This is a genomic window from Kitasatospora sp. NPDC089509, assembly GCF_044749365.1.
GTDB lineage: Bacteria > Actinomycetota > Actinomycetes > Streptomycetales > Streptomycetaceae > Kitasatospora.
On sequence record NZ_JBIVHS010000001.1, the window covers coordinates 314,869 to 372,195 of the forward strand.

Genomic DNA, 57,327 nt, shown 5'->3' on the forward strand with positions numbered 1-57,327 from the left:
CTGCCACGTCCGCGGCGTCGGCGAGGACTGGGAGGTCTCCTCGGCCCGCGCCGTCTCCTCGGCGCTGGCCGGCACCGTCGACCTCGTCCGGCAGTCCGTTCCGGCCGCGGCCGCTCGGGGCGCGGCCGAGGCGGGCGACCCGGTCACCGGGCCGCGGGCCGGCCTGCGGGACGGACTGCGCGCCGAACTCGGCGCGATCGTCCGCGGTGACCGCCAGGCCCGCGGCCGCGACCTCGCACTGCGGGTGGCCGCGGCGCCCGGCGGCCGGGTCGACTTCCTGAAGCAGGTCGCCCCGACCGTCGAGGACCTCACCGGGGCCGGCCATCCGGTCGGGCCCGGAACGACGGAGTACCGGGTGGACGTCCCGGACGGGGGCGGCTGCGACTACCACCTCCGGGTGCTGCTGCCGCCCGGCCCGGCCGTCGGCGAACTCGTCGCCGCCGACCTGGAACTCGTCCAGCTCCCACCGGCCGGCGACGGCCGGATCCTGACCCGTGCCACGGTCCGCCACGTGCCGACCGGGGAGTAGCGGAGGCGGACAATGGCAGACGTGACAGACGTGACGCTCAACCTCTGGCGGCAGCCGCTCGGTCTGGTGGCGAACAAGGTGCTCAGCACGGTGTGGGACCGCAACGACCTGACCGTGCTCATCCTTGCTGAGGGCGCGCTCTCCGAACTCCCGCCCGGAGTCAGCCGGTTGATGAGGCTGCGAACCCTCGACCTGGGACACAACCTGTTCGCCGAGGTGCCCGGGGAACTGACCCGGCTCACCTGGCTGCGGGACTTCCTCTACCTGCACGACAACCGGCTGACCGCCCTGCCGGAGGGGATCGGGCGGCTCACCCGGCTGCGCCACCTCAACGTCGGGGAGAACAGACTCACCGAACTCCCCTTCAGTATCGGAAAGATGGCCGAACTGGTCGAGCTGCGGGCCCAGCACAACCGGCTCAGCGGGCTGCCCGAGTCGATCGGCGCCCTCGGGGAGCTGCGCGAACTCTGGCTGCGGGGCAACGAGTTGACCGCCCTGCCGGCCTCCTTCCGACACCTCACCGAACTGCGTGAACTGGAGCTGCGGGAGAACGCCCTCGGCGAGCTCCCCGCCGTGCTGGCCGGGCTGCCGAGGCTGCGCCGACTGGACCTGCGGACCAACGGGATCACCGAACTGCCGGAGTGGTTGGCCGATCCGGCCGCACTGCCCGCGCTGGAGAAGCTCGACCTGCGCTGGAACGACGTCCAGGTGCCGCCCCGAGTGCTGGAGGCGCTCACCGAACGCGGCTGCGTGGTCCTGCACTGAGGTCGAGGGCCCTGCCGCGGGCCCTGCTGTGAGCCCGTCCACAAAGATCACCACGACGGCCGGGGAACTGCTACCGTGGAAGGCATGAAGCGCGCTGCACTCGCCACGACGACGCCGGAGAGAGTCCCGGTGCGCTGACTGCTGACCAAGTCCGAAGCCCCGGGGCGAGTGCCCCGGGGCTTCGTCGTTCCCGGCTCCACTCGCCCACCCGTCCCGAGTGGAGACCATCCTCATGAACGCGAACCACCTGCCGGCGCACGACCACCGCAAGCTCGGCCGCGAGCTCGACCTGTTCGACACCGACCCGCTGATGGGCTCCGGCCTCCCGTACTGGCTGCCCGACGGCGCCGCGATCCGGCACACCCTGGAGGAGTTCATCCGCGGCCGCGAGCGCCGGGCCGGCTACCGCCACGTCTACTCGCCGGTGCTCGGCAAGCGCGAGCTGTACGAGATCTCCGGCCACTGGGACCACTATCGCGACGACATGTTCCCACCCATGGAGCTCGGCTCGGAGGAGATGGTGCTGCGCCCGAGCCTGTGTCCGCACCATGCGCTGATCTTCCGCTCCCGTGCCCACAGCTACCGCGAACTGCCACTACGCATGGCCGAGTTGGGCGGCATGTACCGCTCCGAGCTGTCCGGTGTGCTCGGCGGGCTGACCAGGGTCCGGGCGATCCAGCTGAACGACGCCCATGTCTTCTGCACCCCCGAGCAGGCCGCGGACGAGGCCGTCGCCGCCCTGGAGCTGATCCGCGGGGCGCACCGGGCGCTCGGCATCGTGCCGGTCCGCTACCGGCTCTCGCTGCCCGGCGCGGGCGGCAAGTACGTGGCCGACCCGGGGCTCTGGCAGCGGGCGACCGCGCTGCTGACCGACGTGCTGGAGCGCTCCGGGGTGCCGTTCGAGGCGGCGGAGGGCGAGGCCGCGTTCTACGGTCCCAAGATCGACGTGCAGATCGCCGACGGCGCCGGGCGCGAGTTCACCCTCTCCACCGTACAGATCGACTTCCACCAGCCGGAGCGCTTCGACCTGCACTACATCGGCCCGGACGGCGCCAAGCACCGCCCGGTGATGGTGCACCGCAGCGTGATCGGTAGCGTCGAGCGGGTGGTCGCCCACCTGATCGAGCTGTACGGCGGGGCGTTCCCGGCCTGGCTGGCCCCCGCCCAGGTGGTGCTGCTGCCGATCTCCGACGCCGAACTGCCGCAGGCCGAGCGGCTGCGGCAGCGCTGTCTGGACCTCGGACTGCGGGTCGAGGTCGCCGGACCGGAGCAGGGCACCCTCGGGGCCAGGATCCGGGCGGCCCGACTGGTGCCCTACCAGGCCGTGATCGGTGCCAAGGAGGCGGCGGACGACCTGGTCGCGCTGCGGCTGCGGGACGGTCGCCGGCTGGCGCCGATGCCGGCCGAGGAGGCCTGGGCGCGGATCGGCGCGCTGGTCGCCGAGTGCAGCGCCGAGCTGTGGCCGGACGCGCCCGCCGGGTGAACCGGTCGCATCCGTACGACTAGTGCGGTGCGCGGTGTGTCGGGGAAGGCCGGGGCGGGGGCCGCCCGTCGAATGGACGGGCGGCCGGGTCCACGGCCGCGGCTGTCCCCACCGGTTCCACTGTCCCGATGCATCCGGAGGTACCCATGCGCCGACCGCGCCGCTTCGTCGTTCCCGTCCTCGCCGCCGCTCTGGCCCTCGCCGGGGCGGTGGCCGCCGCCCCGGCGGCTCCGGCCGCGCTCCGCCCGCTGCCCGTACCGGAGGTGCAGTACTGCGCCGCCGTCCTCGGGCACGTGCCCGGCGCCGACGGCTTCTCCCCGCTGCTCGGCCGGGCCTGCTCGCCGGACTCCCGGGCCGACGCGCTCGCCCGGGCCGGCGGCCACGACCGTACCGCCGAGCAGCCGGCCGGCGACACGCTGCTGCTGGAGGAGTACAAGGACGCCGACTACAAGGGAGGCATCCTCTACTCCTTCTACGGTGACGCCGGAGGCTGCGACGGCACCGGCTACCACCTGGTCAACTACATCGGTGTGGCGCTGAACGTGTCCTCGATGATCGGCTACAACAACTGCAACGCCGTCCACCTCTGGTCGACCCTCAGTGTGGAGAAGACCATGGACCTCCCGGCCTCCTACCTGGGGGCGAACTTCAACGACGCGGTCCGCGAGTTGCAGGTCTTCCACCGCTGACACCCGGGTCGGTCCCGGGCCGGGCACGGCTCGCTTCGGGCGCGGCCTGTCCGGCCCGGGGCGGATTCCGCCGTCGGCTGGCAGCATGCGGCCGTTGCAGGCTCTGTCCAGCGGTCGGCTCTTCAGGGGGCGGGACAGAGCGGGTTTGACTGGAACGCAACAAGCCCGGTGTGGAGTACCCGGGCCGCCCTTCCAGGGGGGAACCGCCGTGTCCGTCATGCTCGTTCGTCGCGTCCTCGGCACTGTCGTCGCCCTGCTCGCCGCCTCGGCGCTGTACGGCGGCGGGGGTGGGATCGGCGAGCGGGAGCACGGTGACGGATGCGCGGGTGGGGCCCGCCTCGTGGCGGCCGCGCTGCGGCCGGAACCCGGGCGACCGTGTACCTCGGCGGGCGCCGGAGGCGGGACCCCGGCGGTCAGTAGGCCTGCAGCTCGATCAGGTGGCCCTCGGGGTCGCGCAGATGGGCGGTGCGGAGGCCGGGGCCCCATTCGGGGCGATCGGTGGCCGGGGCGGCAGGGGTGCCTCCGCAACTGAGACACATGGCCAACGCCTCGTCCACGTCGTCGACCCGGAACACCAGCATCGCGGTGTCCTGGGTGGGGGTTCCGGGCCGGGCGGGCAGGCCGCCGGTGCCGAGGGTGGCGGCCATCGCGGCGCGGTCGAAGAGCACCAGGACGGCCTGGTCGTCGACGTCCCAGTTGGCGTACGGGCCCTCGGGCGCGCCCTTGACCAGGACGGCGCCGGTGAGGGCGGGGAGCACGGCGCGGTAGAAGGCGAAGGTCTCGGCGAAGCGGGTGACGAGCAGGCGGGGGTAGAGCGCGTCCACGGGCTGACTCCTGAGCCGGAAACAGTGGGTCGGAACCCACTATAGGGAGCGACCCTAGAATGCCGCCATGACCTCCGAGACCCCCGTCCCGTCCGGCGCGCTGCCGCCGACCCTGCTCGGCCTCAGCACCTTCCTGCTCGCCCGGATCGGCCGGACCGCGCGCGGCCGGCTCACCGAGCAGCTGGCCGAACGCGGCCTGCGGCTCTGGGACATGGCGGTGCTCGCGGCGCTCGCCGACTTCGGGCCGCAGGCGCAGCGGGACCTGGTGCGGCGGCTGGGGATCGACCCCAGCGACCTCGCGAAGGTCGTCGAGCAGCTCGGCGCGGCCGGGTACGTCGAACGCAGCCGGGACGCACGGGACCGACGTCGGGTCTCCGTCTCGGTCACGGCCGACGGGCGGGCGCTGCTGGCCGAACTGGAGGCCCGGGCACGGGCGGTGCAGGACGAGGTGCTGGCGCCGCTGGACGCGGGGGAGCGGCGGGTGCTGCAGGAGCTGCTGCGGCGGGTCGACGAGGGGATGGGGGAGCGGCGCGGCTCCGTGTGAGCTCAGCCGGGGTGCGGTCCGGGGCGGCGGGCGCCGGCGAACTCGCCCGCCCAGCGCGGCAGGTCGAGCACCTGCTCGACCCGGGCCACCAGGGTGCCGGTGCGCTCGGCGTGGATCATCGCGCCGTCGCCCGCGTAGATGCCGACATGGTGCAGCGGGGCGTCGGGACGGGAGAAGAACAGCAGGTCGCCGGGGGCGAGGGCGTCGCGGTCGACCGGGGCGCCGAGATTGAACTGGGCGACGGTGTAGTGCCCGAGCTCGACCGTGCCGTGGCTGGCGCGGTACCAGCAGTAGAGCGACAGCCCGCTGCAGTCGAAGCCGACCGTGCTCTCGCCCAGGCACACGCCGTTGAGGTAGCCGTTCTCCCCGTCGCAGAAGCCGAGGCCCGGGCCCAGCCGGTCGCCGCCGCCCCAGGCGTACGGGACGCCGATCTGCGCCGTGGCGACGGCGGCGACCCGGAGGCCGAGGGCGGCGGAGCGGTCGGCGGGCGCGGACGGGCCTGCGGCGTGGGCGGGTTGGGCGGACTGGGCCGCGGTGGTGAGGGCCGGGACGAGTCCGGCGCCGAGGGCGAGGCCGAGCATGCGGCGGCGTCCGACTCCGGAGGCCTGGTCGGGGCTGGGCGGTTGGGACTCCATCGGTCGACTCCCCTGCGGTGGTTGCGGTCGCTGCGGTGGTTGTGCTGCTTGCGGTGGCGGCGTGGGTGGCCACCAGGATCGCGGTCCGGGGGCTCCGCCCGCCATCACCCGCAACGGTGAATCGTGGCGGCACCGGCCTTGGTGGGCCCGGGAGTTCGCAGGAAAACTGTTTGACGGTCGTGGGGCCGGAGCCAACGATGGGCACGAAACGACCCGGTGGCGACCCCTGGAGGACTTCATGAGCGGTGCCGTCAAGCTGCTCCGCACCACCCGGCTGACCCCGGCCGTCGACTACGCCTATGCGGCCGTGGTCGACGCCCCGGCCCGCTCGCTCTGGCTGGCCGGGGCCTGCCCGCTGGACGAGGAGGGGCGCACCGTCGCGGTCGGTGACTACGAGGGCCAGGCCCACCAGGTGATGCGCAATCTGATAACCGTGCTGGAGGACGCGGGCGCTGGGCTCACGGACATCGCCCGGACCACCGTGTACGTGGCCTCCAGCGATCAGGCGGACCTGGTGAAGGTGTGGAACGTGTACCGGGAGTACCTGGGGGAGCACGACGCCCCCAGCACGCTGCTCGGCGTCTCGGTGCTCGGCTACGCGGACCAGCTGGTGGAGGTCGAGGCGGTGGCCGTGCTGCCCTGACGGGCACCGGGGGCCCTTCCGTTCAGACGGGGTCTGCGGCGAGCAGGGCGTCCAGCTTGCGGTAGCCCTCGACCACGCCGCGTTCCATCCCGCTGGCCAGGATCGCGTCCCGGGCCGCCAGGCCGTCGACCACCGACAGCACGGTGACGCGGGTGCGGCCCTCGCCGACCGGTTCGAAGGAGGCGGTGTCCAGCGAGACGCCGTCCGGCACGCCCTCGAAGGTGAAGGTCTGGACGAGCCGGGTGGCCGGTCGGACTTCGTGGAAGGAGCCGTAGAAGGCGGCGACCTGCCGGCCGTCACGGTGCACGGTGTAGCGGTAGTGGCCGCCGGTGCGGGCCTCCCAGTCCTCGATCTTCATGTCGAGGTCCTCGGGGCCGAGCCACCGGGCGACCAGCTCGGGTTCGGTCCAGGCCCGGAACACCCGCTGCTGCGGGGCGTCGAACTCGCGGACGATCCGGATGGTGGGCAGCGTCGGGTCCGCTTCGATCCGGGTCTCGTTGCCGGTGGTGGAGGTCATCGCGGGGCTCCTTCGATGTCGTGGGTGTCGTCGGTGTCGTCCATCTCGGCGAGGACGGCGTCCAGCCGGCCGAAGCGGGCCTCGGCCTGGCGGCGGTAGCGCTCGATCCAGCCCGTCATCAGGTCGAGCACCTGGGGTTCCAGACGGCACGGTCGCCGCTGGGCGTCCCGGCTGCGACTGACGAGTCCGGCCTCCTCCAACACCTTGAGGTGCTTGGAGACGGCCTGCAGGGACATCGCGTAGGACTCGGCCAGCTCGCCCACGGTCGCGTCCCGCACCGAGAGCCGGGCGACGATGTCGCGCCGGGTCGGATCGGCCAGGGCGACGAAGGCCCGGGAGAGCTGGTCGACGGCCATCGTGCACCTCGGGTTCGTCCTCAACCGACTGGTTGAGAACGACGCTACTCCGGTGTGCCCGGGTATTCAACCGATGAGTTGAGGAAGGGGGTGGTCGGGCTTCCGCTTGGCAGCCGTCGAGAAAGAAGAAACCGTTCGTTCGGTTTCTGGGGCGTCGTTCCGAGTGAAGGGCGCGTTTATCGACAGAACTCCGGCCCGGTGCGGGTCCCGTTCCGTGGGGCGGAACCTGGGGGACCGTGGGTGGGAACGCCTGGGGCGGGTGGGGGAGGAGAGAAAGGGACGGCTGATTCGGTGACATCGTCTTGTCGCCCGTGGGGAGCCCGTAGCTAAGATACGGGGTGTTTGGTTTTGTTTTCCCGGAGCTCAGGGCGGGGTGGTTGCGGTGGTACGGCAGGAACGGGCGCTCCGGACGCGTCGGCTGATCCTGGAGGCCGCGGCGTCGGTCTTCGACGAGTTCGGTTACGAGGGCGCCACCATCGGGGAGGTGGTGTCCCGGGCGGGTGTGACGCGTGGTGCGGTGTATTTCCATTTCGCCTCCAAGCGGGATCTCGCGCAAGGTGTCGTGGAGGAGCAGTTCGTCCAGGACGGAGTGCCCGAACGGAGCTGCAAACTCCAGGAGTTCGTGGACACCGGGATGGTGGTGGCGCATCTGATGCCGCGCGATCCGCTGCTCAGCGCGGGCGCCCGGCTCTCGCTCGGCCAGGACGTGTTCGACGACCTCGGCGGTGGGGCGATCCCCGGCTGGATCAGTCGGATGGAGGCGCTGCTGACGGCGGCCGGCGAGCGCGGCGAGCTGTTGCCGCACGTGGTCCCGGCCGACACTGCGTGGCTGATCACCGCGGCCTGGACGGGTGTGCAGATCCAGTCGCAGAAGCTCTCCGGCCGGGCCGACCTGGAGTTGCGGGTGTCCGGCCTGTTCCAGCACCTGATGCCGAGCGTCGCGGTGCCCGGGGTGCTCGGCTCGCTGCAGATGGGGCCGGACCGCGGCGGCCAGGTGGTCGCCGAGGTCGAGGCGGCCCGGCTGGCCCGGGAGGGTGGCGGGGGCGGCGACGGTGAGGCGGCGGAGGTGCTCGCCGGGGTCGAGGCGGTCGCGGACGGGGTCGGCGTGGGCTGATCCGCGGTCGGTACCGGCTGGGTTCGGATCGGCCGGGCTCGGGTCGGGCGGGGTTGGCCCTGCCGCTCGCGGAGGCCGGTGCGGAGGCCGGTGCGGACGCCGGTGTGGGGCAGGTGAATTGGTGGCGGCGCGGGATCCACAAGGGGTCCGACGCCGCCTTCGGTTTGTCCGGGCGCGGACACGATGGGTGAGCCGATGTCGACTCAGGGTGCCCGCAGGGTCGTCGCGCCCCGAGCGGACGGCAGGGGGACGCTCCGCTTCCAGAAACAAACAGAGCGTTCGGTTTTGTATTGACAAACCGCGCGTCCTGTTTTTGACTGGTGACAGTTGACCCAGGGGTGTCGACCCGGGTGCCGGCCGCGGCGGAGGGGCCGTGGCGTTCCGTGTGATTGGGGTGGTCATCGTGGAAATTCGGGTGCTCGGGGCGCTGGACGTCCGGGTGTGCGGGGAGTCGGTGGTGCCGACGGCGCCCAAGCCCCGTCAGGTGTTGGGGCTACTGGCCTTACGCGCGGACCAGGTGGTCCCGGCCGGGGTGCTGGCCGAGGAACTGTGGTCCGGCCGTCCGCCGCGCAGCGCGCGCACCACCGTGCAGACCTATGTGCTGCAACTGCGCGACCTGATCGACCGGGCGCTCGCCCGGGCCGGTGCGGCGGCCGGGGTCTCCTGCGCCAAGGATGTCCTGGTGACCTCGCCCGGCGGCTACATGCTGAACAGCGGCGGCGGGATGACGGACGTGCGCGAGTTCGACCGGCTGGCCGGAATGGGCTACCGGGCGATGGACGGCGACGACCATCCGCTCGCGGCCCGGATGCTCGGCGAGGCGCTGGTGCTGTGGCGCGGCCCGGCCTTCGCGGACGTCCCCGTGGGCGGTCAACTCGCCGTGGAGGCCAAGCGGTTGGAGGAGACCCGGCTGTGCGCGCTGGACCAGCGGATCGAGGCGGACCTGCGGCTGGGCCGGCACCGGGTGCTGCTGGCCGAACTGACCGTGCTGGTCGACCGCTACCGCACCCATGAGAGCCTGCACGGCCAGTACATGATCGCCCTGCACCGCTCCGGCCGCCGGGGCGAGGCACTGGAGGCCTACCAGCGCCTGCGCAACACCCTGGTACGGGAGTTGGGCATGGAGCCCTCGGTCGGACTGCGCCGGCTGCAGCGATCGATCCTGCTGGCCGGCCCCGAACGGGCGGAGCGCGAGCCCGGTGCCGCCGCTCCGCAGGCCGCCCCCGCACCGGCGGGTGCGGGCCGGTTCACCAGGGTCGGCTGAACCCGGTCGGCCGTCCTCGGGCGAGGACGGCCGAGGACGGCCGACCGACGACGGGCGGTGCAGGCCGCTGGAGGCGGTGCCCGGACGGGCGTCGCCGGAGTCCGGCCGGAACGGGCCGGTGGGTGTGAGGGGTGGTGGGACGGGTGGTCCAGGAGAGGTCGGAACGGACCCGCGGACGGCTGGTGGAGGCAGGGGCGACGCTGTTCGACCGCTGCGGGTACGCCGGGGCCACACTCGGCGAGATCGCCGGGGCCGCCGGGGTGACGAAGGGGGCGCTCTACTTCCACTTCGCCTCCAAGGAGGAACTGGCCAGAGCCGTGTTCGAGCAGGCCGAGACATCCCTGCGCACCGCCTGCGCCGCCCCGCGCTCCGTGGACTCACCGCTCCAGGCCCTGATCGACGCCGGCTACTGGCTGGTCGACGCCCTGGGCTCGGACGCGGTGATCCGGGCGGCCTTCCGGCTCGGACGCGACGGCGCCGAGTGGCCGGAGGAGCCCCGCCCGGCGGCGCCCGCCGGGACCTTCGCGGGGATGCGGGGCTTCCACGGCGTCTGGGCCGGAGTCGTCCGGGACCTGCTGTCCGGTGCCCGTCGGGCGGGTGAACTGCGCGACCGCTCGGGCGGATTGGGCCCGGAGACGCTGGTGGTGACGGCGGCCTGCGGCCTGGAGGTGGTCTTCGCCGACGGCTGCCCCAGCGAGGAGCGCGCCCGCCGGGTGGGCGCGCTGTGGGACTGGCTGCTGCCCTGCCTCGTCCCACCGGGCAGCTCGGTCGGCTACCGCACCCGCCCGGCCGCGCCCCGGCCCGCCTGACGCCGCCCGGCCCGCGCGGTACGCCGCCGCCCCGCCCGGCTGTCGCCGTACGGCCGGACCGGCGAGGAGGCGGGCGGTGGGCGGGGCACAGCAGGTCGAATGTCACTGCGGCTCGCCATGATGGCGGTATGAAGGACGCAGCCACCACGGCCACCCCTGCCGCTCCCGCCTCCCCGGAGGCCTACGCCGACGCCGTCGCCACCGCCGTACGGGCCGCCGCGGCCTACTACGGCGACGGGTCCACCCCGCTCGGGGACGACGAGTACGACGCCCTGGTCCGGCTGATCGAGGCCTATGAGCGCGCGCACCCCGACCAGGTGCTGCCCGAGTCGCCCACCGGCAAGGTGGCCGGCGGCGCGGTGGTCGGCGACGTCCCGCACAGCACGCCGATGCTCTCGCTCGACAACGTGTTCTCGGCCGAGGAGCTGGAGTCCTGGGCCGCCGGGCTGGAGCGCAGACTCGGCCGTCCGGTCGCCGCCTGGTGCGTCGAGCCCAAGCTGGACGGCCTGGCCGTCGCCGCCCGCTACCGGGAGGGCCGCCTGTACCAGGTGCTCACCCGGGGCGACGGCCTGGCCGGGGAGGACATCACCCATGCGGCGGACGCCGTGCTCGGTCTGCCCGCCCGGCTCGGCGAGCCGCTGGACGTCGAACTGCGCGGCGAGGTGCTGCTCACCCACGAGCAGTTCGAACAGGCCAACGCCGTGCGCACCGCCCACGGCGCCACCCCGTTCGCCCACCCGCGCAGCGGCGCCGCCGGCACCCTGCGCGCCAAGGACCGCCCGTACCGGGTCGAGCTCACCTTCTTCGGCTACGACGCCCACGGCCTGCCCGGCCTCGACCATGCCGCGCTGCTCGACCGGCTCGCCGAGCTGGGCGCCAACACCGCCGCCAGCACCCAGGCCGCGCCCCGGCGCTGTGCCACGCTCGCCGAGGCCGAGCAGCGGATCGAGGAGATCGCCGCCCTGCGGGCCGCGCTGCCCTTCGGGATCGACGGCGTCGTGGTCAAGGCCGACGCGGTGGCCGACCAGGCGGAGGCGGGCTCCGGTTCCCGGGCACCGCGTTGGGCGGTGGCCCGCAAGCTGCAGGCCCAGCACAAGGTCACCCGGCTGCTCGGGGTGGAGTGGAACGTCGGCCGCACCGGGATCATCGCGCCCCGCGCGGTGCTCGACCCGGTGGTGATCGACGGCGTCACCGTCACCTACGCGACGCTGCACAACCCCGCCGACATCGAGCGCCGCGGGCTGATGATCGGCGACCAGGTGTTCGTCTACCGTGCCGGGGACGTCATCCCCCGGGTGGAGGCGCCGTTGGTCGACGAGCGCACCGGCGCCGAGCAGCCGATCGCTTTTCCCGAGGTCTGCCCGCGCTGCGGCGACGCCATCGACCGCAGCGAGCAGCGCTGGCGCTGCGTGCGCGGCCGGGGCTGCCAGGCCGTCGCCTCGGTGATCTACGCGGCCGGGCGCGACCAGCTCGACATCGAGGGCCTCGGCGGCACCCGGGCCGTCCAGCTGGTCGAGTCCGGGCTGGTCGCCGACCTCGCCGACCTCTTCACCCTGACCAAGGAACAACTGCTCACCCTGGAGCGGATGGGCGAGACCAGCGCCGACAACCTGCTCGCCGCGCTGGAGACCGCCCGGACCCGACCGTTGAACCGGGTGTTCTGCGCGCTCGGCATCCGCGGCACCGGGCGGACGATGTCGCGCCGGATCGCCGCGCACTTCGGCAGCATGGCCGCGATCCGGGCCGCCGACGCCGAGGCGCTCGCGGGCGTGGACGGCATCGGGGCGGAGAAGGCGGCCGTGATCGTGGCCGAACTGGCCGAGGTGGCCGGGCTGTTGGACCGGTTGACGGAGCAGGGGGTGGGGACCCAGGTGTCCGCGCCGGTCCGCCCGGCGGCCGCAACGGGCCCTGCCGGTACGGCGGAAGAGGGCACAGCGGGCGCGGGCGCGGGCACGAGTACGGCGGGTGCGGTCGTGGCGGCCGGTCCGCTGGCGGGGCAGAGCGTCGTGGTGACCGGCAGCATGACCGGCGCCCTGGCCGAGCTCTCCCGCAACGCGATGAACGAACTGATCGAACGCGCGGGCGGCAAGGCCTCCTCCTCGGTGTCCAAGCGCACCACCCTGCTGGTCGCGGGGGAGAAGGCCGGCTCCAAGCGCGCCAAGGCGGAGGAGCTCGGGGTGCCGGTCACCACCCCGGAGGAGTTCGCCGCACTGGTGGCCGACTTCCTCGGCTGAACCGCCCGGCGGGCCGATGGGCCGGGGCGCGGTGAGCCGAACTGCCGCGGGCCGCAGTGCGGTAGGGTGGCCGACGCTGAACACGACCGCGACCCAGGAGGTGAGTCCCATTACCGGTACGTCCGAGCGGGTGCTCCCGGAGCGCGGCCGTGCGGGCGCGCCGCGCGGATAGCGCGGACGCGCCGACGCGGCGTCGACCCTGGCGGGAGCCCTGACGGAGTCCTCCGTTCTCCTCCCGTCCTGCCCTAGGGGTCCCCCTTGCCGGTCTTCACCTCCGCCGCCCTCCGTTCCTCCGTCGTCTCCCGACTGCGCGCCGCCGGTTGCGTGTTCGCCGAGGAGGAGGCGCGGATCCTGCTCACCGCCGCCGGCACACCCGCCGAGCTGGCCGCCATGGTCCTGGCCCGCGCCGACGGCCGACCGCTCGAACACGTCGTCGGCTGGGCCGAGTTCGCCGGACTGCGGATCGCCGTCGACCCCGGCGTGTTCGTCCCGCGTCGGCGCAGCGAGTTCCTGGCCGCCGAGGCCGCCCGAATCGCCCGGCCCGGCGCCGTGGTGGTCGACCTGTGCTGCGGCAGCGGCGCCCTCGGTGCCGCCGTCGCGGCCGGGGCCGGGCACTCGGTCGAGCTGTACGCCGCCGACCTGGACCCGGCGGCCGTCCGCTGCGCCCGCCGCAACCTGGCCGGGACGGGTGCCCGGGTCTTCGAGGGAGACCTGTTCGCCGCCCTGCCCGAGGAACTGCGCGGACGCGTCGAGGTGTTGATCGCCAACGTCCCGTACGTGCCGAGCGGCGACATCGAACTGCTGCCGCCCGAGGCCCGGTTGCACGAGGCGCGGCCCGCGCTGGACGGCGGAGCGGACGGGTTGGACGTGCTGCGTCGGGTGACCGCGGCGGCGCCGCGATGGCTGGCCGCGGGCGGTGCGTTGCTGTTCGAGACCAGCGAGCGGCAGGCGGCGGACGCGCTGGCGGTGGCGCGGGCGGCGGGTCTGGCGGCGGAGGTGCGCCGGGAGGAGGAGCTGGACGCCACGGTGGTGACGGCCAGGCAGAGTTGACGGTTATTCAGATCGTTATTCAGATCAGTGGCCCCGGGTTGGACCGTCCCGGCCACCGCTCCCCTGCGTCGGTGGCCGGGACGGCCGGTCAGATCCGGGAGCCGTACACGTGGTCGACCGGAATGGTGAGCAGCACCCGGCGGTCGGCGACCATCGCCGCGCGGTACTCCGCCCAGTCGGGGTGCTCCCCGGCGGCCCGCCGGTAGTAGTCCACCAGCGCCTCCACCTCCGGCCCGTCCGGGTCGGTGCCGGGGCCGGTGAGGGTGGCGATGCCCTCGGCGACGGCCCAGGAGCGGCCCTCCGGCCCGGTCACCTCCAGGCTGACCCGCGGGTCGCGGCGCAGGTTCGCGGTCTTCGCCAGCCCCTCCCGGGTGGAGACGAGGACGGCGTTCGCCTCGCGGTCGTAGAAGGGCAGGACGGGGGAGAGCTGGGGCCGCCCGTCCGCCTTGATGGTGGCCAGGATGCCGAGGCGGCTCTGCGCGAGCAGCGCGTACGGGTCGTGAGCAGTGGCGGTCATGGGGGCCATCATCGGGCTTCACACCAGTGTGAAGGTCAAGGTCCGGCAGGCGTGTTGCGGGGGTTCGCACCGGAGAGTGGGGATCTGCGGAATCGCCGGTGGCGAGGGCCGGTCGGGGTCTAGGGTCGGGAGGCGACGGGGCGTGACGAGACGTCGACGAACCGTCACCGAGCGCCGGTCCGGGCGCCGACCCGGGCGCGTGCTGATCCGAACCGAGGGAGCACCCACGATGGCTGCCGAGTACCGGCCCAGGGAACTGCTTGAGTTCTCCGACGACCTGCACCACGACGACGTGACCCCGCTGCAGGAGTTCCTCGCCGCCCGCATCGGCGAGATCGTCGAGGCGCAACCCGAGGGCAGCGCCACCCGCTTCGCGGCCGAACGCCTCGCCGACCTCACCCTCCACGACTGCATCCACCTGTCCGACATGCTCGGCGGCTGGGGGGAGGTGGTGGTCGCGGGCCGGGTGGACGTGCCCGGCGGGATCCAGCGGCTGCGCCAGGACGTGATGCTGTGGTGGCAGCGGCTGTGCGAGACCGCCGACGGTTTCCGCGACCACCCCGACCACAACCCCCGGTGGCGGGCGCTGCGGTTCGTGAACCTCGCCCACGCCGAGCTGATGGCGAGTCTGACCGACACGGCGGGCGGCGTGTACGGGGACGGCGCGCACCCCTGAGTTCCGCCCGCCGTGTCCGTCCGGGACCCGTCGGGGGACGTCCTGCGGTGGTCAGTCGGCCTTCACGGCGGGCAGGGCCGCGGCGAGCGCGTCGGCCGTCCGTCGGACGTCCGCCGCCGTGGTGCGCCAGTTGCTGAACGCCGCGCGCAGGGCGGGCAGTCCGGCGTAGCGGGTCGGGGTGAGGAAGGCCTGGTCCGAGATCCGGGCGGCGAGGGCGGCGAGGCGCTCGGGCGTGGGGTCCTCGGCGAGGGTGAAGCAGACGACGTTGAGGCGGACCGGGGCGAGCAGCCGCAGTCCGTCGGTCGCGTCGATCGCCGCGCCCAGCGCCTCGGCGCCGGCGACGCAGCGCTCGACGATCTCGCGGTGGCCGGCCCGGCCGTAGGCGCGCAGGGTGAACCAGGCGGCCAGGGCGCGCAGGCGGTGCGAGTTCTCCGGGGTGAGGTGCACCAGGTCGGGGTGGTCGCCGATCGGGCCGAGGTAGGCGGCGGCGTTCTGGAAGACCCGGGCCTGGAGGTCGCGGCGGCGGGTGAACTGCACGGCGCTGTCGTACGGGACGTTGAGCCACTTGTGCAGGTCCACGCAGACCGAGTCGGCGAGGTCCAGCCCGGCCACCAGCCCGGCGTGGAGCGGGGACAGCGCGGCGAACGCGCCGAAGGCGGCGTCCACGTGCAGCCAGCAGCCGTACCGGTCCCGGAGTTCGGCGATCGCCCGCAGGTCGTCGAAGTCGACGGTGTTCACGGTGCCCGCGTTGGCGACCACGATGCACGGGCCGTCGGCCTCGGCGAGCGCCCGCTCCAGCGCGGCCAGGTCCACGGCCTCCCGGCCGGGCAGGGTGGGGACGGTGGTCAGCGCGGTGCGGCCGAGGCCCAGGACGGACAGTGCCTTGGCGATGCTGGAGTGCGCGCTGCCGGACAGCACCCGCACCCGGCCGAGCGCCGCGACCCCGTCCTCGGCCACGTCCACCCCGAGCCGCTCGCCCAGCCACTCCCGGGCGATCGCCAGGCCGACGGTGTTGGACATGGTGGCGCCGCTGACGAAGGTGCCGCTGTGCGCGGCGGAGAGGCCGAACAGCTCGCGCAGCCAGTCGACCGTCTCCCGCTCCAGGTGCTGACCGGTCGGGTCGAGCGAGGAGTTGGAGTTCTGGTCGGCGGTGGCGGTGAGCCAGTCGCCCACCAGTGCGGCCGGGGTCGCCCCGCCGGTCACGAAGCCGAAGTAGCGCGGCCCGGCACTGGCGGACAGCCGCGGCTCCCAGCGTTCGCCGAACTCCGCCAGGGCCGCCCGCAGCCCGCCGCCGTCCTCGGGCAGCGGAGCGGGGGCCGTCGGCGCGGCGGATGTCGGCGCGGCGGTCGTCGGGCTCTTGCCCTGCGGCGGGATCACCGGCCGCTCGTCCAGCCCGGCGAGGAAGCCGACGGCCCGCTGCCGGGCCTCCTCCAGCAGGGCGGGCAACTGGTCGAGGTCGGCGGCGAGTTCGGGGTGCATGGGGGGTTCTCCGTTGATCGGTTGTCAGCCCGACGGTAGGGGAGGACGGAGAGCGCGTCGCGGGCCAATCCGCCACCGGTGGCCTGGGCGGTGGTGCGGGTCACGCACCCGGGCGGTTCAGGCGGTGGCCGGGTTCCTCCGGTCGGCGTCGGTGGTCCCGGCCTCCCCGGCGGTGCTGGTGGTCGGCGGGGCGGGCGGGGCCGGGATCGCCGCGGCGACGGCGGCCGCGATCAGGGCCACCCCGCAGCCGATCACCAGGCCGGTCCGGAAGCCGCTCTCCGAGGGGAGGGTGTGGCCGCCCAGGGTGGTGGTCAGCTGGGACAGCACCACGCCTACCACGGCCGCGGAGGTCGAGGTGCCCAGCGAGCGCATCAGGGTGTTGACGCTGTTGGCGGAGGCCGTCTCGGACAGTGGCACCGCGCTCATGATCAGCGCGGGCATCGCGCCGTAGGCCAGCCCCACACCGCCGTTGGAGACGACGGTGGCGACCAGTACGCCCCAGGTGGAGCCCATCAGCGGCAGCGCGAGCCCGTAGCCGGCGGCGATCGCCAGGGCGCCGGCGATCAGGGTGACCTTGGGGCCGCGCGCGGCGGACAGGCGTCCGCCCAGTGGCGAGACGACCATCATCATCAGACCGCCGGGGGCCATCCACAGGCCCATGGCCAGCATCGACTGCCCCAGCCCGTAACCGGTGGCCTTCGGCAGTTGCAGCAGCTGGGGCACGATCAGCGCCTGGGCGTACATGCCGAAGCCGACCAGGACGGACGCCGCGTTGGTGAGCAGCACCCGTGGGCGGGCGGTCACCCGCAGGTCCACCAGCGGGGCGGCGACGCGCAGTTCCCAGCGGCCCCAGAGCAGCAGGACGGCCGCGGCGGCGGTGAACAGGCCCAGGGTGCGGGTGCTGCCCCAGCCCCAGTCGGCGCCCTTGGAGACGGGCAGCAGCAGGCAGACCAGGCCGACGCTGAGGCCGGCGGCGCCGACGAAGTCGAAGCGCCGGGCGGCCCCGGCCGGCCGGGCGGTGGCCGGGGCGTCGGCGGGGACGACGGTGCGGATCATCCCGATGATGACGACGGTCAGCACGGCGGTGCCCCAGAACAGGGCGCGCCAGCTGGCGTAGTCGGCGACGGCGGCGGCGATCGGCAGGCCGAGTCCGCCGCCGATCCCCATCGAGGCGCTGACCAGCGCGATCGCCGAGCCCAGCCGCTCCGGCGGCAGGACGTCCCGGAGCAGGCTGATGCCGAGCGGCACCAGTCCCATGCCCATGCCCTGCAGCGCCCGGCCGGCGATCATCGGCAGCGCGGAGGAGGACAGCGCGCACAGCACCGAGCCGACCAGCAGCGGGACGCAGGAGGCGATCAGCATGGTGCGCTTGCCCAGCAGGTCGCCCAGGCGTCCGCTGATCGGGACGAACACGGCGGCGGAGAGCAGGGTCGCGGTGATGACCCAGGAGGCGTTGGAGGCGGTGGTGTGCAGGAGTTGGGGCAGTTCGCTGATCAGGGGGGTGACCAGGGTCTGCATGATCGCGGCGACGGTGCCGGTGAAGGCGAGGGTGGCGACGATCGGACCGGTGCGGAGGGTGGGGGCTGGACCGCTGATGGCGGGCCTCCTGGGGTTCGGGGCGATTGGCGTGGCCGAGGTGGATGTGCCTCATGCATGGAATGTGCATCATGCACATCGCTGCTTCGTCGGCGAGCATACCGCTGTTGTGCATCGTGCACATCATGTGTGGGCTGCACTGCTCTGGCATACTGGGTGCTCACCGAGGAATCCGCAGGTCACGCGGCATCGAAGGGACTTCGACATGACCAGCCCCACGCACCAGGTCGCCCTCGAATTCCTGGTCTTCGGCCGTCACCGCGACTTCAGCCAGGTCGGCAACCGCCCCGAGGGCAGCCAGCTGGAGCGCAGCGCGTACATCCTGCTCAGCCGGGTCGAGGCCCAGGGGCCGATGTCCATCGGCCAGCTCAGCGACGCCTTCGGCCTGGACGTCTCCACCCTCAACCGGCAGACCGCCGCCCTCACCGGCGCCGGACTGCTGGAGCGCATCCCCGACCCCGACGGCGGGATGGCCCGCAAGTTCCGCCTCACCGAGGAGGGGCGGCGCCGCCTGGGCGAGGAGCGCACCGCCCACGTCCGCGCCCTCGACCTGGTGATGGCCGACTGGTCGGAGGCGGACGTCCTCGGATTCGCCGACTACCTGCGCCGCTTCAACACCAGCATCGAGGGCATCGACGGGCGCCCCTGGCCGCGCCCGTAGGGAGGCTGGGAAGCGCCCCGGCGGCGGGGGAGTTCGGCCCGGCGTACGGCCCGGGAGGCGAGGGCGTAGAGCGCGCCGAGGCAGGAGAGCGTGCCGCAGCCCAGGAAGACCGGGGCGGCGCCCCAGGTGCCGATGGCGGCGCCGACCACCGGGTAGCTGAGCGGGGCGAGGCCGACCATGGTGAGCATCATGACCGAGGTGACCCGGCCGAGGTAGCCGGGGTCGGCGGTGGTCTGGAGGAGGGCGCCGTTCAGGCTGCCGAAGACGCCCGCGCTCAGGCCGACCAGCGCGGCCAGCAGGGCGGCCGCCCCCAGCGCGGGGACCAGGCCCAGGACGGCCGCGCCGACGCTGCCGAGCAGCAGGGTGAGGACCATGGTCAGGCCGGCCCGGGGCAGCCAGCCGGCGACGGCGAGCAGGGCGGCGCTGGCGGCGGCGCCCGCGCCGAAGCAGGCGACGATCAGGCCGTAACCGGACGGGCCCCAGCCGCGCTCGGCGTTGAGCAGCACCATGCCGACGTTGAGGGTGCCGATCAGGCCGAGTTCGCAGACCGCCCCGGCGAGGACCAGCGGGCCGAGCAGGGGGTGACGGCGGATGTAGCGCAGGCCGTCGAGCAGGTCGGTGCGGGCGGTGCCCCGTTCGACGGGCTCGGACGGGTGGTCGAGGGGTGCGATCCGGATCGACAGGAGGAGCGGGAGGGAGAGCGCGAACAGGGCGCCCGCGACGGTGAAGGCGACGGCCGGTCCGCCGAGGCCCATGGCCAGGCCGCCGATCGGCGCGCCGGCGATCTGGCTGAGGCGCATCGCGAGCGAGCGCAGCCCGGTGACCCGGGCGAGCTGGTCGGGACCGGTGATCCGGGGCGGGAGGGCGCCCACGGCGGGCACGAACAGGGCGTCCACGGCACCGAAGACCAGGGCGACCGCCACCAGCAGCCACAGCGCGGGCGCGGTCAGGGCGATGACGGCGGCGACGGCGAGGATCAGCAGGCAGCGCAGGGCGTCGCTGCCGAGGATCACCCGGCGCGGGTCGAGGCGGTCGGCGATCACCCCGCCGCCGAGCATCAGCACCGCCCGGGGCAGCGCGCCCGCGGCCATCACCAGGCCGACCTCGGTGGGGCCGGCGGCCCGCTGGGCGGACCAGCCGAGGGCCACGAAGTAGACGCTGTCGCCGACCAGCGAGGCGGTGTAGGCGGCGAGCCAGCGCAGGACGTTGGCGTCGCGGTGGGCGGCGGGGCGCAGGGCGGGGGCGGGGGGCGTCTCGACGGTGGCCATGCGGGAACTCCGGCGGGTCGGCGGTGACTTGGCGGCTGGCTGGCTGGTGTCTCGGCGGCTCAGGGGTTTCAGGGGCGGAACGGGAAGCCGTACAGGTGGACGGACACGTGCTCGCGCCGCTCGGTGTCGCCGGCCGTCCGCGCCGCCTTGCCGCGTTCCCGCCAGCGGCGGCTGACGGCCTGCAACTCCTCGCCCAGTTCGGCGAGTTCGGTGGGGGTGAGGTCGAGCAGCCATTCGGCGGTGAACGCGGCGTCGGTCCACTCCGCGCCCCAGGCGGCGCTCTGGTCCAGGTAGGTGCGGTACTGGGCGGTGCGGCTGTCGACCAGGCCGCGGGTGACCGCGCCGACGGCGGCCGCGCCCTCGGGCGTACCGGCGAGGTCCGACTCCCGGAAGCCCCAGCCCTCCTCGGAGGCGACCTGCCACCAGCGCTCCCGCCCGTCGGCGCTCTGCGCGGCGGCCTCGGTGACGAAGCCGAGCTCGGAGAGCTTGCGCAGGTGGTAGCTGACCAGGGACGGGGCCTGGTCGACCTGCTCGGCGAGCTGGGAGGCGGTGGCGGTGCCGGCGGCGTAGAGCAGGCGGTAGAGCTGCATGCGGAGCGGGTTGGTGAAGGCCTTCAGGCGGGAGAGGTCGGTGATCCGCTCGTCCGGATGGGGGCGCTGGAGGTGCTGGGGGTCCTGGGGCATGCCTCCACGGTAGATCCGAAGGAAAAGTTGCGCAACGAAAACTGCGCAATAAAACTTTCGGATCTACCCGCGAGCCTCAGAGGGTCGGGACGGCGCCGCCGTCGACGTGGGCCACCTGGACGCCGGGCAGGCCGCGGGACCAGGCGGCGGCGACGGCGGTGAGCTGGGCGCGGGGGAGCGGGGCGGGGCCGAGACCGATCGGGAAGCGGGTGTGGCCGTCGCGGCCGCGGTAGGGGCCGGGCCAGGCGTGGAGGTGGGTGGCGCCGGCCGCTTCGAGTGCGGTGAGCAGGGTGCGGAGTCGGCCGCGCGCGGGGCCCTCGGACTGTGGCGCAGCGGTGACCACGGCCCAGGCGGCGTGCCGGCGGTGCAGTGGGGGCGGGGTGAGCAGGGCGGGCCAGGGGTCGGGGTCGGCGGTGCTGAGCTCCCAGGCGCGGTAGAGCTCCTCGGTGAGCAGGTCGCGGGTGTCCGGGCCGACCTGGGTGGTGCAGCTGCGGACCGGGGCGGAGGGGGTGAGGACGGTCAGCGCGGCGGAGGGTTGCGGGGCGGTGAACTCGCCGTCGAGCGAGACGGGTCGGCGCCAGTCCCAGGAGGCCCAGGTCTCGGTGAAGCGCTGGAACAGGTCCTCGTCGGCGGTGTCCGGGGCGGCGTCCAGGACGGTCCGGGCGGCGAGCACCGACCAGGCCAGCGAGGGCAGTTGACCGAACGGCGCACCGTCCAGTCCGCGCGCCCGCGACCAGGCCTTGACCTGGCGGGCCAGCCGGACGAAGGACCGGTGGCGCCCGCCGAGCGCCGACCGGATCGCCTCGGCATCCGTCACGGCGCTCAGCGCGACCGCCGCCGCCTCGCCCAACTCGGCGCGGCGGGCGACGGCTTGGGCGGGGTCGAGGGCGCCGGTGAAGACCACGGCCAGGTCGACGGTCAGCCCGTCGGCCTCCAGCCGCAGCCCCGGGACCCGGGCGCCGCGCACCTCGCGCAGCTGTCGGGCCTGCGGCAGAGCGGCGGCGACCCGGGTCAGCACCCCCGGCAGGTCGGCCGCTCCGGCCAGGGTCGCCACCAAGTCCAGGTCCCCGCCGTCGAGTTGGCAGCCCAGTCGACGGGATCCGACCTGGTGGACCACGCCCTCCGGCAGCGCCGCGGCGATCCGGTGGGCCAACTCGGCGGCCCGGGAGATGCGTTCGGGGGACTCGGGGCGCAGCGACAGCACCGGCTGCTCCGGCAGCTCCCGCACCTCGCCCGTCCCCAGGGAGACCACGGCGCGCGGGCGCATCGGTTCGTCGCCCCGCCGGGACAGTACCACCAGCTCGCCCACCCGGGCGTCCATGCCGCTCAGCCGGGCCGCGCAGTCGGCGGCCACCCGCTGGGGGTCGGCGCTGCGCCCGAGGGTCAGGTGCGGGGTGTAGCCCTCGGCGCGGCCCCGGCACCGGGGGAAGCGGCGTTCCAGGGCGTGGTGCAGGGCTGCCCAGGGCTCGGGCCCGGCGGCGGCCGGGTCCAGCCAGACGGTCGCGTCCTCCCGGTGGCCGAAGGTGTGCACGCCCGCCAACCGGGCCGTGAACGGGGCCACTTCGGCGGCGGCCGCGCCGAGCAGCGGCAGGGCGCGGTCGAAGTCGGACTCCGGTACGAAGCCGAACAGCAGGTTGACGTGCGGGGGCCAGCGGTGCAGCTGTGGGTCGTACGCGGCGCGCAACTGCTGGATCGGCGGCCGGAGTTCCTCGGGCGGCAGCCAGGCGACGGCGGTGCGGGCGGTGGGCGCGGCGTCGAGGGTCTCCGGGGAGTCGGCGCCGCCGAGGGTGAGGTCGACGGCCAGGCCGTAGTGGTCGGAGGGGTGGAGGCCGTCGTCGGTCGGCCGGTCGCCGAGCAGGGCGGCCCCGGTGGCGCGGGCCCGGTCGGCGCGGTACAGCACGCGGTCGATCCGGCCGGCCCGGCCGGTGAGCGAGGAGACGGCGGCGAGCGGGTTGACGGTCGGGTCGAAGGTGGGGGTGTCGTCGGCCGGGCCGTGCACCTCGGTCCAGGTGTCCCGCAGGCCGAGGGCGGCGGCGGGGCCGTCCGGGCCGGTGCGGGTGTCGTTGAAGTCCCCGAGCAGCAGCAGTTCGCCCTCGACGCCGGCCAACGCCTCGGCCAGGCCGGAGAGTTCGGCCTCTCGTCGGGCCGGTCCGGCGGGCGAGTGGTCGCTGCTCAGGTGGACGGCGGCGACGGTCAGCGGGGTGTCGCCGGCCTGGACGGTGACGGCGGCGACGGCCTTGTGCGGGCCCAGGACGTGCCGTCCGGCGGCCAGCACCGGGAGGCGGCTGAGCAGCAGCAGCCCGTACTCGGGCACGTCTCGGCCGGTCGGGTCGGCGCCGAGGGTGTAGCCGTCGCGGACCCAGGGCGCCGCCAACAGCCGCTCGACCAGGGCGGGTTCGACCTCCTGGAGGGCGATCACATCGGCGTCGGCGGCCGCCAGCTCGGCGAGCAGCAGCGGACGGCGACGGGCGGTGGCGATCCGGTCGGAGTCGTAGCGGTCCCACAGGGTGTTCCAGGTGACCAGGCGCAGGGTGTCCGTGGTCGGCGCGTCGGTGGCGGTCCGGTGGGGCTGCCAGCCGCCGTCCGGCCGCCAGACGTACGGGGTGGTGGCGGTGAAGAAGGGCGCGGGCAGGTGGCACGGCTCGGTGCGGCGCCCGGCCTCGGTGGTGTCCAGGAGGTCCAGGCCGGTGCTGCGGTCCCACACCAGGACGCCGTCGGCCTCGACCCAGCGGACCCGGTGCCAGGGGACCTCGCCGGAGGCGGCGAAGGCCTCCAGCGGGACGCGCTTGGTGCGGTCGTCGCGCTGGCGCACGCCCAGGGTGAACCGGGCCGGGTCGAAGCGGGCGTCCCAGCGGACGCGCTGGCAGACCTGTTCGATGGGGCGCATCAGTCCTCCTCGGAGTCGAGCGTGCCCGCGGTGTCCTCGACCGTGCCGGCCGGGCCGACGTACCAGGTGCGGTGCGCGTGGCCGGGGTAGGGCGGCTGGTAGCGGTGCAGTTGGGCGGTGAGCACCTCGGGCGGTACGGGGTGCGGGCGGACGGCGTTGCGGCGCAGCAGCTCCTCCTCGCCGACCAGCAGCACCACCTGGGTGAGCAGGGCGTCGCGGCGCCGGGCGGCGGCGTGGACCTGGGAGCGCTGCTCGCGGTTGAGCGAGGTGGCGTCCCAGACCACGGTGGTGGCTGCCGGAGCCGGTCCGGTCGGTGTGGCCGTTGCGGCCGTTGCGGCCAGGGCGGTGTCCAGGCGGGCCAGGCCGGTGCGCAGCACCTCGGGGTTGTGGCGCTGGTCGGCGCGCGAGCCGAGGGCGGCGCGCAGGTCGTCCAGGCTGATCCGGGCGGCGACCCCGGGCAGGGCGGCGGCGAAGGTGCTCTTGCCGCTGCCGGACGGGCCGCAGAGGTGGACCAGGTGGGGGAACCGGCCGTCCCGCCAGCGCCAGGTGGCGGCGACCGCCTCCTCGACGGTGGTGAGGCGGCCGAGCGCGTACGCCTCACGGGCCTGCGCCCAGCAGCGGTCGGCGGCGAGGCGGTCGACCTCGGTGAGGGCCTCGCGCAGCCCGGTGCGCAGCCAGGCCAGCGGGTCGGGGGCGAGCAGTCCGGCGTCCTCGGCGTGCAGGGCGGACCAGGCGACCTGCTCGCGTTCGGCGGGTCCGGGGGCGGCGGTCGCGGCCACCGCGTGCAGCACACCGAGGTCGGTGGCGCCGGTCAGCCGGACCAGCCCGGCGCGGCGCTCCTCGTCCGGGTACGGCTGGTGCAGGCCGGGGTGGAGGCCGACCAGGTCGGCGACCCGGCGGGCCAGCGGCAGGCCGAGCCGGCCGGCCAGCCGGGGGGCGAGCGACTGGCGGCGGGCGGTGCGCAGCGCGGTCGCGAGCAGGCCGGCCAGCCGGGCGTCGCCGGTCCGGCCGAGCTCGTCCAGTCGGGCCGAGACCTCCGCCAACTCATCCGGCTCGCAGGAGAGTTCCGCCACGTCCAGGCCCAGGGCCGCGGCCAGCTGCGGGAGTGCGGGCAGCCGGCCGGAACGGGCCTCCCAGAGCGGGGCGTCGGGCCCGAGGCCGTTCGCCACCACGGCGGCGTGCATCCAGTGGGTGTCGGTGCGGACGTGGTGCGGGCGGACCCACTTGGCGACCCGCTCGCCGAACTCGGCCCGGGGGAAGCCCCGGACGGTCCGGACCACATAGCCCTCCTGCCGGTCCAGGTCCAACGTCAGGGCGCGCAGGGCCCGTTCGTCGTACCGGCCGCGCCACAGCACCCGGGGTGCCGGGACGCCCAGGCGGCGCAGGAGGCGGACGGTGGCGTCCCAGTCCAGGCAGTGGTCCCGGTCCGTCCAGACCGAGAAGCCGTAGAACCAGCTGTCCAGGTCGGTGTACGGGATGGAGTGCCGGGCGAACAGGTTCTCGCCGCAGATCCGCCAACCGGCCGGGATCCGCGGACCGATCCGGTGCTGCAGGCCCTTCACCCAGGCCCGGGAGGGATGGTGGGCGGAGTCCAGCGAGCGGGCGTGCAGGCCGTCGGCGTAGAGGGTGGTGTTCTCGCCGTCCAGCTTCTCGGTGACGACGACCTCCGCCCCGGCCAGGCCGGAGACGTCCCCGCTCCGTACGTCGTCCGCCGCCGCCCCCGGTGACCAGGGGAGATGCGGCGTCCGGGGGTAGTGCACACGCATGACCGACTCCCTGGTGTCCTTGATCCGGCGGACACTGTAGGAGCCGGTGCGCGGGGCGGGCCAGCGAATAACGGCGGCGGCGGAGCTCGGGGGGCTGCTCAGTCGATGCGGTGCTCCCGCCAGAAAGGTGCCAGGTCGACGGGGGTCGCGGCCTGGGCGGCGGCCTTGAACTCCTCGGTGGTGGAGACGCCGTACCAGTGGTCGCGGGCGTAGTCGTGCAGCAGGGTGGACATCGTCTCCGGGCCGATCAGGCGGCGCAGTTCGTGCAGGGCGCAGGAGCCGTGGTCGTAGATGACCGCCTCGTAGCGGTCGGGGTGGGCGTCCCAGTAGCGCATCGGGCCGGTGAGGCGTTCCTCCGGGGTCTTGAAGGGCGTGGCGGCGGTGCAGCCCTCCTTGGTGTTGCCGAGTTCGACGTCCATGGCGTACTCGGCGAAGGACTCGTCGAGCCAGGGCGCGCGGTACTGGTCGTCGCCGACGATGCCGTACCACCACTGGTGGGCCAGTTCGTGGATCACCGCGGAGGGCCGGACCCGGTCGAGGACGAAGGCCGGGTACTCCATGCCGCCGAACTCGAAGGCGTTGTCGATCACCGTGGCGAGGTCCCCGTACGGGTAGGCGCCGTAGCGGGCGGAGTGGGAGTCGACGGTCCGCAGGGAGAGGTCCAGCATCGCCCGGGCGTCCGCCGCGGTGACGTTGGCGGCCGAGTAGACGGCGATCCGCACGCCGTCGGCGGAGGTGCCCGCGATCCGGCTGAACGGCCCGGCGGCCCAGGCGAATTCGCGGACCTTCCGGGCGCCGATCCGGGTGATCGTGCGGCCCGGCTCGCCGGGGGTGGCGACGGCGGTGCCGGTGGCGGGGACCAGCACGTCGTCGGGGTGGTCGAGGGTCACGGCGAAGTCCGAGGAGAGGCCGAAGAAGGACTCGCCGAGCTCGGAGTACGGGTCCAGGTGCCAGCCCGTCCCGTCGTGGACGGCCAGGACCGGCAGGGCGTTGCCGAGGTAGCTGAAGGCGCCGTCGCGGCCGAACCGGTCGATGCCGTCCGGGACGTCGACGGCGAGGTCGAACTCGACGGTTTCGGCGGCACCTTGGCGCAACGGGCGGGGCAGCGGCACGCGCAGCGCGGTGCAGTCGACCTCCGCGGTGCCGTCCAGGCCGGTGACCCGGACGGACGGGGTGGTGCAGCCGCCGCGGAAGTTGTCCCAGAGCCGCAGGTACAGCTCCTGGAGGGGCTCGGGCGAGGTGTTGGTGAAGGTGATCCGCTCGTGGCCGCGCCAGTGCGCACCGGTCGCGTCGCTGCTGAGCTCGACGGTGTAGGCGGGGGTGCCGGGGGTGCGGGTCGGGTCGGTGGGGGCGCGGCCCGGCGGGGCGGCGGCCACCGACAGGAGTGCGGCGAGGACGGCGAACAGGGGGAGGGGGCGTCGCACGCCGTGAACTCCTGTCGGTGGAAGGGGTGTTGAGGGGATTAGGGGGGCGGGGCGAATCAGGGTGTGGGCTGGGGGCTAGCCGCGGTGGCGGGCCAGCACCCGCCGGACCGCCCGGTCGACGGCGGGCAGCGCGGTGGCGAGGTCGGTGTAGACCACCTCCTCCACCGTCGCCACCGTGTGCAGGCCCTGGACCAGGAAGGTGTACTCCCGGCCGCGTTCCAGCAGCAGCACGATCGGCTTGCCGAAGGCGCTGGCCCAGCCGATCTCGATGTGGGTGCCCGGCGAGGCCGGGGAGCCGGGCAGGGCGACGAACAGCTCGGCCTTGCGGATCTCGTCCTGGTCCAGCCCGGTGCACTGTTCGGGCCGCATCAGCTCGGCGCCCCAGGCCTCCCGGCGGTGGGCGTTGTGGACGGCGGTGCCCTGGGCCTCGAAGTGCTTGATCAGCAGGTCGAACGGGGCCCGGGCGTCGTCCGGCATCGCACCGGTGGCCGGGTCGAGCAGCTGGATGAACGGGCCCGCCAGGAAGAGGGATCGGGGCGCGGCTACGGTGTGGTCGGACTCGGGAGTGTGCTCGGTCATGGCGGTCAGTCCTTCAGGAAGCACTGGATGTAGGCGTCGCCGCTGGTGCCGTAGGTGTACTCGGTGGTGTCGTACGCGGTGTACTGGTGGCGCTCGACCCGGATCCGGCGGAAGTGCGGGGTGTACTGCCAGCGCAACTCGGGCTTGGTGCTGAAGAAGGGGATGAACACGCCGCCCGGGCGCAGCACCCGGACCACCTCGGGCATGGTGCGGGCCCACAGCTCGGTGTCGGTCCACACCTCCATGTCCAGGGCGGGGTCGAAGAACATGCCGTCGATGCTCTCCGAGGGCAGTTCGAAGATCCGGCGGAAGAAGTCGCCGCGCTCGACGGCCAGGTTGGCGGGCAGCCGCGGGTGCTGGGCCCGGAACAACTCCTCCACCTCGTCGAAGAGTTCGAGCACGGTGTGGCTGCGGGTGGCGGGGTTCCCGGCGATCCGCAGGGCCGACAGGCCGAGACCGAGGCCGACCTCGTAGAAGTCCCGGCCGTACTCGCACAGCAGGTCGGCGCTGGCCCACATCAGATCGCGCTCCCAGGCCTGCATGGCCTGTTCGCCGCCGATGCTGAGGGTCACCTCGCCGTCCTGCTCGACGAGCTTGATCTCGGGCTTGCCGCTGGTGTCGGTGCCGGTGGTGGGGGTGGTGGTCATGGCACTGTCCTCCGGTGGGGGGTCAACGGGGCAGGACGCCGAAGTGGCGCCGGGCCGTGGAGACGGCGAGGTCCTGGACGGCGAAGACGGTGAAGTAGTAGGCCTGCGGGGCGGTGGCCGGGTCGAAGCGGATCCGGAAGTGCACGTCCTGCGCCTGGCCGCCGACCGCCCGGACCTTCGTCGAACCGGGCTCGACCGTGACCTCCTCGCGCAGGTAGGTCGGGACGAACAGGCCCAGCCGGACCGGGCCGCTGCGGGGCGCCGTGAGCGCGGCGCGCACCTCCAGCACACCGCCCTGGCGGACCTCGTCCTCGGCGTGGGCGAGCAGGGCGGGCGCCTCCGGCAGCCGGAAGGTGACGTCCCCGCAGCGCATGCAGACCGCGCAGGTGGTGTCGAGCACGTTCGGCAGCAGGCCGCGCCGGGTGAACTCCTGGGAGGGGCGCCCGCAGTGGCAGGTCACCTCGCGGACCTCGGGATCGAGTGAGCTGCGGTCGCCGAAGTGCGCCGGGTAGTTCATCAGCTCGTCCTCGGGGTTCGCCGTGACCTGCCCGGCGATGACGTGGTCGAGCGACTGGAGGTCGGCGGTGAGCGAGTCGCGGATCTCCTCGGCCGACTGGTCGGCCAGGTGGGTCGGGCGGGCCACCCAGAGGTCCACCTTGCGGGCCAGCTTGGTCAGTCGGGGGCGCAGGGCGTGGTTGTGCGGCAGGAGTTCGGAGCCGAGCAGGGCGGTCAGCCGGCGCCCGACGGTGAGCAGCAGGGGGTCCGGGCGGTGCTCCGCGAAGGCGGGCCGGGCGGCGGCCGGTTCGGGCGCCTCCGGCAGACCGAAGCGCAGGAAGGCCGGGTAGGGGTGGGAGCCGGCCAGGCTGGCGTTCAGGGTGTCCACGGTGTCGCCGCCGGCCAGCGCCGAACGCATCCAGGCGACGTTCTCCGGCCGGTCGGAGTCGTGCACCGAGACCGCCGCGACGACCGTACGGGCCGGGCCGTCCAGGGCGTTGAGCAGCAGCTGGTACTTGGGATCGTAGAGCGCGAGGTCCGCCAGCGGCCCGCTGTTGCAGGCGCTCAGCACCACCTCCACGGCGGGCACCCGGTGCAGCGGGACGAGCTTGTCCTCGGGCTTGTAGCAGGGCAGCCCGTACGCGCAGCGCGGACCGAGCAGCCCGGGCCGGGCGGGGGCGGCCGGGCTGAGGCCGCAGATGGTGAACTCGCCCAGGTTGACGCTGTCGTCCTTGCCGTGGCCCTGGAAGGCGACCTTGCGCCAGCGGCTGTCGAGGATCGTGGACTGGATGTCCACCTGCTCGAAGTCCCGGTCGTCGAAGACCTGCACGCCGGGCAGGTGCGGGGGCCGGTCGGTGTCGGTGAACAGGCCGACGGCGTCCACCTCGGCGTCCGGGCGGACGTACTGCTTGGCCACGCTCCAGGCCAGCGAGGCGGCGTCGCGGCCGCTGAGCAGGGTGAGCGCGTGGGTGCGGCTGCGGTAGGTGGCGAGCAGCAGCGAGCGCACCGGGTCGAGGGTGAGCCGGTCGTAGCAGCCGACCAGCAGCAGGCTGCCCGGGTGGTCGCGGAGGAAGGCCGGGGCGTCGGCGAGCTGTTCCTCGGTCAGCCAGTGGCGGGCCAGCGGGCGGGCCAGGTCGGCGACGCCGTCCGGGAGTTGATCCGCGCCGAGCAGTACGCCGTGGTCGACCGGGTGGGGGCGGCCGAGCGTGCGGTAGAGGCGGGCGGCGAGGTCGAGGCTCTGCAGCAGGTCCTCCCGGCCCTCGACCGGGACGGGGACGGCGGCTGCTTCGCTTCCTGCGTCCGTTGCTTCCGGGGCTGCTGTTGCGTCGAGGAACTCCTTGACGGCGGTGGGGAGCTGGGTGAACTTGACCGGCCGGAAGAGCGGGCCTGCGGGCTTCATCGTCGGTGACCTCGGGGCGGGGAAGGGCGGGTGGGCAGCGTGGTCATGCGGTGCGCTCCGGCTCGGTGACCGTGGCGGCGGTGGCGTCGGAGGTGGTCTCGGGGGTGGTGGCGGTATCGATGGCGGCGGGGGCGGCGGTCGCGCGGGTGAGCAGGGGGCGGCAGGCGAAGGCCAGGACGGCCGCCGCGAGCGCGGCGCCGAAGGCCACGGCGAACACCCCGCGTGCCCCGATCGGCTCCACCAGCAGCCCGCCCGCCTGCTGGCCGACCGCGTCGCCCAGCACGGAGGCGAGCGAGGCCCAGGTGAAGGCCTCGGCCAGCGAACGGCCGTCCGCCACTGCGCCGACCAGGGTCATCTCCACCGCCGACACCAGCGCGATCGGCGCACCGCCGAGCGCCAGCGCGAGGGCGAGCAGCGGTTGGGAGGTGGCGGTCAGGGTCAGGCCGGTGCCGAGCGCGTACGCCAGCACCAGGCGCGGGAAGCGGGTCGGCGCGGGGACGTCGGACTGGGAACGGCCGAGCCAGACGGCGCCCAGCGCGCTGCCCACGCCCCAGCAGGCGTAGACCGCGCCGGTGCCGCCGGGGGAGCCGTGGGCGGCGACGAAGGCCGGGATGGCCAGGGTGAGCAGCCCGATCGGCACCGCGCAGGAGGCCATCACGGCGGTCAGCGCGAGCATGGCCGGGCTGCGCAGCGGGCCGAGCAGGTCGCGCCGTTCGGTGGACGGCGCGGGGTCGGTCCCGGTCGGCAGCCGGACCAGCGCCAGACCGAGCGCGCCGGTGCCGCCCAGCGCCGCGACGACGGTCAGCGCGAGCGCGGCCGACCCGGCCAGCATCAGCACGGCCAGCATCAGTGGCGCGCCGATCACCAGCACCTCGGCGAGGACCGCCTCCCACAGGTAGGCGGTGTCCCGCTCGGTGTCGGACAGCGGGAGCCGGGCCCAGAGCGAGCGCATGCAGGCGTTGGCGGGCGGCAGGGCGATCCCGGCCAGGGCGGCGACCACCAGTTGGGCCCAGCCGCCGGGCCGGGTGCCCCAGGCGAGGGCGGCCAGCGCGGCCGGGTAGAGCAGACCGGTGGCGAGCAGGACCGGCCGGCGCCCGGCACGGTCCAGTCGCCGGGCGACCAGCGGGCCGCCGACCGCCATCCCGGCGGTGTACAGCGCGCTGGTCAGCCCGGCCTGCGCGAAGCTGCCGCCCTGCTCGCGCACCACCAGGACGGTGGCCAGCGACATCAGGTAGACGGGCAGCCGGGACACCACGCTCCACCCGGCCACCGCCGGTACCTGCGGGCGCCGCAGCAGCGCACCGACGCGGGTGGCCAGGGTGTCGGCGGGGGGCGCCGCGGGTGGGGTGTCGCTCACCGTGCGCCTTCCATCGCGGGGGTCCCGGCGGCGTCGTCCGGGGCGGTGTCGTCAGGGGTTGTGTCGTCGGTGCTGGCGGTGGCGGTGGCGGTGGCGGTGGCGGTGGCGGCCGGACCGTCGGCCGCCGGGCCCTCGCCCGCCGGGCCGAGCTCGATGGTGAACGCGCCGAGCACCTCGCGCATCCGCCGTTCCACCTCCTCGATCGAGGCGCCGACGACGTGGACGTACCCCGACGCGTTGTGCGAGGCCCGCCGGGCGGACACCGTGTCGCCGACACCGACCTTGAGAACGGCCTCGACCACTCCGGGGACACGCAACAGGTCCTCCGTCGGGGTGATCCGGCGGACCGTGCCGGAGCCCGGCAACGGCAGCAGCAGGTCTCCCGCGCAGCGGCGGAGGCGGTAGTCGAGGCTCGGGCGGATGCCCCGGTAGACGTCCAGGGTGGCGCCGAAGACGTCGAAGCCGTACGCGTGCCCGTGGTTGGCCGGGATCTCGCAGCCGGCCAGCCGGATCCCGATCTCCCCGGCGAACAGCCGGTCGTCGATCAGGAAGAACTCCATGTGGGCGTAGCCGTGGTCGATGCCCATGCCGGTGACGATCCGCTGCACCAGCCCGCGCAGGTCGACCGGCGGGGCCTCGGCGGTGCCGACGCTGATGTTGGCGTTCATCGCACCGTCGACGATGTCCAGCGGGCGGCAGGGCATCGCGCTCGGCCAGGCGTCCAGCACCTCGCCCCGGTGGATGACGGCGCAGACCTCCCACTCGGTGCCGCCGAGGAACTGTTCGACCATCCAGTCCCGGGCGGTGAGGTCGATGCCGGCGAGCGACTCCGGCCCGTCCAGCCGGTGGGTGTCCACGCAGGCGAAGGAGTCCACCGGTTTGAGTACCACCGGCCAGCCGTGGGTGGCGGCGAACCAGTGGACCTGCCCGGCCGTCCGGACCCGCGTGAACTCGGCGGTGCGCAGCCCGAGTTCACGGAAGCGCCGCTTCATCTCGGCCTTGTCGCGGACCCAGGCGACCTGCTGGCCGCTCAGGTGCGGCAGTCCGACCAGCTGGGCGAAGCGCTGGGCCACCGCCTGGCGCGGCTCGCTCGGATTGCAGAACCTGCTCGGCGGGGCCGGCAGCCCCTTCGCCCACGCGCGGTAGCGGGTCGCCTCCCGGGCGATCGGGGCCCCGGCGCGCACCCAGAACACGGGCAGGTGCGCGGTGCGGCGCAGGTGCTCCTCGGGCAGGTCGTCCCGCACTTCCTCGAAGCGCAGCAGCACCAGGTGGTCGGGGATCGTCCGGACCGCGTACCGGGTGAAGGAGGACGGTCGGTCGTCCACCAGGAGCAGCACCGGGGCGTCCGGCGGGCTGCCGGACGATCCACCGGGCGGGCTGCCGGACGGGGGACCGGCGGACCCACCGGGCGGGGCGCCGCGCGGGGCGGGGGTGTTCATACCGCCTCCAGCACGCGTCGGATCGCCTTGACCGCCACCGCCTGCTGCTCCTGCGGCAGTTCGGGCGACAGCGGGATGCAGAGGGTGCGTTCCAGCAGGTCACGGGTGCGGGCGAAGCCGTCCCGGCTGAGCGCCAGTGCCTGCCCCTCGGGGGCGAGGCTCCACGGGAAGCCGTCGGCGTACAGCGAGCGGCGCCCGGTCAGCACCGGGTGCTCGGGCAGCAGGTACTTGCCCAGCGTCCAGTTGGCGATGCCCTCGGCGGTGAGGGCGGCCACGGCGGCGTCGCGCAGCTCGCGGGACTCGCAGCGGAACCGCAGGCTCACCTTGACGTCGCCCCGGGTGCGCGGGAGCGCCTGGAGGTCGGTGCGGTTGGGCAGCGCCTCCAGGGCGAGCCCGTACATCCGCTCCAGGCCGGCCAGCACCTCGTCCAGGTGCCGGAACTGCTGGCACTGGATCGCGGCCACCTCCTCGCTGGTGACGAAGTTCTCGCCGTAGTGGGCGTCCTGGTCCCAGGTCGGGTAGCGGCCGGGGACCCGGGCCGAGCCGTGGTCGTGGTAGCAGCGCATCCTCGCCCAGGCCTGCTCGTCGTTGCTCACCACCAACCCGCCCTCGCCGGAGGTCAGCACCTTGTTGTGGTGGAAGCTGTACACCCCCGCGTAGCCCGCGGTGCCGACCTCCCGGCCGTCCGGGAAGCGCCCGCCGAGGGTCTGGGCGCAGTCCTCGATGACGTAGGGCACGCCCTGCGGCAGGGCCGCCACCGAGCCCTCCATGTGGGCGAGGATCACCCGCTCGGCGTCGGCGGGCAGCAGGGTCGGGTCCAGCGACAGCGACTCGTCGGCGTCCACCAGGACCGGGATCAGCCCGCAGGAGAGCACCGCGCCGGCCACCGCGACGAAGGTGACCGCCGGGATGTGCACCAGGTCGCCGACCGAGGGGCGGGTGGAGATCAGCGCCAGCCGCAGCGCCTCGGTGGCGTTGTGCACGGCCAGCGTCCGGGCGACGCCCAGGCGTTCGCTCACCAGGCGCTCCAGCCGGGAGGCCATGCTCTCCTGCTCGGTCTGGTAGCGGAACAGCACCTGGTGCTCGATCACCTCGCGCAGCTCCGGCATGTCCTGCCAGTCGAGGTAGTTGGCGCCGTAGGGGAGGAAACGCTGGCCTTGGCGGTCGTGGAGGGTCATCGGGCGTCGGTCTCCGTGATCGGGTGCGTGGCGGCGTCGACGCGCAGCTGCTGGCCGCGGAAGTTGTGCAGCAGCAGCCCGCCGTCGGGCGTCTCGGTGAAGGAGGGACGGGCGACCGGGATCTTGCCGATCTTGGTGGTCAGCACGTACTGCGGCACGGCGAAGCCGGTGATGTGGCCCTGGAGGCCGTCCATGATCTCCCAGCCCTTCTCGACGGAGGTCATGAAGTGGGCGACGCCGGTCACGTTGTCGCAGTGGTACAGGTAGTACGGGCGCACCCGGATCCGCAGCAGCTCGGTCATCAGGCGGCGCATGGTGGGCACGTCGTCGTTGATGCCGCGCAGCAGCACGGTCTGGTTGCCGACCGGGACGCCGTGCCGCAGCAGCCGGTCCACGGCGGCGGCGGCCTCGGGGGTGATCTCCTTGGGGTGGTTGAAGTGGGTGTTCAGCCAGACCGGGTGGTAGCGGGCGAGCATCGCGCAGAACTCGTCGGTGATCCGCTGGGGGAGGAGGACGGGGAAGCGGGAGCCGATCCGGATGATCTCGACGCTGGGGATCGCCCGCAGACCGGCGATGATCTCCTCCAGCCGGCCGTCCTGGTAGGAGAGCGGGTCGCCGCCGGTGAGCAGCACGTCCCGGATCTCCGGGTGGTCGGCGATGTAGCGCAGGTCCTCGTCGTAGGCGCCGCCCTCGTCGTCGCGGAAGTAGCTGCCCTGGAGGTCGGTGGTGTGGAACTTGCGGGTGCAGTGCCGGCAGTAGACCGGGCAGGCCTCGGTGACCAGCAGGATCACCCGGTCCGGGTACTTGTGCACCACCCGGTTGGTCCGCCGGTAGAGCGTGTCGCCGACCGGGTCCACCTCGGCGCCCGGGAACTCCAGCAGCTCCTCGGCGGCCGGGACGGCCTGCTGGCGGACCGGGCAGAGCGGGTCGTCCGGATCCATCAGCGAGGCGTAGTACGGCGTGACGCTCCAGCGGTAGCGGCCGGCCACCCCGGCGATGGCGCGCTCCTCGTCGGCGGTGAGGTTGATCCACTGCCGGGCCTTCTCGGCGGTGTTGATGCGCTTGCGCATGTGCCAGCGCCAGTCGTCCCACTCGGCGGGGGTGGGCTGGGGTTCGGAGGTGCTGAGGTTGCGTTCGGTGCGGGCGGAGTGGGACACGGTGGCTCCGTACGGGGCTGTGGGTGTCGGGTGTTCGGGGTCGGGGTGCCGTGGGCTGACGGCCGGGGGCGCCGAGGGCCGGCGCCTCCCGGCTGCCAGCCGGTGCGGGGCCCGGGTCGGGCGGCGCGGTGGCCTACAGCGGCGCGAGCAGCAGTTGGCGGACGGTACGGGCGACGGACTGGGCCCCGCGCAGGTCGTCCAGCTCGGGGCCGAGCGGGGCCCACTGGACCTCCGGCGAGGGAGGGAGCCAGACGGCCCGGTCGCTGGGGCGGGCCGGAGCGCCGGGGCCGGTCGGTTGCGCGACGTCCGGTGGGGTCGTCGGGTCGAGGGTCGGGATCGGGAGGAGCCGGGAGAGTTGTTCGGCGAGGGCGCGCTGGGTGGGGCCGAGCGGGGGCAGGAAGGCGAGCGGGGCGCGCCGGGCGCGGGCCAGTGCCAGGGCGGCCATGGTCGGGGAGGCGAGCAGCAGCTCGGACTCGGCGTGCCGGGCGTCGACGTTGGTGTCGGCGGCACGGACCACCGTGGTGCCGGGTAGGCCGGCGGTCACGGCGCGGACCAGGTCGAGCGAGGTGTCGCAGATGACGGTGCAGCAGCCGGTGCGGCGCACGGCCTCGTCGATCAGCGCCGGCAGCCGGCGGGCGGTGAAGGACTCGGCCTCCGACCCGGGGACGCCCCAGAGCGAGAGCAGCAGCAGGGCGCCGCGCCGGTCGCGGTTGCGGGTCAGCCGGGTCGGCGCCAGCAGACCGGTGGGTCGGACACCGGGTGGGCGGTCCAGCCAGCCGGGCCAGTGGGCGCGGGAGAGGACGGCGCCGGTGGGATCGGGCGGAGTGGGCGGGGAGAGCGGAGTGGGTGCGGAGAGCGGGGTGAGCGTGGCGGTCGCGGCCGGGGTGAACGGGGTCGAGGACAGGTGCAGCACCGGCACGCCGAGCCGGACGAGGTGGGCGGTGGTCGCCTCGTCGTCGCAGACCAGGGCGGCACCCGGCCGTCGGCCGTCGGGCCGCTGGGCGTCGGTGGGCCCGAGCCGGGGCAGGTCCCCGAGGTGGGCGGCGATCCGGCGCAACGCGAGCAGGGAGTCCAACTGCTCCTCGCGGCAGGCGAGCAGCACGGCCCGCCGGTCGGTCAGTACTGCCACGGTGTCACCGTCCCCAGCCGGGCGACGTCGTCGCTGTAGCCCGCCGCCGTGGTGGAGCAGCCGCTGCACACCTGGGGGCCCTGCTCACGGAAGTGGTCCGCGTGGGACCGGAAGGCGGGGGTGTCCAGCAGGACGACGCCGTTCTCGCGCAGCGGCGCGCCGCCCGGGCCGTCGGACTCGTCCCGGTGCGGGATGCAGCTGCAGGCGTGCAGTCGGCCGCGCCGGCCGTCGAGGTAGATCACGTCGTCGGTGACGTGGCAGAGCGGCAGCGAGGCGCGGGGCGGGGTGGAGTCCTCGAAGTACTGCCACTGCTCCTCGGGCGTGTCCCCGTAGAAGCGCTTGCCCATCGGGACCAGGAGGGCCGCCGGGTCGGCCCGGTACAGCGGGTCGCAGACGGCGCGCACGTGTTCCGGGTCGGGGTACCGGATGGTGCGGTCCAGCTTGAGTGCCGACAGCTCCCACTGGCGGACCCCGGCCTGCGTCAACACCCGCTGGAGTTCCGGCATTTCGGCGTAGTTGTGCGGCCCGACCACGGTGTTGACGCGTGGCAGCACGCCGAGGTCGGCGGCCTGCCGCAGCCCGCGCAGCCCGGCCTCGAACATCCCGGGGGAGCGGCGGTAGACGTCGTGGGTGCCGGCCGAGGCGCCGTCCAGACTGACGATCACCTGGGCGAGCCCGGCCGCCGCCAGGTCCTTGACGTGCTTGGGGAGGAGCGAGCCGTTGGTGATGATCGACATCTTCATCCCGGCCGCCGCCCCGGCCCGGACCAGCTCGACCACCTCCGGGTGCATCAGCGGCTCGCCGCCGGTGAAGCGGACGTACGCCACCCCGGCCGCGCGGGCCTTCGGCAGCAGCTCGGCGAACTCGGTGGAGGAGAAGCGGTAGGCGTCGCGGGAGAGTGCGAAGTCGCACATGAAGCAGTCGGCGTTGCAGGCTTCGAGGATCCGGATGAACAGGTAGCGCGGGCGCGAGTGCGTGGTGGGGGACACGGGGACACCTGTGACCTTTCCGTCTGGTCCGGCTGGTCTGTTGGGGGGCAGTACCGTCAACGGCACGGGGACTCGTCAGCGGACCGGGTCGGCGGCTCCCGGGGGTCGGCCGGCCAGCAACTGGACCAGGGCGTCGGCGACCTGCGCCGCACCGGCCGTGCCGACCGTGTTCGTCAGGGCGCTCCAGTCGGGTCCGGGGCGATCGGAGCCGGCCCCGGCGGCTGCGGGGTCGACCCCCTCGGCCAGGCGTCGGAGCTGCTCGACCAAGGCGTCCCGGACGGCCGTCGTGGTGCGATGGCGGCCGAGGTCGGCGGCGCGGGCGATGCCGCCGTAGATCAGGTCGAGCGCCTTCCCCTCGCCGTGCGCCCGCAGCGCCAGCGCCTCGTCCTCGTCGAACACCTCCGCGGGCCAGCGGATCCGGACGTCGGCGCCGAGCGCCCGGCTGTGGAAGCGGCCGTTGAAGATCTGGCTGAGGTTCTGCGGCGGCAGGCAGAGGGCGGGAGTCCCGAGCCGGCCCGCCTCCAGCAGGGTGGTCAACCCCGGGGAGGTGAGCAGCACGTCGCAGTCGGCCAGGCGGCGCAGGAACTCCTCGTGGGGGAGGGCCCCGACCGTGGTGACGGGTGGATGGGCGCAGGAGTCCACCAACTGCGCGGCCAGCCAGGCGGGCAGGTTCCCCGCGATGTGCACCTCGGTGACCCCGCTCGCGGTGAGCGCCTCCAGCGCCGCGGGCAGGACGAGCCGTGGATAGCTGGCCCAGTCGGTGAGTTGGGGTGCGCGCAGTCCGCCGAGGCTGAGCAGCGCACGCCGGGGGTGCGGCGGCGGAGCGGCTCCGCGGGCGGCGGTGCCGTCGGCGATCACGGCGTCCACCCAGCGGAGTCGGCGCACGTCGGCCAGCAACCGGGCGCCTTCCGGCGGCAGCTCCACGCACCGCTGGGCGCAGTACACCTCGGCGTCCAGCGGGAGGTCGATGCGGTCGCCCTCCGTCCAGAGGAACGGCAGGCTGTCGACGAACACCACCGGCACCCCGCAGGCCCGCAGCGCGTTCGCCAACTCGCCGTCCAGCACCACCAGTGCGGCCTGCACGCGCTGCGCCCGGACGATCCGGCGCAGCTCCTCCTCGGACCGCGCCTTCGGGAGGTCGAACCAGCGCTCCACCGGATGGTCGGCGAGCACTGGTCTGCCCAACCCGGAGGCCAGGCCGATGAATCTCAGCCGGTCGCCGCCGCGGTGTCGGAGGGCGGACAGCACCGCGCTCAACTTCCCCGAGCTGCCCCACCCGAACTCCACCCCGGCCACGGCGACCGTCCGGGTCTCCGTCGTCTCCCTCTGCTCCTTCTGCACCTTCATCCGTGTCAACTCCCCCGTCCGTGACGGATCTTCTGGCTGTGTTCCGTCCTTCTTCCGTCGTTCCGTATTCGTACCAGGCCCGAATTGCGGGCCCGGTTCGGCTACCTACGAATAATCGAGCCCTAACCACCTCACCGGGTGAACTTGTCGTTGGACGGGTTGACGGAGGGCGGCTCATCGGTCAATCGGCTCCACGGACAAGCAGGTGGGGTGTCCGCTCATGGGGCGTCAATTTCCTTCTGCAGTCCGACCGTTCCTGTTCCGGGTCGATGGTCGGCGCCGTATAGTCGGTTCCTACTACTAGGGATCGGTGAACGTGATGACCAGACGGAAGATCTCCAACACCCTGGCGCTGGCCGTACTGGGCCTGCTGCTCGAACGGACGATGCACCCCTACGAGATGGCCGCCATCCTGCGGGAACGCCACAAGGACAGCAGCTTCAAGGTCAACTCCGGCTCGCTCTACGACACCGTCGAGGCCCTGGTGCGGCACGGCTGGATCGAGCCGGTGGAGACGGCGCGCGACGGCCGGCGGCCCGAACGCACCGTGTACGCGACGACCGAACTGGGCCGGAACGAGTTCGTCGGCTGGATCGACGAACTCCTCCGCAGGCCCGTCGCCGAGTACCCGAAGTTCATGGCCGCGGTGTCATACCTCGGTGCGCTCGGCCCCGACGGCGCGGCGGCGGCACTGACCGAACGGGCGGGGCACCTGGTCCGGCGGATCGAGGAGACGAAGGCGGTGCTGGCCGACACGGTCGGCGCCGGGAAGGCGCCCCGGCTGTTCATGATCGAGGTCGAGTGCGCCCTGCACGCCTGGGAGGCCGAGTTGGCGTGGACCCGGCGCACCGTCGCCGAGATCGGCGACGGCCGCCTGTCCTGGCCCGAGGTCGAGCGCTCCGAGGACGGCTGGACCTGGACCGGCCCGACGGACGGGGAGGGGACCACCCGATGACCGAGGTGCTGACCGAAGGAGCCACCCGATCCGAAGAGGGAGCGGACCACCGAATGACCGAGGTGCTGATCGTCGGAGCCGGACCGGCCGGCCTGCTGCTCGCGATCGAGCTCCGGCTCGCCGGCGTCGACACCGTCGTCCTCGAACGTCACCCGCAACGCCCGCCCTACTGCCGGGGCTTCAACCTCAACGCCCGCGCCCTGGACCTGCTGGCCCGGCGCGGCCTCGCCGACCGGTTCATCGGCGAGGGCTGGCAGGTCCCGCACGCCGCGTTCTCCGGACTGCCGGTGACGCTCACCCTCGCCGGCGCCCACACCGACCACCCGTTCTCACTGGGCATCCCGCAGACCCGGGTCGAGGAGGTGCTGGAGGCGCACGCGCTCGCGCTGGGCGCGGACATCCGGCGCGGACACGAGCTGCGCGCCCTGACCCAGGACGCCGAGTGCGTCACCGCGACGGTCGTCGCCGACGGCCGCGAACACCACGTCCGGGCCGGCTACGCGGTCGGCTGCGACGGCGGCCGCAGCACCGTCCGCCGACAGGCCGGCATCGACTTCCCCGGCACCGCGTCGACGGCCTTCACACTGCTCGGCGACGTCGAACCCGCCGACCCGGCGGCGCTGCCCTTCGGCGTGTCCACCGGCCCCGGCGGAAGCGTCTTCGTGATCCCCCGCCCCGGCTACGTGAGGATCATCACCGCCGACCGGCAGCCCCCGGCGGACCGGGACGAGCCGGTCACCCTCGACCGGCTGCGCGCCGCCGTCGCCGAGGCGCTCGGCCGCCCCGTCGACCTGCGCGCCGCGCGCTGGACCACCCGGTTCGGCAACGCCGCCCGGCAGGCCGCCGAGTACGTCCGGGGCCGGGTCGTGCTGGCCGGGGACGCCGCGCACATCCACCCGCCGGCCGGCGCGATCGGCGTCAACCTCGCCCTGGACGACGCGTTCAACCTGGGCTGGAAGCTCGCCGCCACCGTGCGCGGCACCGCCCCCGCGCACCTGCTGGACAGCTACCACGAGGAACGCCACGCGGCGGGCGCGCGCGTCCTGGCCTCCACCCGGGCCCAGGTGCTGCTGGGCGCCGCGGACGACCGACTCGGGCCGCTCGTCGACCTGTTCACCCGGGTCGCCCGCCACCCCGCGGGCAACCGCGCCCTCGCCGAGACCGTCACCGGACTGGACACCCGCTACGGCACGCACCCCGACACCGCCCACCCCTGGCTCGGGCGGCTGGCCCCCGACCTCACCCTGAGCACGGCCCCGGGCCCGACCCGGCTGTCCGAGCTGCTCGCCCCGGGCCGCGGTCTGCTGCTCGACCTGACGGGCGGCAGCGGTGCGGGAGTTCGCGGAGCGGCGGTGGGCGAAGCGGCGGCGGGCTGGGCGGACCGGGTGACCACCGTCACGGCGGACTGCCCGGAGCAGCCCGGGCTCCGCGCCGTCCTGCTCCGGCCGGACGGGCACACCGGCTGGCTGCTGCGCGATGCCGAGCAGGAGGACCCCGACGGGCTCCGGCAGGCCCTGCGGCACTGGTTCGGCGAGCCGGCGGGGGAGGGGGCGCGGGTGGCCTGAGACGGCCGGGCGGCAGGGCCCCGGGTGTGTGGGCCGGGAAAAGATTTGGCGAGATGCCCGGGAAGTCTTGTATCGTTCTCCGCGAATCATCCAGAGGGGTGGAGGGACCGGCCCTACGAAGCCCCGGCAACTCCCCGTTCGACCCGGCGTCCGAAGTACACGCCGTGCCGTCCGGGGTCAGTGCCAACTCCGGCCTGTCGCCAACGTGGCGCGGGAAAAGATGAGGAGACACGGTGCTCTCAGTGCTGTCCTTCGCCCGGGCGCTTCCCGCCCCGGCCCTTTCGCGTACCCGTCTCGTGTCCGGCGCAGGCATGTGGCCGACTTTCCAGGCCTGTTCTCGCTGACCACCCCCGCTCCCCACCCCACCCCCTGTGGAGCACCCGTGAGCCGAACCCACCCTTCGCTCACGGGAACTGAGACTGGAGTACCCGTCCATGGAGAACCTGGAGATCACGAGCGGCGTCGGCGTGCTCGACAAGATCACCTCGATCCTCGGCACCCTGGAGTCCGGTCCGGCCACCCTGGCCGGGCTGGTCGACGCCACCGGCCTGGCCCGGCCCACCGCGCACCGGATCGCCGTCGCACTGGAGCACCACCGCCTGCTCGGACGGGACCTGCAGGGCCGGTTCGTCCTCGGCCCGCGGCTCGCCGAGCTCTCGGCCGCCGCCGGTGACGACCGCCTGCTGACGGCCGCCGGCTCGGTCCTCACCCACCTGCGCGACGTCAGCGGCGAGACCGCCCAGCTCTACCGCCGGCAGGGCGACATCCGGATCTGCGTGGCGGCCGCCGAGCGCCTCTTCGGCCTGCGCGACACCGTCCCGGTCGGCCTCGCGCTGCCGATGAAGGTCGGGTCCGCCGCGCAGGTGCTGCTCGCCTGGGAGGAGCCGGAGCGCCTCCACCGCGGCCTCCAGGGTGCCCGCTTCACCGCCACCGCCCTCGCCGGAGTGCGCCGCCGCGGCTGGGCCCAGTCCATCGGCGAGCGCGAGCCCGGCGTCGCCTCCGTCTCCGCCCCGGTGCGCGGCCCGTCCAACCGGGTGGTGGCGGCGGTCTCCGTCTCCGGGCCGATCGAACGGCTCACCCGGCACCCCGGCGCCCGCCTCTCCCAGGCCGTCGTCGAGGCGGCCGGGCACCTCACCGAAGCCCTGCGCCGCCCCTGACCGGGGCGTCCGCCGTCGGGCTTCCGCGGTCCGGATTCCGCCGTCCCGCCTCCGCGTCGAGCGGGGCGGCGGAGCGCCCGGAGACCGTGGTGATCAGGCGAGACCCAGTGACCGGGGCACCACGGCCGCCAGGACGACGACCAGCGCCCAGATCGCCGGGCCGGGATCGGCCCGGTAGGCGTAGGTGAATCCCGAGGTCAGCCACACTCCGACGGCCGGGAAGAGGAGCAGGTACAGCGCGGCCGACCGCGCACGCCCGGTGGACATGACGGGCAGGGGCGCCCTGGCCTTCTTCGCGGCCTCGCGTCTCTCGGCAACCGCGCCCTCCCTGGCCGGGCCGGCGAGCTTCCCCGGGTTCCCGCCCTCCGTCGCCCGTGCCGCGATGCCCCTCGTCCGGTCCGGCCTCGCGACCCGCCGCCCGGACATCACGTCCGACGGCGGTGCCGAAGCCCTGGTCTCCCGTACGGGTATCCCTCGGTCCCGTCCTCCGTGTGCGGTCGGGCGGTCCCGGTCGGAGGTGCCTTTCTGGAATCCGGCCGGGCAGGCGCGGGCGGCACGGGGGAGTACGAACTGTCCGGGCTGGAAATATGACTGATAGTCGGCACATTCCCACGCTCTGCTATGTCATGATCTGCTCAATCGAGATCGATCCGCCGCAGGAGGGCATGAGTGGGAAACCCGCTGGTCGAACGGGACGGGGAAGGCGCGATCGCCGTCGCCGCAGGAGCGTCCGCACGGGCCGGACGGGGGCGGTGGCTGATGGTCAGAGCACTACCCGGAATGGGACGCACCGCGCTGCTCGAAGCCGTGCTCCGGCAGGAGTCGGTGTGCGGAGCGATGTCCGTCCGACGGGCACGCGGTGCGCGTGAGGAGGCCGGGTTCCCGTTCGCCCTGCTCCGGCAACTCTTCCCCGGGACGGAAACGGAGATACCTTTCGCCACCGAGTCATCCGTGGCCGAACAACGGACGTTCCACGACCTCCTCGCCGAACTCGCCCGCGAAGCCCGTCGGCAGCCCGTGCTGCTGGCCGTCGACGACCTGCACGAGGCCGACGAACCGTCGAAGCGCTGGATCGGCTACCTGGCCCGCCGGTTGGCGGGGCTACCGGTGCTCGTCGTGCTGACCGCGGGCACCGGGGGGTCCGTCGGCCCGTTGCCGGAAGCCACCGGGAGTGCGCTGCAGTTGGATCCGCTCAGCCCGCCCGCCGTGGCGCGGCTCGCGGCGGCCGCCGGGGCCCCGACCTGCGCCGGGACGTGGCTCCGCCCGGCCGACGGCAACCCCGCCCTCGTCCACGCCCTGCTCGCCGACGCGGCGGGGGAGCCGGGCCCCAGTCGCTACCGGCGAACCATCGCCGACTGGATCGAGTCCCGCGCCGACCCGTTCGCCCGCGCTCTCACCCTCGCGCTCGCCGTCGCCGCGCAGCACATGCTGGCCCCGGAACCGGCTCAGGAACCGCCCGCCGTGCTGCGCGAAGTCGCCGCCCTGTGCCCGGAGTTCCGCACCCTCCCGGCGGGCGCCGACCACCTCGCGCGGGTCCTGTCCGCGCCGCAGGCCCGCGAGGCCGCCCTCGCCGCCGCCGACCCCGCCGAACTGGCCCTGCTGCGCGGCCGGTTTGCGCGCACGCTCGACGAACGCGGCGCGCCCGCCACAACCGTCGCCGCCCACCTCCTGCACCTCGACCCGCCCGGCGAGGAGTGGATGACCCAGTCCCTGGAGGACGCCGCCGAGGAGGCGCTCCGTGCGGGCCGGACGGCGGAGGCCATCGCCTTCCTGCGGCACGCGCTCACCGGCCCGCTCGCCCCCGGCCGCCGCGCCGACGTCACCCAGCGCCTGGGCGCGCTCGAACTGCCCCACAACGCCGACGCCGGCGTCCGCCGCCTGCGCGCCGCACTGGAGTTGCACGCCGACCCCGGCGACCGCGCCGCCGTCGCGCCCGCCCTCGGCACGGCCCTCGCCGCACAAGGGCGCACGGACACCGCGCTGCGGGTGCTGCACCGCGAGAGCCGGACAGCGGACCACGCCGGCTGCGCCGACGCGCTGCGCTCCGTCGCCGCCCTCATCGCCTCGCACGACGCCGTCGCCTGGCGCGACGCGGTGGCCCGGATGCGGGAGTCGGCGGCGACCGCGCCCGCCGCGATCGAGCCGCTGATGCGGGCCCTGGTCGCGGAGTACGACGCGGGGGCGGGCCGGGTGTCCGCCGCCGAGGTGCTCGACCTGGTGCTGCCACGACTGGCGTCGCCCGAGCCCGTCGACCCGAGGATCCGCACCAGCTGGCTCGGCAGCGCGGCCACCCTGCTGCAGTGGGCCGACCGGCTCGCCGACGCCCGCGCCCTCGCCGACGCGTGCCTCCCGGCGCCGCCCGCGCTGCCGGACCCGACCGACGTCGGCCACCAGTGCCTGACCAGCGTCCGGGCCGAAGCCGCCCTGATGGCAGGCGAGTTCGGCCGCGTCCTGGCCGAGAACGCTCCGCTGCTGGACGCCTGCACGGAACGCGGCATCCGGCTGCCCCACCTGACGGCCATGGTCGCCCTCGCCCGGTACGAGCTCGGCGAGCGGGAGGTGGCGTGGCGGCTGCTAGCACGCGGGCGAACGGAGGACCGCCGGGCGGCGGACAGCGCCGACAGTTCCTGGGAGTGGAACGAACTCCGGTACGCCAGAGGGCTGTTGCACGGGTACGAGGGGAACCACCAGGCGGCGCTGGACGCCTTCCTGGCCTGCGGGGCGGGCCAGGACGCCCGCGACTTCGTCAGCCCGGTGGCCACGCCGTGGCGCTCCGGCGCCGCCCTGGCCCTGGCCGGGCTCGGGCGGCTGGCGGAGGGCCGGGAACTCGCGGAGACGGAGTTGGCGCATGCCCGTACCTGGGGCACCCCGCGCACGGTCGGCCGGGCGCTGCGGGCCCGTGCCGCCGTCGTCGGCAGCAGGCAGGCGCTGGAATCGCTGGCGGAGTCGGTGGCGCTGCTGCGGACGGCGCTCGCGCCCGTGGAGCTGATCGAGTCGCTGCTCGACCTGGGCCGGGCGCGGATCCTGGCCGGCAACAGCCGCAAGGGACGGGCCGACCTGCGCGAGGCGCACGGCCTGGCCGTCCGGCTGTCGGCCCGATCACCCGACGGCCAGGGCCGGTTGGCCGTCGCGGCCCGGGACGCCCTCGCCGTGGGCGCCGCCCGGCGGACCTGCCGGGAGGAGACCCCCGGTGACACCCCGCTCAGCCCGTCCGAGCAGCGGATCGTCCACCTCGCCGTCCAGGGCCGGACCAACGTCCAGATCTGCGCCGAACTCCACCTCTCCCGCCGCACGGTGGAGACCCACCTCACCAACGCCTACCGCAAACTCGGCGTCACCCGCCGCACCCAGCTGATGGCCCGGTTGGGGGGACCGGGGACGGACTGAAGCGCGGACGCGCGTGGGCGGACCGCGCGCACGGGCCCCCGGAACGGCTCGTGGTTTTCCACGATGCCCGCCGTTCCGCAGGTCGGGCAGGGTGGGTCGTGCCCGGTACACCGCGCATCCACCGTCCGCCGGGCCGGATGAGAAAGGTCCCGACCGATGCCTGTCCCCACCTTGCGACGCACTCTCGGAACCGTCGGCCTCGCCCTCGCGGCGGCCGTCGTGGCGACGGCGGTGACGGCCCCGAGCGCCACCGCGGCCGAGGCCCGCGGCACCGCCGGCGCCGTGGCCGTCACCGCGCCCGCCACCGCGCCCGTGCATGAACTCCCCGAGGCCGCCGCCGACTTCCGCCACTGGGGCGGCGCGTACGCCGACCGGGCGAGCGCCGATGCGGCCGGTGCGCTGCTGCAGCTGAGCGGCACCGCCATCGCGTTCGTCGTCGAGCTCGTCAACAACGGGGCCGTGCGGGAGTTCGTGCTCTGGTACTGGTGAGCCGCGAGCGCGGCGTGCTCCCGGCCGTCCCTCCCCACCCGCTCCTCCCTTCCCTCCCTGCCACGACCGAAAGGTGACAGTCCCGATGAAGACGAAGCGCTCGCCCCGAACCTCCGCCGCCCGCGCGCCCCGCGCGGTGGCCACGTCCCTGCTGGGCGCCGCCCTGGCGCTCGGCGGCGCCGTCATCGCGGCCCCGGCCGCGCAGGCGGCCCAGGCCCCCGCACCGGCCGCCGCCGCGACCGCCGGGCAGACCGAGGCGCCCGCGGCCCTGGCGGCCGCCCGCAGCACCCACGTGACGGTGAACAACTACAGCAGCAACGGCATGCAGCGGGTCTGGACCAGCCTCGACCACGGCTGCTGGACCAATGGGCAGCTGCCGACCGACTACCTGCCCGCGGGCCTCTCCACCTCGTGGGGCAGCGAGTCCTGCGGGTTCATGACGGGCACCGAGGGCGGGGCCGACTACGCCGTCGCCGGCGGGCAGGTCAAGATCCGCTGGGACAACCCGTGGGCCGGCTCCAACAGCTACTCCTGCGACGTCCCGGCCGGCTACTCGTGCTCGCGCAGCGGCGGCAGCGGTGACAACACCAACGTCACCTTCACGATCAGGGGCGGCTCCGGGTTCGCGGCCGCCGCGGCCAAGGGCGACAGCGCCGACAGCCTCCTGGCCGCGCGCAGCACGTACGTCACGCTCAACAACAACACCGGCAGCATGCTCGGCCGCACCTACGACCGCCTCAACTGGGGCATCTGGAGCGACAACCAGCTGCCCCCGGGCAACATCCCGCCGGGGCGCAGCGGTTCGTGGCAGAGCGAGTCGGACGGCTTCATGACCGGCACCGAGGGCGAGGTCCAGTACCTCCTCGCCGGGGCCGGCAACGTCACCGTGCACTGGAACAACCCGTACGCAGGCTCCAACAGCTACTCCTGCACCGCGCCCGCCCACTACACCTGCTCGCGCACCGGTGGCGGCGGCGACAACGCGACGGTGGCCTTCACCGTCTCGCACGACTGACCCTCCCCCCGGGGCGGGGGCCCGTCCCCCGCCCCGGGCCGTCCCCCGGCCGTGTCCGGCGCGCCGCCGGACAGGGGTGCTCGGTGGGTGGCCGCCGCCGTACCGGTGACCTGGCGGAGTGAATGCCGGGATTCTGATGTTTTGCCCTCCATCATCTGATCTGCACGGATCTGTTGATCCTTCAGCTTTTTCTGCGGACGGCTCCCCGAAGGGGAAGGGCGATGATGGACCGGTCGAGACGGCAGTGGCAGCGCGGTGGGTGGAGGTGGTTGGCCGGGGTACTGGCCGCCGCCTGTCTGGTCGGGGCGGTGCCCACCCCGTCGCCATCCCCGGCGGCTACGGCCTCCCCGACGGGTGTTGCGACGACGGCGGCTGCGACGACCACGGCGGCTACGGCTACGGCTGCGGCGAGCACGACGGCCGGCCCGTCGGCGGCGCCGAGCGCGGCGGCCGCACCGCTGCCGACGCCCTCGCCGTTCGCGGCGCCGTCCGTGGCGCCCTCTGCGGCGCCCTCCGCGAGCGCCACGGCCGCCGGCACCGACGCCGCGCGCGCCCAGGTGCGGGCCGGGCAGGCGTGGCCGGTGGTCTCCGACACGCTGCCGGTGCAGGCGGACTGCAGCCACCTGTACATCGCCACCGGCAAGTCGATCATGGAGCTGCAGAACGACGCCGCCGGCAACCCCACACCGACCAACCGCGTCGTCGCCGCGCAGTCCGGCAACAACGGTCCGTCCGGCTCCTGGGCGGCGAACCTGGCGATGGGCCCGGACCCGTCGGGCACCAACAGCCCGGCGTTCATCTCCTCGACCTACAGCAGCTCGCCGCAGCCGCTCTACAAGGTCGCCAACGGCACCGGCTCGGTGACCACCGACATCTACAACGGCCAGACCCGCACCAGCCCCAACCCCCCGACCAACTCGGGCTACGTCTGGGGCGGCTTCGGCATGGACCCGACGAAGCCCGTGCTCTACGGCGCCGGCAACCTCTACTCCGGTGCCAACAAGCTGATCTTCCGCGAGGACCTCACCACCGGCGCCGCCACCACCCAGAACCCCCAGGGCCTGCCCGGTGACACCGTGTGGCAGTACGGCACCTTCGTGCCGGACATCTTCGTCGACTCGGACGGCAACATCTACACGGCCGTCTCGTACAGCGGGCTCTACGTCTACCAGATCGACATGTCCGGCCCGACCTGGACGGCCCGGCGGGTCGTCCAGGTGAAGGGCCCGGCCGGCAGCGCGGGAACCTACAACTACGGCATGGCCTGGCTGAACGGCTCGATCTACTTCGGCCAGTACGACGGCACGGTCTTCAAGGTGGACCCGAAGACCGGCGACTCCGTCAGCATCGGCACCTACTCCGGCAACACCACGGGCACCACCAAGCCCAACACCGGCGGCGACTACGCCCTCACCGACCTGGCGAGCTGCCAGACCTCGCAGAACCTGCTCAAGCAGCTGACGGTGAGCAAGACCGCGGACAAGACCACCGTGCTGCCCGGCGACACCCTCACCTACACCGTCACCGTGAAGAACACCGGCGCGGTCGACTACCCCGGCGCGGCCTTCAGCGACGACCTGACCGACGTGCTGACCGGCGCCGCCTACAACGGCGACGCCCGGGCCTCGGCGGGCACGGTGGGCTACACGGCGCCGAAGATCAGCTGGACCGGTGACCTGGCGGTCGGTCAGAGCGTCACCGTCAGCTACTCGGTGACGGTCGGCGACCCCGGCTCCGGCGGCGCGAAGCGGCTGCGCAACGCCGTCACCGCCAAGGACTCCCAGTGCCAGGCCGGCTCCACCGACCCCGCCTGCTCCACCGACACCCCGGTGGGCGGCCTGGCGGTGAAGAAGTCCTCGGACGTCACCCGGGCCAAGCCCGGTGACACCGTCAAGTACACCGTCACGGTGACCAACACCGGCGCGACGGACCTTCCCGGGGCGAGCTTCAGCGACGACCTGACCCAGGTGCTGGACGACGCCGCCTACAACAGCGACGCCCGGGCCAGCGCCGGTACGGTCTCCTACCGCAGCCCCACCCTGTCCTGGACGGGTGACCTGAAGGTCGGCCAGAGCGCGACCGTCACCTACTCGGTGAAGGTGAACGACCCGCCGAACGGCGACAAGCGGCTGGTCAACGCCGTTGTGGCGCCCGGCAGCAACTGCCGGGCAGGCTCCACCGACCCGGACTGCACCAGCACGGTGGTGATCACCGGCCTGAAACTGACCAAGACCGCGGACGCCACCGAGGCCCGGCCCGGCCAGAAGGTCACCTACACCGTCACCGTGCAGAACACCGGCGGCGCGGCCGCCACCGGGGTCACCTTCACCGACGACGTCAGCGGCGTGCTGGACGACGCGACCTACAACCGGGACGCCACCGCGACCGCCGGCACCGTCGCCTACCGGGAGCCGCGGATCTCCTGGACCGGGGACGTCCCGGCGGGCGCCACGGTGACGGTCCGCTACTCCTTCACCGTCGACAGCCCGCCGCGCGGCGACCTCCGGCTCGGCAACACCGTGGTCTCGCCCGACTCCAACTGCCCGGCCGGCTCCACCGATCCGGCCTGCACCACGGTCGTCCCGGTCAAGGCGCTGCGCGCCCACAAGACCGCCGACAAGGACAGCTACGGCCCCGGTGAGACGGCCACCTACACGATCGTCATCGAGAACCCCGGCACCGTCGACTACCCCGGCGCCACCATGACGGACGACCTCAGCGGGGTGCTGGACGACGCCGACTTCGTCAGCGCCTCGGCCAGCGCCGGAACCGCCGCGCTCAGCGGCTCGTCCGTGGTCTGGAACGGCGACGTGCCCAAGGGCGGCAAGGTCACCGTGACGGTCGTGGTCAAGGTGAAGGCCGACGTGACCGCGGGTGACGGCAGGCTGGTCAACGGCGTCGTCGTGCCGGACTCCAACTGCCCGGCCGGCTCGACCGACCCGGCCTGCGGCACCACCGTGCCGGTCAAGCGCCTGGAGGTCACCAAGACCTCCAGCCCGGCCCAGGTCGGCGTCGGCGGCACCGTGACCTACACCCTGACCGTCCGCAACACCGGCACCGCGCCCTACCCGGGCGCCACCGTCACCGACGACCTGACCAGGGTGCTCACCGGCGCCTCCTACGACGGCGACGCCAAGGCCGGCACCGGCAGCGTCGGCTACCTGGAGCCCAGGCTCACCTGGACCGGCGACCTCGCGCCCGGCGCGAGCACCACCGTCACCTACAGCGTCACCGTCAGGAGCCCGCTGAGCGGCGACGGCCGGCTCGTCAACGCCGTGACCGCCCCCGACTCCAATTGCCCGCCCGGCTCCACCGCCCCGGCCTGCGGCACCACCGTCCTGATCAAGCACCTCACCGTGCGCAAGACCGCCGACCGCACCGAGCTGCGGCCCGGCGAGAAGGTCACCTACACCATCCGGGTCACCAACGACGGCCAGGTCGACGTGCCGGACGCCGGCTTCCGCGACGACCTGACCAAGGTGCTGGACGACGCGGTGTACGGCAACGACGCCACCGCCTCGACCGGCACCCCCGCCTACGCGGCGCCGGTGCTCAGCTGGACCGGCAGCCTGCCGGTCGGCGGCTCGGCCACGGTGGTCTACAGCGTGACGGTCAACGACCCGTACACCGGGGACAAGCACCTGGACAACCTGGTGGTCGCCCCCGACTCCAACTGCGCGGCGGGCTCGACCGACCCGGCCTGCGGGACGCACATCCCGGCGCGCGACGTCAAGGTGGTCAAGACCTCCAGCCCGGCCGTCGCCAAGCCCGGTGACAAGGTCAGCTACACGGTGACCGTCACCAACCAGGGTGCCGACCCGGTCACCGGCGCCACCTTCAGCGACGACCTCAGCCAGGTGCTGGACGACGCGACGTACGGCGACGACGCCACCGCCACGGCGGGCGCGGTGAGCTACACGGCACCGACCCTGACCTGGACCGGCGACCTGGCGGCGGGCGCCACGGCCCGGGTCACCTACACGGTGACCGTCAACAACCCGGCCACCGGCGACAAGAAGCTGGTCAACGTGGTCACCTCACCGGACGGCAGCTGCCCGCCCGGCTCCACCGACCCCGACTGCGTCAACACCGTACGGATCCGCTCGCTGCACCTGGCCAAGACCGCGAGCCCCGCCGTCGCCAAGCCGGGCGACACCGTGACCTACACGGTGACGGTGACCAACGACGGGCAGACCGACATCGCCGGGGCCACCTTCAGCGACGACCTCTCCAAGGTCGTGGACGACGCCCGGTACAACCAGGACGCCGCCGCCACCACCGGGACGGCCTCCTATGCGGCGCCGACCCTGACCTGGACCGGCGACCTGGCGGTCGGCGCCTCGGCCCGGGTCAGCTACAGCGCCACCGTCAACGACCCGATCAGCGGGGACGGCAGGCTCGCCAACGCCGTCACCTCGCCGGACGGCAACTGCCCGCCCGGCTCCACCGACCCGGCCTGCGGCACCGTCGTACCGCTGAAGCACCTGAGGCTGGCCAAGACCGCGAGCCCCGCGGTCGCCAAGCCCGGTGACACCGTGACCTACCGGGTGACGGTGACCAACGACGGGCAGACGGACATCGCCGGGGCCACCTTCGGCGACGACCTGTCGAAGGTGCTGGACGGCGCGGCCTACAACAAGGACGCGGCCGCCACGGCGGGCGCGGTGGGCTACGCGGCGCCGACCCTGACCTGGACCGGCGACCTGGCCGTCGGCGCCTCGGCGACGGTGACCTACAGCGTCACCGTCAACGACCCGATCAGCGGGAGCGGCAAGCTGGTCAACGCCGTGACGGCAACGGACTCCAACTGCCCGGCCGGGTCCACCGACCCGGCCTGCGGCACCACGGTGCCGGTGCGCTCGCTGAAGATCGTCAAGAGCGCGAGCCCGAGCGTGGCGAGGCCCGGCGACAAGGTCACCTACACGGTGACGGTGACCAACGACGGGCAGACGGACATCGCCGGGGCGACGTTCCGGGACGACCTGTCGAAGGTGCTGGACGGCGCGGCGTACGGCGACGACGCGAGCGCCTCGGCGGGTGCGGTGGCCTACACGGCGCCGACGCTGACCTGGACCGGGGACCTGGCGGTGGGCGCCTCGGCGCGCGTGACCTACAGCGTGACCGTCGACAACCCGCTGACCGGCAGCGGGAAGCTGGTCAACACGGTGACCTCGCCGGACGGCAACTGTCCGGACGGGTCCACCGACCCGGACTGCACGAACACGGTCCCGGTGCGCTCGCTGAAGATCGTCAAGAGCGCCGACCCGGCCGTTGCCACGGCCGGCGGGAAGGTCACGTACACGGTGACCGTCACCAACGACGGCCAGGCCGACATCCCCAACGCCACCTTCACCGACGACCTCACCAAGGTGCTCGGCGGCGCGGCCTACGACGGTGACGCCGCCGCGGACACCGGGGCCGTTTCCTACGCGGCGCCCCGGCTCACCTGGACCGGCGCCCTGCAGCCCGGCCGGAGCGCCAAGGTGACGTACAGCGTCACGGTGAACAACCCGCTCACCGGCGACGGCAAACTGGTCAACGCCGTCACCTCTCCGGACGGCAACTGCCGCCCGGAGACCGGCGATCCGGCCTGCACCAACACCGTGCCGGTCAAGCACCTCAAGGTGGTCAAGCGCGCCGACCGGACCTCGGTCAAGCCCGGCGAGAAGGTCACCTACACGGTCACCGTCAGCAACGACGGCCAGGCCGACTACCCCGGCGCGAGCTTCCGGGACGACCTGTCGAAGGTGCTGGACGGCGCGGCGTACGGCGACGACGCCACCGCCACGGCGGGGACGGTGAGCTACGCGGCGCCGACCCTGACCTGGACCGGTGACCTGGCGGTCGGCGCCTCGGCGCGGATCACCTACAGCGTCACCGTGCACAACCCGATCACCGGCAGCGGCAAGCTGGTCAACACGGTGACCGCGCCCGACTCCAACTGCCCGGCCGGCTCGACCGACCCGGACTGCACCAACACCGTGCCGGCCCGCAACATCAGGATCGGCAAGACCGCGAGCCCGGCCGTCGCCCGGCCCGGCGAGAAGGTCACCTACACCGTGACCGTCACCAACCTCGCCGAGGAGGACGCGGCCGGGGTGTCCTTCACGGACGACCTCACCAAGGTCCTGGACAAGGCGACGTACGGCGACGACGCCACCGCCACGGCGGGCACGGTGGGCTACCGGGCGCCCGTGCTCAGCTGGAACGGCGACCTCCCCGGCCGGGCGACGGCGACCGTGACCTACAGCGTCACCGTCAACAGCCCGGTCACCGGCGACGGCAAGCTGGTCAACGCCGTCACCTCACCGGACGGCAGCTGCCCGCCCGGCTCCACCGACCCGGCCTGCGGCACCACCGTCCCGGTCCGGTACCTCACCGTCGCCAAGACCACCGACGTCACCGAGGCCAAGCCCGGCGACAAGGTGACCTACACCCTCACCGTCCGCAACGACAGCCCCGTCGCCTACCCGGGCGCCTCCGCCGCCGACGACCTCACCGGGGTGCTCGGCGCCGCCGACTACAACGGCGACGCCACCGCCTCCACCGGCAGCGTCACCCTCGACGGCCGCACCCTCCGCTGGAGCGGCGACCTGGCACCGGGCACCGCCGCGACCATCGGCTACAGCGTGACGGTCAAGAGCCCCGTGCCCGCCGGGCAGTCCCTGAAGAACGCCGTCACCGCCCCCGACAGCAACTGCCCGGCCGACTCGGTCGACCCGGCCTGCTCGCGGGAGACCCCGCTGAGGAAACTGGAGGTCGTCAAGCAGGCCGACCGGACCACCGTGAAGTCCGGCGACCTGGTCACCTACACCGTCACCGTCACCAACACCGGCGGCACCGACTACACCGACGCCACCGCCACCGACGACCTGACCGGCGTGCTCGCCGCCGCCCGCTACAACGGCGACGCCACCGCCACCACCGGCAGCGTCAACTACACCGCGCCGAAACTCACCTGGCAGGGCAGCCTCGCGGTCGGCGCGCAGGCGGTGATCCGCTACACGGTCACCGTCGGTACCCCGGCCACCGGAAGCCTGGACAACGTGGTCACCGCGCCCGACAGCAACTGCCCGGTGCCGATGCCGGGAGGCCGTCGCGCCAGCGGTGACGTCGACCCCCGCTGCGGCACCCACCTGAACGGACGGCACCTCAGCCTCACCAAGAAGGCCGACCGGCAGCAGGCCAAGAAGGGCGACACCGTCACCTACACGGTGACCGTCACCAACGACGGCGGAACCGACGTGCCCGACGCGTCCTTCAGCGACGACCTCGGGCAGGTGCTCACCGGCGCCACCTACAACGCGGACGCCACCGCCGGCACCGGCCGGGTCGACTACGCGCGACCGGTGCTCAGCTGGACCGGCGCGCTGGCGGCGGGTGAGAGCACCACCGTCCGCTACTCGGTGACCAGCACCGGCACGGCGCAGCTGCGCAACACCGTCACCGCCCCGGACTCCAACTGCCCGCCCGGCTCCACCGACCCGGCCTGCTCGGCGACGGTGACCCCGGAACCGCCCGGGCCGTCGCCGTCGCCCAGTCCTTCGCCGTCGCCCTCGCCGGGCCCGGGCCCGCTGCCGAACACCGGGAGCGGCACCCCCGCCGGACCGCTGCTCGGTCTCGCGGGCGTGCTGATCACGGTGGGTGCCGGACTGTGGCTGACGGTCCGGCGCAGGAGGACCATGCGCTGACCCGACGGTCCGATCGACGGACCAACGCACGGCGGAGCCGCTCCCGGTAAGGGAACGGCTCCGCCGCCGTGTTGGGCCGAGTGAGTGGAACCCCGCGGCGCCACCGTGCGGTGCGCCGACCCGTGACCGGTCCGGCTGCTCGAATGAGGCCGATCCGCGTACCGCCCCGAGGAGTTGTCGCATGCCCGGCCACCGTCACCTGCTCGTCGCCGCCGCCGTCCTGGTCGGCTGCGCCCTCGCGCCCGGGGCCGCCCGGGCGGCCGAGCCCGCCGACCCGCACACCCGACCGCACCTCGCCATCGCGCTCGACGACGGGCGGCAGGACGCCCGGCCCGGGGACCGGCTCACCTGGACCGTCACCCTGCACAACCTCGGTGCCCAGCCGCTGACCGGACTGCGGGTCACCCAGCAGCTGCCCGCCGCGGCCCGTCCGGTCTCCGCCTCCGGCGACGCGGCCGCCCACGCCGACCGGCCCAGCTGGACCGACCTCACGCTCGACCCGGGCGCCACCCGCACCTTCACCACCACCGCCGAACTCGCCGACACCGGGCCCGAAGTGCTGCGCTCCTCCAGCACCGCCTGTGCCTACCAGGGCGACGCCAAGCAGCCACTGGTCTGCGCCAGCCACCTCGACCTGCTGCCGGCCGGCCGCCGGGCGGCGGCACCGATGCCGGAGGAGGGCGGCGCCGGCCGCCGGCTCGCCCTGGTGGGAACCGCCGCCGCCCTCGGCACGGGTGGCGCGGTCGGCACCTGGTGGCTGTGGCGCCGCCGGCGGGCGGGCAGCGGCGAACCGGGCTCAGCGCCCGGCCAAGCCGGGTAGCGGGCCGTACTCGACGCAGTACGAACAGTCGCAGCTGGTCAGGGAGTTGGCCTGACAGTGGGCGGTGGGAAAGTATCGCTCGGCGCAAGGGCCCGGGTCGACGGGGGAGTCGTCCTCGGGCAGGATGCGTCGGCACACGCCGCAGCTGACGGCGACCGCCACGCCCGCCCGGCGGAGCTCGCGGGCAGCGGGGGCCGCGTGCTCGAACGGGACCTCCGCGAGCAGCACGGACGTCCCGCCGTCCAGGAGCAGGCCGCTGCGCCACAGGCTCAGCCCGGTCGCCCTGCGGACCGCTCGGAGACGGGCCGCCCCGCGGGGTGAGGCGCCGGCCAGCGTCACGGTGAACTGCGGGTCCTCCATGGCTTCCCTTCGTCGACCGGCACCGTATCCGACGGCCGGTCGGGGCGGTCAGGACGGGGTGTGGCCCCACCAGAGGCGGGGGTGGTCGGGCGGCCCGATGTGGTCGTCCCCGGCCGGCACCAGGAGGGAGTGGTACCGGGTGGTCCGGTTCCACTCCAGGTAGCCGCTCATCGCGGTGCGCAGGCAGTCGGCGATCCGCCGGGCGGCCGGGGCGTCCCGGTGTCCGACCGTGTCCGGCAGCCGCGCCTCCAGGAGGAGGAACTCCTCGCACCAGGAGGTGATCATGGACTGGATCTCCTGGAGGGCTTCGGCGCGCCCGCAGTTCAGCTCGTGCTCGATCACGGGCACCAGATTGTGGAGGTCGCCGCGGGACTCGTCCCGCTCCACGGAGTGCACGTCGCCGAGGGCGCCGACGACGTCCGCGGTGAGGTCGAGCATCCGGCGGACCACGACGTCCGTGGCGAGCCGGCGCGGGAGTTCGAAGCCGTACGCCTTCTGGCTGAGGTCGATCATCGCGGGGACGGGGCCGGACCGGCGGCGCAGCTCCGCGTACTCGGCGCGGGTCGGGACGCGGCGGCGGGCGGGGTGGTGGGCGTGGTGCCGGGCGCGGTGGCGTGCCTCCTGGAGGTGGGCGCCGAGGTACCACTGCCAGTGCTGCCCGGTGTGCTCCAGCCACCCGGGTGACGCGCCGTCGGCGAGCCGGCGCCAGACGTCGGCGAAGGCCCGGACCAGGGGCCCGGCGGCTGCCGGGGGCCGCCCTGCGGTGGCGATGACGGTGCCGAGCTCCGCGCAGAGGGCGGCGATCCGGTCCGGCCGGTCGGGGAGGGGGCCGGCGAGCGGGCCGTGGACGTGGTCGTCGATGTGGTCGTCGATGTGGTCGTTCAGGAGGGCGGCCACCACGACCGCGTCGACGGTGAGGTCCAGCTGCTCGCCGCTCGCCCGGGGGTTCCAGCCGGCCATGAGTCCGGCGAAGTCCCAGTGGAGCAGGCGCAGTTCGTCGACGGGGTCCTCGACGAGCCGCTGCCGACGGCACCAGTGGAGGCTGCGCTGCCGGGCGGCGTCGGCGTCCGGACTGGTCGCGGCCCCGAAGGGCAGGGTGAACGCGGTGTCCTGGGGCATGGCGGGCCCTTTCGGGGGGAGGGAGTGCGGGCCGTCGCTCCCCCCAAGGGTCACCGCCCCGGTCCGGGGCCGCAAGAGGGCAGGTGGGGCGGTCGGACGGGGTGCCGCACCGCGACTGTACGGTGCGGCACCCCGGCGGTCACCAGGTGACCGGGACGGCGGCGGCCGTGATGGCCATCCGGTTGGGCTGCCAGGGCACCTCGTCGGCGGGCACGGCCAGGCGCAGGTCGGGGAACCGCTGGAGCAGGACCCGGAAGGCGGTGTCGGACTGGCGGCGGACCAGGTGGGCGCCGGGGCAGTGGTGGCGGCCGTGGCCGAACCGCAGGTGCGGGTTGGGCGAGCGGGCGGGATCGAACCGCTGGGCGTCGGTGAAGGCGGCCGGGTCGAAGTTGGCGGCGTCCAGGGAGAGCAGGACCAGGTCGCCGGACTCGACCTGCTCACCGGCCAGGGAGGTGGACTCGGTGACGAAGCGCGGGATCGCGTTGCCCAGGACGACGCTGCACCGCAGCAGTTCCTCCACGTGCTGGGGGGTCGTCCCGGGGTCCTCGCGCAGCGCGGCCATCGCCTCGGGGCGGCGGAGGAGGTTGACCGCGGCGACGCCCAGGAAGCTGGCGAAGTCCTCGTAGCCGCTGACGAAGAG

Annotated in this window: 48 protein-coding genes and 1 riboswitch (2 of these 49 cut by a window edge); of the genes, 21 read left to right on the plus strand and 27 right to left on the minus strand. The window is 74.1% G+C overall.

The genetic code is table 11. The features are described 5' to 3' along the window. The 4 genes from ACIP4P_RS01175 to ACIP4P_RS01190 all read left to right on the plus strand — a co-directional run. On the plus strand, positions 1-529 hold the end of the coding sequence (locus tag ACIP4P_RS01175; protein ID WP_400913439.1) for a serine/threonine-protein kinase. It extends 1,379 nt beyond the left edge of the window; the window shows 529 of its 1,908 coding nt (coding positions 1,380-1,908); its start codon lies beyond the left edge, outside the window; the stop codon is at positions 527-529. A 12-nt stretch (positions 530-541) separates the two neighbouring features. Then, positions 542-1,294, plus strand: coding sequence for a leucine-rich repeat domain-containing protein (locus ACIP4P_RS01180; protein WP_400913441.1), 753 nt, complete (start codon positions 542-544; stop codon positions 1,292-1,294). A 232-nt stretch (positions 1,295-1,526) separates the two neighbouring features. After that, entirely contained in the window at positions 1,527-2,777 is a 1,251-nt protein-coding gene (gene thrS, locus ACIP4P_RS01185) for a threonine--tRNA ligase (RefSeq protein ID WP_400913443.1), read from the plus strand. A gap of 146 nt (positions 2,778-2,923) precedes the next feature. Continuing rightward, positions 2,924-3,466, plus strand: coding sequence for a hypothetical protein (locus ACIP4P_RS01190; protein ID WP_400913444.1), 543 nt, complete (start codon positions 2,924-2,926; stop codon positions 3,464-3,466). 413 nt (positions 3,467-3,879) lie between these two features. On the opposite strand, the gene ACIP4P_RS01195 is transcribed toward ACIP4P_RS01190, so the two are convergent. Beyond that, on the minus strand, positions 3,880-4,290 hold the full coding sequence (locus ACIP4P_RS01195; protein ID WP_400913445.1) for a VOC family protein: 411 nt from the start codon (positions 4,288-4,290) through the stop codon (positions 3,880-3,882). Between the two features lie 67 nt (positions 4,291-4,357). Between ACIP4P_RS01195 and ACIP4P_RS01200 the strand changes: the two genes are divergently transcribed. After that, complete coding sequence (locus tag ACIP4P_RS01200) at positions 4,358-4,834, plus strand: MarR family winged helix-turn-helix transcriptional regulator (protein WP_400913447.1); 477 nt, start codon at positions 4,358-4,360, stop codon at positions 4,832-4,834. Positions 4,835-4,836: 2 nt separating this feature from the next. On the opposite strand, the gene ACIP4P_RS01205 is transcribed toward ACIP4P_RS01200, so the two are convergent. Then, positions 4,837-5,469, minus strand: a complete 633-nt coding sequence (locus ACIP4P_RS01205; protein ID WP_400913450.1) for a C40 family peptidase — start codon at positions 5,467-5,469, stop codon at positions 4,837-4,839. A 238-nt stretch (positions 5,470-5,707) separates the two neighbouring features. Between ACIP4P_RS01205 and ACIP4P_RS01210 the strand changes: the two genes are divergently transcribed. Then, entirely contained in the window at positions 5,708-6,112 is a 405-nt protein-coding gene (locus tag ACIP4P_RS01210; RefSeq protein WP_350518615.1) for a RidA family protein, read from the plus strand. Between the two features lie 22 nt (positions 6,113-6,134). Here the strand turns inward: ACIP4P_RS01210 and ACIP4P_RS01215 are convergent, their stop codons facing one another. Both ACIP4P_RS01215 and ACIP4P_RS01220 read right to left on the minus strand, forming a co-directional pair. Continuing rightward, positions 6,135-6,629, minus strand: coding sequence for an SRPBCC family protein (locus ACIP4P_RS01215; protein ID WP_400913453.1), 495 nt, complete (start codon positions 6,627-6,629; stop codon positions 6,135-6,137). Continuing rightward, on the minus strand, positions 6,626-6,985 hold the full coding sequence (locus tag ACIP4P_RS01220) for an ArsR/SmtB family transcription factor (RefSeq protein WP_400913456.1): 360 nt from the start codon (positions 6,983-6,985) through the stop codon (positions 6,626-6,628). Before ACIP4P_RS01220 ends, ACIP4P_RS01215 begins: the two co-directional genes overlap by 4 nt. Before the next feature lie 382 nt (positions 6,986-7,367). On the opposite strand from ACIP4P_RS01220, the gene ACIP4P_RS01225 reads away from it, so the two are divergent. The 5 genes from ACIP4P_RS01225 to ACIP4P_RS01245 all read left to right on the plus strand — a co-directional run bounded on the left by ACIP4P_RS01225 (position 7,368) and on the right by ACIP4P_RS01245 (position 13,456). Continuing rightward, positions 7,368-8,099, plus strand: a complete 732-nt coding sequence (locus ACIP4P_RS01225; protein ID WP_400913459.1) for a ScbR family autoregulator-binding transcription factor — start codon at positions 7,368-7,370, stop codon at positions 8,097-8,099. A gap of 403 nt (positions 8,100-8,502) precedes the next feature. Beyond that, positions 8,503-9,363: a BTAD domain-containing putative transcriptional regulator gene (locus ACIP4P_RS01230; RefSeq protein ID WP_400913461.1), complete on the plus strand. Its 861-nt coding sequence runs from the start codon at positions 8,503-8,505 to the stop codon at positions 9,361-9,363. 143 nt (positions 9,364-9,506) lie between these two features. After that, positions 9,507-10,172 (plus strand): ScbR family autoregulator-binding transcription factor, encoded by a 666-nt coding sequence (locus ACIP4P_RS01235; protein ID WP_400913464.1) that lies wholly within the window; start codon positions 9,507-9,509, stop codon positions 10,170-10,172. A 128-nt stretch (positions 10,173-10,300) separates the two neighbouring features. Beyond that, on the plus strand, positions 10,301-12,406 hold the full coding sequence (gene ligA, locus ACIP4P_RS01240) for an NAD-dependent DNA ligase LigA (RefSeq protein WP_400913465.1): 2,106 nt from the start codon (positions 10,301-10,303) through the stop codon (positions 12,404-12,406). Between the two features lie 258 nt (positions 12,407-12,664). Continuing rightward, positions 12,665-13,456: a putative protein N(5)-glutamine methyltransferase gene (locus ACIP4P_RS01245; RefSeq protein WP_400913467.1), complete on the plus strand. Its 792-nt coding sequence runs from the start codon at positions 12,665-12,667 to the stop codon at positions 13,454-13,456. An 88-nt stretch (positions 13,457-13,544) separates the two neighbouring features. Here the strand turns inward: ACIP4P_RS01245 and ACIP4P_RS01250 are convergent, their stop codons facing one another. Beyond that, on the minus strand, positions 13,545-13,973 hold the full coding sequence (locus ACIP4P_RS01250; protein WP_400913470.1) for a PPOX class F420-dependent oxidoreductase: 429 nt from the start codon (positions 13,971-13,973) through the stop codon (positions 13,545-13,547). A gap of 229 nt (positions 13,974-14,202) precedes the next feature. Here ACIP4P_RS01250 and ACIP4P_RS01255 point away from each other — a divergent pair, with 229 nt between their 5' ends. After that, positions 14,203-14,649 (plus strand): hypothetical protein, encoded by a 447-nt coding sequence (locus ACIP4P_RS01255; protein WP_350515795.1) that lies wholly within the window; start codon positions 14,203-14,205, stop codon positions 14,647-14,649. 51 nt (positions 14,650-14,700) lie between these two features. Here the strand turns inward: ACIP4P_RS01255 and ACIP4P_RS01260 are convergent, their stop codons facing one another. Then, positions 14,701-16,128, minus strand: coding sequence for a pyridoxal phosphate-dependent decarboxylase family protein (locus ACIP4P_RS01260; protein ID WP_400913473.1), 1,428 nt, complete (start codon positions 16,126-16,128; stop codon positions 14,701-14,703). A 117-nt stretch (positions 16,129-16,245) separates the two neighbouring features. Further along, a complete protein-coding gene (locus ACIP4P_RS01265; RefSeq protein ID WP_400914410.1) occupies positions 16,246-17,724 on the minus strand; it encodes an MFS transporter in 1,479 nt (492 codons plus the stop codon). A gap of 205 nt (positions 17,725-17,929) precedes the next feature. Between ACIP4P_RS01265 and ACIP4P_RS01270 the strand changes: the two genes are divergently transcribed. After that, entirely contained in the window at positions 17,930-18,385 is a 456-nt protein-coding gene (locus ACIP4P_RS01270) for a MarR family winged helix-turn-helix transcriptional regulator (RefSeq protein WP_400913475.1), read from the plus strand. Here ACIP4P_RS01270 and ACIP4P_RS01275 read toward each other — a convergent pair. From ACIP4P_RS01275 to ACIP4P_RS01345, 15 genes are all read right to left on the minus strand, one after another. Then, positions 18,322-19,653: an MFS transporter gene (locus ACIP4P_RS01275; protein ID WP_400913478.1), complete on the minus strand. Its 1,332-nt coding sequence runs from the start codon at positions 19,651-19,653 to the stop codon at positions 18,322-18,324. The genes ACIP4P_RS01270 and ACIP4P_RS01275 overlap by 64 nt on opposite strands. A 68-nt stretch (positions 19,654-19,721) precedes the next feature. Then, complete coding sequence (locus tag ACIP4P_RS01280; RefSeq protein WP_400913481.1) at positions 19,722-20,336, minus strand: ArsR/SmtB family transcription factor; 615 nt, start codon at positions 20,334-20,336, stop codon at positions 19,722-19,724. 76 nt (positions 20,337-20,412) lie between these two features. Next, positions 20,413-23,223, minus strand: a complete 2,811-nt coding sequence (locus tag ACIP4P_RS01285) for a poly(A) polymerase (protein ID WP_400913483.1) — start codon at positions 23,221-23,223, stop codon at positions 20,413-20,415. Beyond that, positions 23,223-24,989 (minus strand): RNA ligase family protein, encoded by a 1,767-nt coding sequence (locus ACIP4P_RS01290; RefSeq protein ID WP_400913486.1) that lies wholly within the window; start codon positions 24,987-24,989, stop codon positions 23,223-23,225. Before ACIP4P_RS01290 ends, ACIP4P_RS01285 begins: the two co-directional genes overlap by 1 nt. A gap of 98 nt (positions 24,990-25,087) precedes the next feature. Beyond that, positions 25,088-26,413, minus strand: coding sequence for a M1 family metallopeptidase (locus ACIP4P_RS01295; protein WP_400913489.1), 1,326 nt, complete (start codon positions 26,411-26,413; stop codon positions 25,088-25,090). Between the two features lie 75 nt (positions 26,414-26,488). After that, positions 26,489-26,992 carry a nucleoside 2-deoxyribosyltransferase gene (locus ACIP4P_RS01300; protein ID WP_400913491.1) on the minus strand — a complete coding sequence of 168 codons (504 nt, stop codon included), beginning with the start codon at positions 26,990-26,992 and terminating at the stop codon, positions 26,489-26,491. Positions 26,993-26,997: 5 nt separating this feature from the next. Continuing rightward, a complete protein-coding gene (locus ACIP4P_RS01305; RefSeq protein WP_400913494.1) occupies positions 26,998-27,639 on the minus strand; it encodes a class I SAM-dependent methyltransferase in 642 nt (213 codons plus the stop codon). Between the two features lie 22 nt (positions 27,640-27,661). Further along, positions 27,662-29,533, minus strand: a complete 1,872-nt coding sequence (locus tag ACIP4P_RS01310; RefSeq protein WP_400913496.1) for a hypothetical protein — start codon at positions 29,531-29,533, stop codon at positions 27,662-27,664. Positions 29,534-29,576: 43 nt separating this feature from the next. Next, positions 29,577-30,890, minus strand: coding sequence for an MFS transporter (locus ACIP4P_RS01315; protein ID WP_400913498.1), 1,314 nt, complete (start codon positions 30,888-30,890; stop codon positions 29,577-29,579). After that, positions 30,887-32,329 (minus strand): ATP-dependent carboxylate-amine ligase, encoded by a 1,443-nt coding sequence (locus tag ACIP4P_RS01320; protein ID WP_400913500.1) that lies wholly within the window; start codon positions 32,327-32,329, stop codon positions 30,887-30,889. Before ACIP4P_RS01320 ends, ACIP4P_RS01315 begins: the two co-directional genes overlap by 4 nt. Further along, on the minus strand, positions 32,326-33,507 hold the full coding sequence (locus ACIP4P_RS01325; RefSeq protein ID WP_400913503.1) for a DegT/DnrJ/EryC1/StrS family aminotransferase: 1,182 nt from the start codon (positions 33,505-33,507) through the stop codon (positions 32,326-32,328). The genes ACIP4P_RS01320 and ACIP4P_RS01325 overlap by 4 nt, the downstream gene beginning before the upstream one ends. Further along, positions 33,504-34,664: an arginine 2,3-aminomutase gene (gene blsG, locus ACIP4P_RS01330; protein WP_400913505.1), complete on the minus strand. Its 1,161-nt coding sequence runs from the start codon at positions 34,662-34,664 to the stop codon at positions 33,504-33,506. The genes ACIP4P_RS01325 and blsG overlap by 4 nt, the downstream gene beginning before the upstream one ends. Positions 34,665-34,797: 133 nt before the next feature. Continuing rightward, complete coding sequence (gene blsF / locus ACIP4P_RS01335) at positions 34,798-35,793, minus strand: CGA synthase-related protein (RefSeq protein WP_400913507.1); 996 nt, start codon at positions 35,791-35,793, stop codon at positions 34,798-34,800. Further along, entirely contained in the window at positions 35,781-36,782 is a 1,002-nt protein-coding gene (blsE, locus tag ACIP4P_RS01340; RefSeq protein WP_400913509.1) for a cytosylglucuronate decarboxylase, read from the minus strand. The genes blsF and blsE overlap by 13 nt, the downstream gene beginning before the upstream one ends. 75 nt (positions 36,783-36,857) lie before the next feature. Then, complete coding sequence (locus ACIP4P_RS01345; RefSeq protein ID WP_400913511.1) at positions 36,858-38,129, minus strand: hydroxymethylcytosylglucuronate/cytosylglucuronate synthase; 1,272 nt, start codon at positions 38,127-38,129, stop codon at positions 36,858-36,860. A 319-nt stretch (positions 38,130-38,448) separates the two neighbouring features. Here ACIP4P_RS01345 and ACIP4P_RS01350 point away from each other — a divergent pair, with 319 nt between their 5' ends. The 3 genes from ACIP4P_RS01350 (at position 38,449) to ACIP4P_RS01360 (ending at position 41,806) form a co-directional block, all read left to right on the plus strand. Further along, on the plus strand, positions 38,449-39,084 hold the full coding sequence (locus tag ACIP4P_RS01350) for a PadR family transcriptional regulator (RefSeq protein WP_400913514.1): 636 nt from the start codon (positions 38,449-38,451) through the stop codon (positions 39,082-39,084). A gap of 53 nt (positions 39,085-39,137) precedes the next feature. After that, positions 39,138-40,649, plus strand: a complete 1,512-nt coding sequence (locus tag ACIP4P_RS01355; protein WP_400913516.1) for an FAD-dependent monooxygenase — start codon at positions 39,138-39,140, stop codon at positions 40,647-40,649. A gap of 83 nt (positions 40,650-40,732) precedes the next feature. Next, positions 40,733-40,876, plus strand: a riboswitch (SAM riboswitch). A 216-nt stretch (positions 40,877-41,092) separates the two neighbouring features. Next, entirely contained in the window at positions 41,093-41,806 is a 714-nt protein-coding gene (locus ACIP4P_RS01360; RefSeq protein WP_350515851.1) for an IclR family transcriptional regulator, read from the plus strand. A 93-nt stretch (positions 41,807-41,899) separates the two neighbouring features. On the opposite strand, the gene ACIP4P_RS01365 is transcribed toward ACIP4P_RS01360, so the two are convergent. Next, positions 41,900-42,073, minus strand: a complete 174-nt coding sequence (locus ACIP4P_RS01365; protein WP_400913518.1) for a hypothetical protein — start codon at positions 42,071-42,073, stop codon at positions 41,900-41,902. A 402-nt stretch (positions 42,074-42,475) separates the two neighbouring features. Here ACIP4P_RS01365 and ACIP4P_RS01370 point away from each other — a divergent pair, with 402 nt between their 5' ends. From ACIP4P_RS01370 to ACIP4P_RS01380, 3 genes are all read left to right on the plus strand, one after another. Next, complete coding sequence (locus ACIP4P_RS01370) at positions 42,476-45,193, plus strand: LuxR C-terminal-related transcriptional regulator (RefSeq protein WP_400913521.1); 2,718 nt, start codon at positions 42,476-42,478, stop codon at positions 45,191-45,193. Between the two features lie 156 nt (positions 45,194-45,349). After that, positions 45,350-45,682 (plus strand): hypothetical protein, encoded by a 333-nt coding sequence (locus ACIP4P_RS01375; protein WP_400913523.1) that lies wholly within the window; start codon positions 45,350-45,352, stop codon positions 45,680-45,682. Between the two features lie 85 nt (positions 45,683-45,767). After that, a complete protein-coding gene (locus tag ACIP4P_RS01380) occupies positions 45,768-46,697 on the plus strand; it encodes an aegerolysin family protein (RefSeq protein ID WP_400913525.1) in 930 nt (309 codons plus the stop codon). 181 nt (positions 46,698-46,878) lie between these two features. Here the strand turns inward: ACIP4P_RS01380 and ACIP4P_RS01385 are convergent, their stop codons facing one another. Continuing rightward, entirely contained in the window at positions 46,879-47,292 is a 414-nt protein-coding gene (locus ACIP4P_RS01385) for a hypothetical protein (protein WP_400913527.1), read from the minus strand. Between ACIP4P_RS01385 and ACIP4P_RS01390 the strand changes: the two genes are divergently transcribed. Then, entirely contained in the window at positions 47,279-54,388 is a 7,110-nt protein-coding gene (locus ACIP4P_RS01390) for an LPXTG cell wall anchor domain-containing protein (RefSeq protein WP_400913529.1), read from the plus strand. The two genes, ACIP4P_RS01385 and ACIP4P_RS01390, sit on opposite strands and share 14 nt — an antisense overlap. Positions 54,389-54,569: 181 nt before the next feature. Next, entirely contained in the window at positions 54,570-55,208 is a 639-nt protein-coding gene (locus ACIP4P_RS01395) for a hypothetical protein (RefSeq protein WP_400913531.1), read from the plus strand. On the opposite strand, the gene ACIP4P_RS01400 is transcribed toward ACIP4P_RS01395, so the two are convergent. The 3 genes from ACIP4P_RS01400 to ACIP4P_RS01410 form a co-directional block, all read right to left on the minus strand. After that, complete coding sequence (locus ACIP4P_RS01400; RefSeq protein ID WP_400913533.1) at positions 55,185-55,568, minus strand: hypothetical protein; 384 nt, start codon at positions 55,566-55,568, stop codon at positions 55,185-55,187. The two genes, ACIP4P_RS01395 and ACIP4P_RS01400, sit on opposite strands and share 24 nt — an antisense overlap. Positions 55,569-55,616: 48 nt before the next feature. Beyond that, positions 55,617-56,687 carry a hypothetical protein gene (locus tag ACIP4P_RS01405; protein WP_400913535.1) on the minus strand — a complete coding sequence of 357 codons (1,071 nt, stop codon included), beginning with the start codon at positions 56,685-56,687 and terminating at the stop codon, positions 55,617-55,619. A gap of 139 nt (positions 56,688-56,826) precedes the next feature. Continuing rightward, positions 56,827-57,327, minus strand: partial view of a cytochrome P450 gene (locus ACIP4P_RS01410; RefSeq protein WP_400913537.1) — the end only. Its footprint extends 738 nt past the window's final position; 501 of the gene's 1,239 nt are visible here — the last part of the coding sequence; its start codon lies off the right edge, out of view — the gene reads right to left on this strand; it ends in the stop codon at positions 56,827-56,829.

Bases quoted from the DNA above. Each gene is read 5' to 3' on its own strand.
- ACIP4P_RS01180 (WP_400913441.1), top strand. From the start codon at position 542: ATGGCAGACGTGACAGACGTGACGCTCAACCTCTGGCGGCAGCCGCTC.
- thrS (WP_400913443.1), top strand. From the start codon at position 1,527: ATGAACGCGAACCACCTGCCGGCGCACGACCACCGCAAGCTCGGCCGC.
- ACIP4P_RS01190 (WP_400913444.1), top strand. From the start codon at position 2,924: ATGCGCCGACCGCGCCGCTTCGTCGTTCCCGTCCTCGCCGCCGCTCTG.
- ACIP4P_RS01200 (WP_400913447.1), top strand. From the start codon at position 4,358: ATGACCTCCGAGACCCCCGTCCCGTCCGGCGCGCTGCCGCCGACCCTG.
- ACIP4P_RS01205 (WP_400913450.1), bottom strand. From the start codon at position 5,469: ATGGAGTCCCAACCGCCCAGCCCCGACCAGGCCTCCGGAGTCGGACGC.
- ACIP4P_RS01210 (WP_350518615.1), top strand. From the start codon at position 5,708: ATGAGCGGTGCCGTCAAGCTGCTCCGCACCACCCGGCTGACCCCGGCC.
- ACIP4P_RS01215 (WP_400913453.1), bottom strand. From the start codon at position 6,629: ATGACCTCCACCACCGGCAACGAGACCCGGATCGAAGCGGACCCGACG.
- ACIP4P_RS01220 (WP_400913456.1), bottom strand. From the start codon at position 6,985: ATGGCCGTCGACCAGCTCTCCCGGGCCTTCGTCGCCCTGGCCGATCCG.
- ligA (WP_400913465.1), top strand. From the start codon at position 10,301: ATGAAGGACGCAGCCACCACGGCCACCCCTGCCGCTCCCGCCTCCCCG.
- ACIP4P_RS01250 (WP_400913470.1), bottom strand. From the start codon at position 13,973: ATGACCGCCACTGCTCACGACCCGTACGCGCTGCTCGCGCAGAGCCGC.
- ACIP4P_RS01255 (WP_350515795.1), top strand. From the start codon at position 14,203: ATGGCTGCCGAGTACCGGCCCAGGGAACTGCTTGAGTTCTCCGACGAC.
- ACIP4P_RS01260 (WP_400913473.1), bottom strand. From the start codon at position 16,128: ATGCACCCCGAACTCGCCGCCGACCTCGACCAGTTGCCCGCCCTGCTG.
- ACIP4P_RS01270 (WP_400913475.1), top strand. From the start codon at position 17,930: ATGACCAGCCCCACGCACCAGGTCGCCCTCGAATTCCTGGTCTTCGGC.
- ACIP4P_RS01275 (WP_400913478.1), bottom strand. From the start codon at position 19,653: ATGGCCACCGTCGAGACGCCCCCCGCCCCCGCCCTGCGCCCCGCCGCC.
- ACIP4P_RS01280 (WP_400913481.1), bottom strand. From the start codon at position 20,336: ATGCCCCAGGACCCCCAGCACCTCCAGCGCCCCCATCCGGACGAGCGG.
- ACIP4P_RS01285 (WP_400913483.1), bottom strand. From the start codon at position 23,223: ATGCGCCCCATCGAACAGGTCTGCCAGCGCGTCCGCTGGGACGCCCGC.
- ACIP4P_RS01290 (WP_400913486.1), bottom strand. From the start codon at position 24,989: ATGCGTGTGCACTACCCCCGGACGCCGCATCTCCCCTGGTCACCGGGG.
- ACIP4P_RS01300 (WP_400913491.1), bottom strand. From the start codon at position 26,992: ATGACCGAGCACACTCCCGAGTCCGACCACACCGTAGCCGCGCCCCGA.
- ACIP4P_RS01305 (WP_400913494.1), bottom strand. From the start codon at position 27,639: ATGACCACCACCCCCACCACCGGCACCGACACCAGCGGCAAGCCCGAG.
- ACIP4P_RS01310 (WP_400913496.1), bottom strand. From the start codon at position 29,533: ATGAAGCCCGCAGGCCCGCTCTTCCGGCCGGTCAAGTTCACCCAGCTC.
- ACIP4P_RS01320 (WP_400913500.1), bottom strand. From the start codon at position 32,329: ATGAACACCCCCGCCCCGCGCGGCGCCCCGCCCGGTGGGTCCGCCGGT.
- ACIP4P_RS01325 (WP_400913503.1), bottom strand. From the start codon at position 33,507: ATGACCCTCCACGACCGCCAAGGCCAGCGTTTCCTCCCCTACGGCGCC.
- ACIP4P_RS01345 (WP_400913511.1), bottom strand. From the start codon at position 38,129: ATGAAGGTGCAGAAGGAGCAGAGGGAGACGACGGAGACCCGGACGGTC.
- ACIP4P_RS01350 (WP_400913514.1), top strand. From the start codon at position 38,449: ATGACCAGACGGAAGATCTCCAACACCCTGGCGCTGGCCGTACTGGGC.
- ACIP4P_RS01355 (WP_400913516.1), top strand. From the start codon at position 39,138: ATGACCGAGGTGCTGATCGTCGGAGCCGGACCGGCCGGCCTGCTGCTC.
- ACIP4P_RS01365 (WP_400913518.1), bottom strand. From the start codon at position 42,073: ATGTCCACCGGGCGTGCGCGGTCGGCCGCGCTGTACCTGCTCCTCTTC.
- ACIP4P_RS01375 (WP_400913523.1), top strand. From the start codon at position 45,350: ATGCCTGTCCCCACCTTGCGACGCACTCTCGGAACCGTCGGCCTCGCC.
- ACIP4P_RS01380 (WP_400913525.1), top strand. From the start codon at position 45,768: ATGAAGACGAAGCGCTCGCCCCGAACCTCCGCCGCCCGCGCGCCCCGC.
- ACIP4P_RS01395 (WP_400913531.1), top strand. From the start codon at position 54,570: ATGCCCGGCCACCGTCACCTGCTCGTCGCCGCCGCCGTCCTGGTCGGC.
- ACIP4P_RS01400 (WP_400913533.1), bottom strand. From the start codon at position 55,568: ATGGAGGACCCGCAGTTCACCGTGACGCTGGCCGGCGCCTCACCCCGC.
- ACIP4P_RS01405 (WP_400913535.1), bottom strand. From the start codon at position 56,687: ATGCCCCAGGACACCGCGTTCACCCTGCCCTTCGGGGCCGCGACCAGT.